Source organism: Pseudomonas marginalis, assembly GCF_008692035.1.
Lineage (GTDB): Bacteria > Pseudomonadota > Gammaproteobacteria > Pseudomonadales > Pseudomonadaceae > Aquipseudomonas > Aquipseudomonas marginalis.
On sequence record NZ_VTFG01000001.1, the window covers coordinates 3,944,197 to 4,001,867 of the forward strand.

The following is a 57,671-nucleotide window of genomic DNA, read 5'->3' on the forward strand; positions in this document are numbered from 1 at the left end:
TGAAAAAGCTTGAAGACGAACTCGGTGTGCTGATTTTCGAGCGCAGCAAAAGCGCCGTGCGCCTCACCCCAGTGGGCGAAGGCATCGTTGCCCAGGCCCAGAAGGTGCTGGAACAGGCGCAAAGCATTCGTGAACTGGCCCAGGCCGGTAAGAACCAGCTGACTGCACCGCTGAAAGTCGGCGCCATCTATACCGTCGGCCCGTACCTGTTCCCGCACCTGATCCCGCAACTGCACCGCGTCGCGCCGCAGATGCCGCTGTATATCGAAGAAAACTTCACCCACGTGCTGCGCGACAAACTGCGCAACGGCGAGCTGGACGCGATCATCATCGCCCTGCCGTTCAACGAAGCGGATGTGTTGACCCTGCCGCTCTACGACGAGCCGTTCTACGTGCTGATGCCCGCCTCCCATCCGTGGACGCAAAAAGACACCATCGACGCCGGCCTGCTCAACGACAAGAGCCTGCTGTTGCTCGGCGAAGGCCACTGCTTCCGCGACCAGGTGCTGGAAGCCTGCCCGACCCTGACCAAAGGCAACGACGGCGCCAAGCACACCACCGTGGAATCCAGCTCCCTGGAAACCATCCGGCATATGGTCGCTTCCGGCCTGGGTATCTCGATCCTGCCGCTGTCGGCAGTGGACAGCCATCACTACGCCCCCGGCGTGATCGAAGTGCGTCCACTGACGCCGCCGGTGCCGTTCCGTACCGTGGCGATTGCCTGGCGCGCCAGCTTCCCACGGCCCAAAGCCATTGAGATCCTCGCCGACTCGATCCGCCTGTGTTCGGTGGCCAAGCCGCCTGCTGCGAGCTAAGTAAACGTATGACTGAGCTGTCGCAGGTGTCGGTGACGGCACTCAAGGGTGTCGGCGAGGCCATGGCCGAGAAGCTGGCCAAGGTCGGCCTGGAAAACCTCCAGGACGTGCTGTTCCACCTGCCCCTGCGCTATCAGGACCGCACTCGCGTGGTGCCCATCGGCCAACTGCGTCCCGGGCAGGATGCCGTGGTCGAAGGCACCGTCAGCGGCGCCGATGTGGTGATGGGCAAGCGCCGCAGTCTGGTGGTGCGCCTGCAGGATGGCACCGGCGGCCTGAGCCTGCGTTTCTACCATTTCAGTAACGCACAGAAGGAAGGCCTCAAGCGCGGCACCCGCGTGCGCTGCTACGGCGAAGCGCGCCCCGGCGCCTCGGGCCTGGAGATCTACCACCCGGAATACCGTGCCATTACCGGTGACGAACCGCCGCCGGTGGACACCACCCTCACGCCGATCTACCCGCTCACCGAAGGCCTGACCCAACAGCGCCTGCGCCAATTGTGCATGCAGACCCTGGGCATGCTTGGCCCGCAGAGCCTGCCCGACTGGCTGCCCCTGGAACTGGCCCGCGACTACCAACTGGCGCCACTGGCCGATGCGATCCGCTACCTGCATCACCCCCCTGCGGACGCCGATGTCGACGAACTGGCCCTGGGTCATCACTGGGCCCAGCACCGCCTGGCCTTCGAGGAGCTGCTGACTCACCAACTGTCCCAGCAACGCCTGCGCGAAAGCATGCGCTCCCTGCGTGCGCCGGCCATGCCCAAGGCCACGCGCCTGCCTGCGCAATACCTGGCCAACCTCGGCTTTGCGCCGACCGGTGCCCAGCAGCGCGTGGGCAATGAAATCGCCTACGACCTCAGCCAGCACGAGCCGATGCTGCGCCTGATCCAGGGCGACGTGGGCGCGGGCAAGACCGTGGTCGCCGCCCTCGCCGCCCTGCAAGCCCTGGAAGCCGGTTACCAGGTGGCGCTGATGGCGCCCACCGAGATCCTCGCCGAGCAGCACTTCATCACGTTCAAGCGCTGGCTCGAGCCCCTGGGCCTGGAAGTCGCGTGGCTGGCCGGCAAGCTCAAGGGCAAGACGCGCGCGGCCGCGCTGGAACAGATCGCCGCCGGTGCACCGATGGTGGTGGGCACCCATGCGCTGTTCCAGGACGAAGTGCAGTTCAAGAACCTGGCCCTGGTGATTATCGACGAACAGCACCGCTTCGGCGTGCAACAGCGCCTGGCCCTGCGCCAGAAAGGCGTGGGCGGGCGCATGAACCCGCACCAGTTGATCATGACCGCCACCCCGATCCCGCGCACCCTGGCCATGAGCGCCTACGCCGACCTCGACACTTCGATCCTCGACGAACTGCCCCCCGGCCGCACACCGGTCAACACCGTGCTGGTCACCGACACCCGGCGCGTCGAAGTGATCGAGCGTGTGCGCGGCGCCTGCGCCGAAGGCCGCCAGGCGTACTGGGTGTGCACACTGATCGAAGAGTCCGAGGAGCTGACCTGCCAGGCCGCCGAGACCACCTATGAAGACCTCACCAGCGCCCTGGGGGAACTCAAGGTCGGGCTGATCCATGGGCGCATGAAGCCCGTCGAAAAGGCCGCGGTGATGGCTGAATTCAAGGCCGGTAACCTGCAGCTGCTGGTCGCTACCACCGTGATTGAAGTGGGCGTGGACGTGCCCAACGCCAGCCTGATGATCATCGAAAACCCCGAGCGCCTGGGCCTGGCGCAATTGCACCAATTGCGCGGCCGTGTTGGCCGAGGCAGTGCCGCCAGCCACTGCGTGCTGCTCTACCACCCGCCGTTGTCGCAGATCGGCCGCCAACGCCTGGGCATCATGCGCGAGACCAACGACGGTTTTGTCATCGCCGAAAAAGACCTTGAACTGCGCGGCCCCGGCGAAATGCTCGGCACCCGCCAGACCGGCCTGCTGCAGTTCAAGGTCGCCGACCTGATGCGCGACGCCGACCTGCTGCCCGCCGTGCGCGATGCAGCGCAGGCATTGCTGGAGCGCTGGCCGGATCACATCAGCCCGCTGCTGGATCGCTGGCTGCGCCATGGGCAGCAATACGGCCAAGTGTGACGCCTGCCTCACTTATCCGACCTACAGGTGTATCAAGCTGGTTATACTTCGGTGACTGTAAGAAATTGGATCAGGCCATGTCAGAAGTTGCCCACGCCACAGCCCCATTGACCGCCCCGCCGGTCATTCGGGCTTTGCTCGCAAAACTCGCCATCAGCTACACGGAAGTCACCGAACATCCGGGCCTGAATCCTGCGCAAAAAGTCCAGGCCGTCTTGCTGGAAGACGCGGTGGGCGCCCTGATGGTGCTGTTCCCGCAGAACCAGCTGCTGGACCTCAACCGCCTCACCGAACTCACGGGTCGCCGCCTTACGGCCGTGTCGCCGGAGCGCGTCGCGCGCATGCTGGGCAAGCACGACCTGAGCCTGCTGCCGGGCCTGCCGGCACTCACCAGTTCACCGTGCCTGTACGAAGGCAGCCTGCTCGACGAACCGAGCCTGCTGGTGCATTCAGGTGAAGCCGGGCTGCTGCTGGAAATCGCCAGCGACGCGTTCAAGACCATGCTCACCAAGGCCAGCGCCGCCCAGTTCGGTGAACCGCTGAGCAACATCCGCCCGAACCTCGACCGCCCCAATGATGACCGTGAGGAAATCACCCAGGCGATGCAGGCGTTTACCGCCCGCCGCATCCAGCAACGCCTGGAAGCGACCATCGAGATTCCACCGCTGGCCGACACCGCCCAGAAGATCATCAAGCTGCGCGTCGACCCCAATGCCACCATCGACGACATCACCGGCGTGGTCGAAACCGACCCGGCCCTGGCCGCCCAGGTGGTGAGCTGGGCCGCATCGCCGTACTACGCATCGCCGGGCAAGATCCGCTCGGTGGAAGACGCCATCGTGCGCGTGCTGGGTTTTGACCTGGTGATCAACCTCGCCTTGGGCCTGGCCCTGGGCAAGACCTTGAGCCTGCCCAAGGACCACCCGCACCAGGCCACACCGTACTGGCACCAGTCCATCTACACCGCCGCCGTGATCGAAGGCCTGACCCGCGCCATGCCCCGCGCCCAGCGCCCGGAAGCCGGCCTGACCTACCTCGCCGGCCTGCTGCACAACTTCGGCTACCTGTTGCTGGCCCATGTGTTCCCGCCGCACTTCTCGCTGATCTGCCGCCACCTGGAGGTCAACCCGCACCTGTGCCACAGCTATGTGGAGCAACACTTGCTGGGCATCAGCCGCGAGCAGATCGGCGCCTGGCTGATGCGCTACTGGGACATGCCGGACGAGCTGTCCACTGCCCTGCGTTTCCAGCACGACCCGACCTACGATGGGCAATACGCCGAATACCCGAACCTGGTGTGCCTGGCCGTGCGCCTGCTGCGCAGCCGGGGGATTGGGTCCGGGCCGGACGAGACCATCCCGGACGAACTGCTTGAGCGTCTGGGCTTGAGCCGTGACAAAGCGGATGAAGTCGTGGCCAAGGTGCTGGATGCCGAGGTGCTGCTGCGCGAATTGGCCTCGCAGTTCAGCCAGGGCTGAATCTGGCGCCTGTCAGATAGCTATCCAACTCGGTCGACCTGAAAGCCTACTTCTTTTTCTTCGGCTTCAAATACTTGGTCAACCCCTGGAACCAGATCACCAGCGCCGGGTTGCCCTTGATCTGGATCGACTTGTCCTGAATCCCCGTCATGAACGCCAGTTGCTTGTTCTTCGCCTGCATCGTGGCGAAGCCGTAGGCCGCATCCTTGAACGCAATGGCAAACGCCGGCGCCGGGTGGACACCCGAGCGACTGGTGATGCGCTGGTCCTTGACGATGAAGTGACGGGCAACCTTGCCGTCGAGGGTCTGCAACTGGAACGCGAGGTCTTTGTCACCCAGCTGTTGCTGGAAGGCAGGATTGGTGCGGCTGGCTTTGCCCATCATCAGGCCCAGCACCCACAGGAGAAGACGAAATTTCATGCACACGGCCTCGGTGTAATTATTGAGTGGCCGCAGCAGTTTAACCAATTGCAAAAAGAACGCTACCGATCTTGCGCATTAGCGGAAGATCGGCTGGCGTTTGACACTTATAGCAGCATGTTACTTAAACGTTAGGGCAAGGCACCGGTGCCCAGTCGACCAGGTTAGGATCGCGGCAAGTGCCTTCGATCTGCGCTTTACCGGCGCTGGCGACCTTCTTGCTTTCATCCTGCTTGGTCTGGGCGGTCTGGAAGGTTTTCTCGGTGCTCACGGCTTCTGTTGGTACGGTTGGAAGCGGTGGCTTTTTCGGTGGCTTGGTGCCGGTACCTTTCTTCTTGCCCGGCGTCACAACGGGCGTTACATCGGCCTTGGCCACGGTGACCACGTCGGCACGCTGTACGCCGACCTGCTGCAGGTCTTTCTCGTAGGCCTGGGTGTAGTTGTTCAGGTCTTCGGCGGCTTTGCCGTTGACCGCCACGATCAGGTCATTGGATTCCTTCAGGCCCGAGACGATTTCCGCCAGGCGCTTGCGGCCTTCGGTGTCGTTGACGGTCTTGGCTTTGCGATCCGCCACCAACTTGGTGAATGCGCTCTGGTAGCACTGCTGGGACGCCCTGGCGTACGCGGTGCTGCGGTCGATATCGGAGGCGCTTTTGTTCACGTCAGCCGCATACGAGGCAATGCGCTGGTTGTCATCGGCGATCTGCTTCTGACGCTCGGTGTAGTAACCCGCTGCGCCGCCGGCCAGGGCCCCGCCCGCTGCACCGATGGCGGCGTTACGGCCACGTTTTTCCTTGTCGCCGGTCAGGGCGCCGAGCAGGGCACCGCCGGCCGCGCCGATGGCCGCACCGGTCACCACCGACTTGGTCATGTTCGAATCGGTGGCGCGCAAGTGCTGCACCGGCTCGTAGCAGTTGGGGTAGTACTCGACCTTGGTGCTCGACGCGACCTTGGAGGCCGGCGACGTGGCGCAGCCGGTCAGCACAGTGCTGAAGCCGGCCGCGATCAGCAGCAAGTGACGCTTGGAAACCGCCTTACGGGAAAAAAGCATAGGTTGTGTTCTCTTCTAAGTTTGACTTGCCCAGCACGGCCACTGCCGCCTGAGTCCCTTCCAAGCTCGCCATACAGCCAGCGATCAGCGCTGACCGCTCGCTGCGAGCAATTCCTTCAAGATCGTCGCCGGGTCGGCCCGCTGTTGCTTGCGGTAGTTGCCGACATGGCGAACGAACAGTGTTGCGCGCGTCACCAGGCTCTTGCCGAGCACGGGCTTGCGATCCAACTCTTCCTTGATCCGTTGAAACTGCGCCTGGATCACCGCATCGGTGTAACGCGTGCCGGTGGCCAGGTTGTCGATATAGATCGCCACCGCGCCATCGAGGGCGCTGCGTCCGTTTTCGATGGCCGTGGCAAACAGTGCCGCGCTGGCCTCTTCCTTGTTGTCCAGGGCCTGCTGGCGACTCTTCTGCAGGTTGGCCAGGCGGATGTTGTAGTTGCTGATGGTCTCGGCCACCAGCGCGGCCGACTGAATCAGGTTGCCCGCCGCTTCTTCGCGTTGCTGGGCGATCAGCGAGACATTGCGCTTGAGTTCTTCATTGACCAGCCCGAGTTCGGCCTGCAGCTTGGGGTCGACGCTGGCGGCGATGATGCTGTCCAGGCGCTTGGTCGGGTCCTGGGCGTCATCGATGGCGTCGGTCAGCGAGGCCAGGCGGCCCTCTTTCTGCCACTGCGCAAACAACTCCTTGTAACGCGAGCGCGGCGCCGACAACGCACCGATTGCCACGCGAAAACCCGTGGTCTCGTTGCTCTGCTCGGTGCCGTCGGCGGCGAACAGCGGGTATTCGCGGCGCATGCCGGTAAACAGCGTGCCCTCGCCTTCGAGGTAGTTGCCGCCCTTGACCACAAAGCCGCCGTAGGTGCCCTGGCGACGACCGGCGTGCACCAGCTGGAAGGACTCCTGGACCATTTCCGCGGCGTTGCCGATCACGTCGAACATGCCGATGGGGTTGGGCAGCTTGGTACCGATAGGCATCAAGCGTGCGGCCTGGCCAGTACCGCCGGCGACCTGGTTGAACACCGCGTAATCACCCAGCGGGCCATCGCTTTCACTGCCTTCAACGCGGCGTGGAAACAGGCGCCCTTCCAAGTCCTGGCGACTCACCGCCTGGCCACCGCGTGCGGCGAACTCCCACTCCACTTCAGTGGGCAGGCGCACGAAACCCAGGCCGCCGTCTTCCGCCGACGACCCACGACCGCTCACCGGCAGCAAATCGCGGTGGTATTTCATCAGCCAGGCGCTGTACACCGCCGAGAAGCGCTCAGCCTCAAAGCGCGACAGCTTCACCTTGGGCAAACGCCCGGCCATGCCGGTGGGCGCATCGCACGCCGGTGCCGGTTCGCCACTGGCCAGGGATTGCGCCTGGGCCATCACCTGGGCGTACTGGCGGGCGGTCACTTCGTACTTGCCGATGAAGTACAGCATGGGCTTGAGGGGGGTCTTGGCGTCGGTCTTCGGCATCAACGGCGCAATGACTTTGCTCCAGTCTTTCGGCAAGTCCTTGAGGGTGAACTGGCCGTTGATAAAGTCGCGGCGGTAGCCGGAGATAAATGACTGCTGGTAACCCGCCTCGCCTTCGGCGAAGGGGTAGCCGAGGCTGATCTCGCGGTCATCCAAGGTCCCTTGGGCCAGCACATAGGCGTAGCGGAACACCATAGTGCCTTCGCACGGCAGCGGCAGGCTGACGTCGTCGGGCAACGGCTTGGGGTTGTCGAGCTTGTCGCTCGCTTCATCGGCCATGGCCAGCGAGGCCAGGCTCAGCGCCACAACGGCGCCCAGTAACTTATACATCTCTGATTCCTTCAGAAGCCTGGATACGCGCCACTCGCCAACCACCACAGGCTGCCGCCACGGCGCTGACGCCAAGGACTGCAACCAGGGCCAGGCCATAGTGACGCGCCAGCAGGTGGCTGGCGTGTTCGCCCGGCACCTGCACGAATAACTTGTTCAACGCCGCCTCGGCCAGGCCATACAGCCCAACGCTGAGTAAAGCGGCAAACCCTGCGCTGTACAGCGCCTGCAGCACCACAAACAACAACAGCGCGCCGGTGGAAAACCCCAACAGGCGCAACACCGACAATTCCCGGCGCTTGCGCGCCACAGCGGCCAACACCCCGGCGAAGATCGCCGCAAACGCGCCCGCCAAGGCCAACCCGGCGATGATCCAGAAGACGATCGACAGGTTGCGGCTCAGCGACTGCACCTGGGCGATCGTCTGTGCCTGGGTCGATACCAACAGATTCTGCCCGGCGAAAAATACCCGCAGCGGCTCCACATCGGCCAGGCTGCGCGCATACAAGCGAAACGCCGGATACACCCGCTGCTCGCTCACACCCACCTCATCACCGGCCCAGCCCAACGCCGGTACCGCACGGCCATCGCGGTAATCTTCCGCCGCTTCCAGCAATCTCAAATCGGCAAACAACCCATCCCGGGCGAAGGCTTCCAGCGGCAGCACCGCCAGTACCTGCAAGCGCGTGCGCTGGGCTTCTACACGCCCCGCCACTTGCCGCGCAAAGCTGGTCTCCAGCCAATCCCCTGGCCGCGCCGCAAGCTTCTCGGCAGCGGTGTGGCTCAGCACGATCCGGTCCAGGCCCCTGGGCATCGGCAGGCCGCTGAGCAGCGGATCACCCGCAGCGGTCGGCAGCATTTCCAGGGTCAGCGTGCCCACCTGCGCCGTCGCCGCAATCTGCCGCGTGCGCGGTAAGGCGAACGCCACATCGCTGCGCTGGCCGAGCTGTTCGACAAATGCGCTGCTGAATCGACCACCGCCCAGCGGAATAATTTCACGGGTGGCCGGATCGGTCTCCAAACGTTCGGTCAAACTGCTAACCAGTCCAAATTTCAGGCCGAACAACACCAGCAACGGCGCGATCACCGCCACCAGCGCCAACACCGAACAGGCCGACATCCAGGCATCGTTGCGATAATCCTGCCAGGCCAGGGACGCCACCAGAGGGATGCGCATCAGCACGCCTCCCCAAGGGTCGCGGTGACGCCGCCATCGGTATCGCGACGGCAACTGATGCGCCGCACCTGCAAGCCACTGGTACGGGCCAAGGGTTCGTCATGGGTGGCGATCACACAGGCGGTGCGGTGCTCGCGGGCCTGGGCCAGCAGGGCCTGCATCACGCGCTCGGCGTTCAGCGGGTCAAGGGACGCCGTCGGCTCATCGGCCAGCACCAGTTGCGGTGCATGGGCCAGGGCGCGGGCGCAGCTCACACGTTGGCGCTGGCCCACCGACAACGCGGCCGGCTTCTTGGCCAACTGGTCGCTGATCTCCAGCTGTTCCGCCAGGCGCGTCACGCTGCCGTCGTCTTTCAACCCCAGCAGTTGCCGGGACAGCGCGATATTGCTGCGCACATCCAGAAAGCCCAGCAGCCCGCCGGTTTGCAGCACATAGCCCAAGTGCTGGCTGCGCAGCGCGGCCAGGGTGGATTGCTGATCGGCGCGCCACAGTCCACCAATGTCCTGCCGGTTGAATTCGAACCGGCCCACCTGATCCGGCGCCAGTACCAGCGCCAACAGATCCAGCAAGGTGCTCTTGCCGCACCCGCTCGGCCCGACAATCGCCAATTGCTCGCCGGCACGCAGGTGCAGCGCCGGGATCACCAGGCTGTAACGCTGGCTGCCGACACCCCGGCTCTTGTGCACCGCGCTCAGGTTCAGCATTACGGCAGCGTCGACAACGGCACGCGGTACAACGCATCGCCCGGCTCGGCATCGCCGAAACGGACCCAGTTGGCCACGTCATTGTGGAAGGTTTCGTAGAGGCGGATTTTTGAATCCAGCTCGTCGATAAAGTCTTCCTGCTCGGCCACGCTCAACGATAACCACAGGTCCTGGGTCATGTTCAGCGACTTGCTGCGGTACGGCAGGCCTTCAAGGTATTCGCCGAGAATGCCGCCGTCGGCCAGGTTGCCGCCCTTGCGCAGGGCTTGGGGGTCGCGGCTCATATAGGCCGAGGCGCTGGCGATTTCCTGGAAGAAATCCTTGGGCGAGGTCTGGGTCTTGCGCGCCGCATCGACGATCAGTTTCAGCGACTGTTGCAGGTCATTGAGCTGCAGCTTGGTCAGCATCACGCACACCTGGAACGCCGGCAGCGCGGGGTTGGTCAGGTCGCGGTCGGCGGTCCAGGCACTGACCAGCTGCGGCGCCTGGCTGGCGTTCCGGCGCCCGAGGAAGTCCATGTGCATGGCATAGCCGACCGCTGCGGATTTGTCCGCCAGGCTCGGCGCGGCACTCAGCAGCGGCACCGCTTGCGGCGTATTGCTGCGCACCTGGTGCACGAGGTTGGCGAACACACTGCCGATCTCGTCGACACGCTCGCCCAGCTTGCGCACATCGCCACCCGGCACGGGCGTGTACAGGTCGCCGATCTGCGGGTTGGCGTCGGCGGTGAGGATGCGATATTGGCTCTCGGCGCCGGCGTGGGTTTTCTTGCCCGCGTCGGTGCGCAGGTGCAGCGCGTAGATCTTGATCTGCTTGCCCAGTGCGGCCTGGCGCACTTCGGCTTCGTTCATCTGGGTGGCGGCAAACGGGTCGTTCTTGCGCAGCGCGCCCGCATCGGTGACCAGCAGGATGATACGACCGCCGTAGCCGGACCAGTCCATGCCGTCCACGGCCTGCATCACCCCGGCAAACGCGTCCTCGTTGAAGGAGTGGCTGGACACGGTAGACGCCTTGACCTGGCGCGCCATGTCGAGGAAGCGTTGCGGGTCACGACCCTGGTCGAGGCTGATCAGGGTCTTGGCCACGTATTCCAGGCCTGGGGTTTTCTTGATGCTGCTCCGGAAACCGACCATGCCGAAGCTGACACTGTCCAGCTCGCCACGCTCGGCGATACGGGTTTGCAACTCGTGCACCACGTCGCGGATCTGGTCGATGTAGGGCTGCATGGAGACCGTGGTGTCCACCACCAGCACCACGGCAGTGCGGAAGGCGTCGGCATTGGCGTTGATCACCGGGGTCGATGGTTTGGCCGCAGCGTTGCTGCCCGGGTCGATGGAGGCGACGTTAAGCAACTGCACCGGCTGGCCGTTTTCGTCGAAGCTCTCCTTGGCGTCGAAGATCGGCAACAGGTAGAACTGGTTCTGCGGCACCGCGCTGGCGGCCGGCTCCAGGGCCAGGACCTGGCCGTTGTCGTCGCTGTTCTTCTGCGCCTTGGCCAGCACGCCTTTGGCGGCGGCTGGATCGGCGAGCAACTTTTCCACTTCGCCGGATTGGCGCAGGAACATCACCGGCGCCCGGCCGGAGCGTTCGGTGAACTTGAGCACGAGGCTTTGCTTCCAGTCGCTGACCTGGGCGGCCGGCAACCAGCCGTCGCTGCGGCCATCGGTGGCGGCACCGACGCGCACCCACGGGCTGCCGTCGACGTCTTTGCGCTGGTACACATACAGCACGGAGAACGCCGGCAGGGCCTTGCCCGGCGCGCCGCCGGCGTCATCCGACAGCTTGGCGCCGGGCTTGCTGAGGACGCGCTGGAACAAAGTCTTCTTACCGGCCATCAACAACGGCCGTTGGCCGCCGTCCACTTCGGCGGCCGCAGTGGGCGTTGCCGCGGGCACGTCGGCGACCGCCGCCGGGGGCTTGGCCTGAGGCACGACGGCAGCCGGCGGCTTGGCCGGTTCATCACTGCCGCTCAACCACCAGTAACTGCCGCCACCAACGGCCAATGCGACGGCCACCGCCACGGCGGCCAGTGCCAGCACCGGCCCACGGCGTTGCTCGGACACGGCCTTGTGCTGGGTCGGCGTTACCACCGGCTGGCGTACCGGTTGCGCCTGGGGCCTGTCGGTCGGGATGTCGATGGTGACCGGGGTCATGCCCGCCAGATCAAAACTCAGCGGGATCGGCAACGGCCGCACCAGCGTGGCCTCCGGCGACTCCGCAGGCAGGTTATCCAGCGCCTGCAGCAGCGCCGCCGCATCCGGGAAACGCTCCGCCGGGTCCTTGGCCAACAGCTTGCGCAGCACGCCCTGATAGCGGCCGTGGTGCACCGGCAATTCCGGCAAGGGTTCGGTCAGGTGCGCCAGCGCGGTGGACAGCGCATCGTTGCCGTTGTACGGCAGCTTGCCGACGAGGATTTCATACAGCACCACGCCCAGCGCGTAGAGGTCGGCACGGCCATCGATCTCCTGGCCCCGCGCCTGCTCCGGGCTCATGTAGCTCGGCGTGCCCACGGCAAAGCCGGCCTGGGTGAATTGGGTGCGGTCGTCCAGGGACTTGGCGATACCGAAGTCCGACAACACCGCCGTGCCATCGGCGCGGAACAGGATGTTTGCCGGCTTGACGTCGCGGTGCACCAGCCCCTGGGCATGGGCATAGCCCAGCGCCGAGGCGATCTGGCGGATCAGCGTAATGCCCTGCTCCGGCGTCAGGCCGGCGGCGATGCGCTCCTTGAGCGTGCCGTTGGGCAGGTATTCCATGGCCATGTAGTACAGCTCACCGACATTGCCGATGTCATGGATGGTCACCGTGTGCGGGTGGGACAGCCGCGCCAGGGTCTTGCCCTCGCGCAGGAAACGTTCGCAGAAGCTCGGGTCGGCCGCCAGCGCCGCCGCCATCACCTTCAACGCCACCTTGCGCTCCAGGGAGCGCTGGGTCGCCAGGTACACGCTGGCCATGGCGCCTTCGCCGATCTCGCCGTCGATGTCATAGCCCGGAATCACAATGTTCATGCCGATACCTTCACGACGATGGCGGTGATGTTGTCCGGCGCGCCACGGTTGAGGCCCAGGTGCACCAGGCTGCGCACGATTTCATCCGGCGCGTCGTGGCTGAGCACTTCGCGGATCTCATGGTCTTCGACGGTCTTGTTCAGGCCATCGCTGCACAGCAGGTAGCTGTCGCCGGGGGCGATCAGCAGGTCGACCACCGCCAGTTCCAGCTGGGCTTCCACGCCAATGGCGCGGGTGACGATGTTGGCGCGCGGGTGCACGCGGGCATCGGCTTCGCTGAGCAGGCCGCTGTCCTGCAGGTCCTGGACGTAGCTGTGATCGCGAGAGATGCCTTCGAGCACGCCGTCGCGCAGGCGGTACAGGCGACTGTCGCCGGCCCACAGGCACACACCGCGCAGACCGCGCGCGGCGAGCACCACCACCGTGCTGCCCATCATGGTCACGCCACGGTTGGCGGTTTCTTCACGCACGGCGGCGTTGATGCGGGTCAGGTCATTGCGCAGGGCTGCCGAGTACTCGTCGAGGGAACGGCCCATCGGCACGCTGCGCAGGCTGTCGACGATCAGGCTGCTGACATAATCCCCCGCCGCGTGCCCGCCCATGCCGTCGGCCACCACCCACAGGCGGTTTTCCGGCAGGTCCAGGCATGCGTCTTCGTTGACCTGGCGAACCATGCCCACATGGCTTTTGCTCGCGGATTTGTACGTCGACCCCATCTACACCACACCTTCTTGTCCGAGCAGAAACTGCGCAAAATCGCCGGCGGCAGGCAGGCCCTGACACCGCAATAAACCAGGGGAAATCGTCTGCGAACCACGCCCCCACCACAGGCTCGCACCGTCGCAGGCCTGTTCGGCGAGCGCGGTCATGCGCTGGTGCGGCACGCTGGCCGCCACGCGCTGCAGGCCGGCGAAACGGCTGTCCACCGCACGCGGCTCGGTCGCCGGTAAGCCCAGGTCGTCGAGGCCAGCGTTGAAGCGTTCAAACGTCGCGCCGGCATCCAGGGTGCTGAGCAACAGCTCTTCGGCCTGCTCGAACCAGCTGTCCGGCCCGCCCACCAGGGACGCCGGGTTGATGTCGTGATCGAGCAAGGCGACCACCGCCAGCGGGAAATAGCGCCCGACCCGGTCAATGCTCGGCATCACCACGCCCGCCGCCGCGTCCGGCCCGCACACGCCGGGCGCCAGCACAAAGCGCCACAGAGGGCTGACCAGGTACGCATTGAGCCAGTCGGCGCCGAGGCTGTTCTGGCTGGCGAGCAACCCCGCCGCCAGCCAGCTGTCCCACGGGCCGATAAAGCTCTGGGGCAAGGCACGGCTGACGAAATCTCCGCGACTGGCCAGCTTGCCGTAGAAACCCAGCGTCGTCATAACCGCTCCGGCAGGCTGAAGCCACTGAGCACGCGGCTCTTGAACGGGTTGAAGGCGCTGTTGGCGCGCAACTCGTAGGCGATGCTCGCACCGTCGACGCGCAGGCGCAGGTTGAAGCGGTCCGGCGAGTTGCCGGCGGTGAGGTCCGACTGTTCCAGCAGGCGGAACCAGGCCCACGGCCCGTCCAGGGTCACGCCCGAGCGGCCACTGGCCGACGGCGGCATGATCGAGATACGCACCACGCCAATGCTGCCGGGGTTCGGCCATTGCATCGCCACCGGGCGGCTCGGGCCGTGGTCGTAGCTCAATTGCTGGCCGTCGAGGTCAAGCAGGAACTGGGTGATGGTCGGGTCCATCGACACCGGCTTGAGTTCGAAACGTACGATCGGTTGGGTGCCACCGGAGCGGAAAAATGCATCGCGGATCGTCGCCGCGCGCTGGAAGGTTTGCAGCACGCCCGGCGCAATCCCGAGTTTCTGTGCCGCGCCCGGCTGCCAGCGCCAGGTCTGTGCCGAGGTGTCCACGTACGGCTGCAGGTATTTGCGGAAGTAGTTGTCCATCACCCCGCCCACACCGAAGAACTGGCCGAAGTCATCCAGGGTCGCATCCCGCGCACTGCCCGGCGACATCGGATAGCGGCCGGCCAGGGACTGACGGTACACATTGACCACTTCGCTGACCCACGCCGCGTTCAGTTGGTTACGCACCCCGCCCATCATGCTGTTGGTGGTGGAGTTGACCACCGACTTGACCATGCCCTGCACCAGCGGCGGTTGGCGCTCGGCGTTCAGGCTGACCCGTGTGGCCGCAGCCGCCGCCTGGTTCTTCGCCTCGCCAAGCAAGGCATCGCCGCTGGCCCCGACCATGGCGCTGACCTGCACATACAGGGCGTTCATGTCCGACAACAGACCGTCGATGGCCGCCGGTTCACCTTCGTTCTTGCTGACGATGCTGTTGAGTTCGGCAAAGTGCGCGGTCACCGGATCATCCGCTGCAGCCGGCGCATTGGCCGTCGGTTGCTCCTGGCCGAGCAGGCTGCCGAGGCGCTCCTTGAGCTTGTCGACGCCACCTTCCACCGGCACGCCTTTGGCGGCCAATTGGCGCTCTTCGGCTTGCAGATCGGTTTCCTTGGCCACGGCCACCAGCAGTTTTTTCAGCGGCGAACTCGGCCCGGAAATCACCCGCAGCACATCGGCCGCCTGGGCCACGCTGGTGATCGGCACAAAGTCGATATCGGCGAGCAGCGCATCCCACTGGCGCTGATAGTCCTGGAAATACAGGCGACGTACATCGGCGGCCAGGCTGACCACGTTCTGCTGATCGGCCTGCTCATGGCCCAGCACCCATTGCTCTTCGGCCAGGGTGCCGGTCTGGTTCAGGCTGCTGAGCAAAAACGCCTGGCGATAACCCTTGGCGGTGAAAAAGCCACTCAACGGCTCGCCCAACGGCTTGCCGCTTTTACGGCTGAACACCAGCGCAGCGTCACGGCCAGCGGCTTCGTTGATACGGAAGTCCGGGATGCCTTCGGGCAGTTTCTGGCGCTTGACCCGGTCGTAGACACGCTGGGCCACCGGCAGTTGTTGCAACTGGCGACGCAGATCGTCGATCAAGCGCGGGTCAAGGCGCGCATTCGGCGGATGGCGCTCGAACAGCGCCTGCAAGTGCCCGCTCAACGCCTGGCGCTGATCGGCCGGCAGGTCGCGCGGCAGGTTGCGGTCCCAGTCGAGGGCGATCCAGGCCTTGATGAAGTCCGGGTCGTAATGCTCGCTGTCGGCGAGCATCAGGTAGGCCTTGAGGCCTTCGTAGAGGAAGTCGGAGTTGCCGCCGCCGTGCAGTTGCTCCTCGATGCGCGTCACCAGGCGCGGCGCAAACACGGCGATCAACAGCTTGCGATAGACGCTGGCGGACTCGGCTTCAAGCATATCGCCCTGATACAGCCCCAGGCCTTCGGACCAGCTCGGCGAATCCCCCGCGAGGTTCTTCACCGCATTGAGCAGCGGCAGCACCGCGAGCACTTCACGCTGTGCCGAGCTGAGGTTCTGGACGGTCTGGCCCAGTGGCGCGACCTTCTGGTCGACCTGGGCGATATACGCCTGGTTGGCGCGATAACTCACCCACCACAGGCTGCTGACCACGATCACCAAGGCCACGGTGGCCGCGAGTACACCGCGTGCGATCCACGTGCGCCGACGCTCGACTTTCGGATTGACGCCCACCAGGCCACGTTCGGCAAAGGCTACGGCGGTGAAGAGTTTTTCGATGAAGTAACTGCGCCCGGTGCCGCTCTGGCGCGCCAGGTGCTGGCGGTCCAGGTTCATGCTCTGGGCCATGGCGCCGATCAGGCGATCGATCGGGCTGCCTTCCTGGGTGCCGCTGGTGAAGTACACGCCGCGCAGCAATACGCGTTCTTCAAAGGCATTGGGCTTGAACACGCCTTCGAGGAAGCTTTGCAGGCAGTCCTTCAATGCGCCGAACTGCTGCGGGAAACCGTAGATCAGGTCGCGCCGCGCCGGGTCGCGCTCCTGTTGCAGGCGCTCCACCAGGCGTTCGTTGAGGCGCTGCTCGAGGCCGGCGAATTCGCTTTGCAGGTGCGCCAGGGGGCTGTCGCTGTTCTTGCCGTCGTCCAGGGCAAAGGTCATGCCCCAGACCTGGGCGCGTTCTTCCTTGCTCAGGTTGTCGAAGAACTCCATGAAGCCCGGCACCAGGTCGAGCTTGGTCAGCATCAGGTAGATCGGGAAACGCACGCCCAATTGGGTGTACAGCTCCTGGATACGCAGGCGGATCGCCGCCGCATGGGCCGCGCGCTCGGCATCGGTGCCCAGCAGCAGGTCCGACAGGCTGATGGCGATAAAGGCGCCATCGATGGGCCGGCGCGAGCGCTGCTTTTTCAGCAGGTCGAGAAAGCCCAGCCAGGCGGCTTTGTCCACCGTCGAATTGCTGTCCTGGGTGGTGTAGCGGCCGGCGGTGTCGAGCAATACCGCCTGGTCGGTAAACCACCAGTCGCAGTTGCGCGTACCGCCGACACCGCGCACCGCCCCGGCACCCAACTGGGCCGCCAGCGGAAAGTGCAGCCCGGAGTTGACCAGCGCCGTGGTCTTGCCCGAACCCGGCGGGCCGATGATCACGTACCACGGCAGCTCATAAAGGTTGCGACGTTCGTCGCCACCGAGCTTGGCCTTTTTCAGCAGCGCCAGGGCTTCGTCCATGCGCTGGCGCAGGGTGGTGAGCTCTTCGGCGGTGGCCACGCTGTTGGGGTCGGCCGGGGTTTCGGCCGCCAGGCTGCGCATCACTTCGGCCGCCTGGCGCCGCGCCTGGATGATGCGGAACACGCGGTAGGCGATCCACACCGCAAACACCAGGATGATCAGCGCCCAACGGCGCCCTTCCGGCACCAGCACGTCGAGCAACGGCCCCACAAACCAGATGATCAGGCTCAGGGCGATCAGGCCCAGCACGGGGATCACCCAGCGAATCATGAAACTGAAAAACGCCTTCACTCGACGCCCTCCGCCAATACGGTGATTTCAACCCGACGATTGCGGGCACGGCCTTCGGCAGTTGCGTTGGTCGCCAACGGCTCGGTGTCGCTGCGGCCCTCGGCACTGAAGCGATCAGCCTGGCCGGTCTTGGCCGCGAGGATTTCCAATACCGACTTGGCCCGCGCTTCGGACAATGCCCAGTTGGACGGGAAACGCAGCGTAGCAATCGGGCGGTTGTCGCTGTGCCCGGTGACGCGCACCTGGCCCTTGACCTTGCGGATGGCGTCGGCGATGCGCAGCATCAGCGGCTGGTAGTCATCGACGATGCTGGAACTGGCGGACGCAAACAGCTCATCGCCACGAATGGTGACCACGGAGCGGTCGACCTTGTCTTCCACCGCGACGCGACCGGCCTTGATGTCTTCCGCCAGGAAGCCGGCCAGACGCGGACGCTCGATCACTTTGGGCTGTGCCACCGGACGGTCGATGGCCTGCACCGGGATCTCGCCCAGGGCATGGATGTTCTTGAACACCGGCTCGGCCTGCGCCGCCAGCAGCAGGCGCAAGGTGAACAGCAAGGCCAGCAACAACGCCAGGCCGATCGCCACGGCGATCCAGGGCGGCATGAACTGCGCCAGCCGATCACGCGCGACGGTGACGCCACGCCAATGGGGCGACAGTTCGCGCTCGTGGTCACCGCGAGCACTGCGAATCGCCGCCGCCGTGCGCTCACGCAAGGCTTCCAACTGGCTGCGACCGTCGTTCATCACGCGGTAACGGCCTTCGAACCCCAGGCACATGCACAGGTACAACAGCTCCAGCAGGTACAGGCGCTCCCGTGGACTTTGCAGGCAGTGGTCGAGTAACTGGAAGACTTTTTCGCCCCCCCAGGCCTCGTTGTGCACGGTGATCAACAGGCTCTGCTTGCCCCAATCGCTGGTGCTGCCCCACGGCGTGCTCAACACCGCCTCATCGAGGGCGGTGCACAGCGCGTAGCGCGCCAGCAGCACCTCGTTGCGGGCCACGCCAGCGGCTTCGGCGCGTTCTTCGAACTGGCGCAGGTACGCCAGCAACTGCGCGCGCAGGCTGGCCGGCGCCGGGTGCGCGATGGTGTTGCGCAGGCGCGTCAACAGCGCCAACAGCGGGCCGGCGGCGCTTTCCAGCGGGTTCAGGCCCTGGCTTTTGCCGGTGAGAATCGGCGCGGCCGGCATCGACAGCGGGGCCGGCTCGGCACGCGCGGGTTCCGGCGCGCGGCCACCCGGGCGCGGCATGAACTGGGTGCGGTCGTCATCATTGGGATGCATCGCGGATTATCCTCGGATCGCCCAGAAGGCCAGGTTCAAGCCCGGGAACTGCCCGGCGATATGGAAGGCAAAACCACCGGAATTGCCCAGTTGCTGCCAATGCTCGCTACCACGGTCCAGTTCGTAGTACGTCGAGCCTGCGTGGTACGGCAGTTGGCGCGGCGCCACTGGCAACGGCAGCAAGGTGATACCCGGCAGTTGCAGGTTGACCAGGTCGCGGATGTGCTCCACCGAACCGACCTTGCTCTGCTGGCCGAAGCGCGCACGCAGGGTTTCGCCGGGCACATCGGCACGGACCACGAGGATGAAGCTGGCGCTGTCGAGCAGGGTCTTGTCGGCCAGCATGGCCACGTGGACGCCGTAGGCTTTCTCGACAATCGGGATCGGCGTGGCCTTGCTGTCGATCAGCATCGACAGGGCTTCGCGCAGGGCCGCCATGACCGGGGCGAAGCTCAGGGCCAGGTCGTCGTGCTGGTATTGCGGGTATTCCTGGGGACGACGGCCTGAAGTGGAAAAGGTCGAGAACTCACCGGCCAGGCTGACCAGTGCGCTGAAAAAGCGCTCCGGGTGCAGCGGGCTCAACTGGCTGAAATGCTGGATCAGCGGCTGGGCGCGGTTGACCAGTTGCAGCAGCATGAAGTCGGCGATCTCCGACGCACCGCCGGCCCCAGAGGCAACCACGCGGCCCGCCAGGGCTTCGCCGCGCTGGTGCAGCAGGCCCAGCAGTTCGCTGCGAAACGCGCTCAACGGCTTGCTCGCGGCCACGTCCAGCACGGGCGGGATGTAGCTGTCGTCGAGGACCAGCGCACGGTCGGCGCGTTTTTCCTTGATGCGCACCAGGCCCACGGCGGCGTAGTCACTGATGCCATCCTGGGCGGTCAGCAAGCGCAGGGCCCGGGAACCCACGGCCACCGGCGCGCGGTTTTCGAACGGTGCGTTGTCATCCCGCACTTCGCGCACCTGGCTCACGTAGCGCGCGGCTTCCAGGGGTTCGCCTTCATCCACGGTGTCGCGGGCCCCCGCACGCTTGAGTGGCAAGGCCAGGTAGACCAGGCCATCGCGCAGGTTGTCGTCGATGTTCAGCGGGCTGGGCGCCAGGTCATCCTGGGGAATGTTGAACGGCGTGCCGTCGGGCAACAGGCCGCGCGCCGAGACGATGGCCAGCTTGCCCTGGGCCAGCAGGCCCTGGTCGATCAGCAATTCGGAAAACCCCCAGGCGCCGGCGGACAACGGGCGGCTACGGGCGTCGATCAGGTTTTCCAGGTAACGGTCATGCTGCTGGAAGTGCTGCGTTCCGATGAACATGCCTTCCGACCAGACCACGCGATTGTTCCAGGACATGGGGAGCTCCGATTGCTTCTTATTGGGCAGGGCTGGATGGGGTGACCACGACGTCGGCGCGCACGGCACGCACATCGAGGCTGATCTGGTATTCGGTGTATTGGCGCGCCGGCACGTTGATCACCGTGCGCCATTGCGCGCGGTCCAACTCGCGATAACCCACCAGCAAGCCGATCTGGCGCGTGGAGGGGTCGAGGTCGCGCTGGATGCTCAGTTGCTGGCCGGGTTGCACCATGACTTCGTCCTGGTCCAGCAGGTCCAGGCCGAGGGTCGATTGCGCACGGTCGGCCAGGGCGAAGTAATCGGAGCGGGCGAAGGTGGCGGCGTTCTTCAGTTCGAAAATGCGCACCCGCACCGGCGCGGCCTGGCCGTTGGCGCCGGGGTTAAGCCCGGCAATGGCGTGGAAGTGCAGCTCGACGGCGGCGGTGTCCACTTCAGCCTCAGCAGCCGTTTCGGGTTTGACCGCATCCTTGCTACACGCGGTCAGCAGCAGCGCGGTGGCGACTGCGAGTAAAAACCTGGGAATCATCCTGCGTCCTCAATGACGTACTTAGCTATCCGTTAATCCATAGGTTGCGGCGCGGTTTTACCGACGCTGTCGCGCGCTGTGTTCTTCGTAGGCCCGGCTGAATTCACGGCCGAACAGGTCCTGGAAATCTTCCTGGGCCTCGCGGGAAATATTGCTGTAGAGCTCGGTGAACTGCTGCCAGTACTGGGCCTGGCGCGAGCCGGCGAACAGGTTCGACAGCCCGCCGGGCTTGCCCATGCGCTCTTCCAGTTGCGCCGGTTCAAAGCGCGTGAGCAGGTGCTTGATCGCTGCTTCCACCCCGGCCATCACCGCCAGTTGGTGGGCGCGCAGGTCATCAAAACTGTCGCGCACGGCAATGTCCGGCGCCATAAACGCCTGGTTGCCGTGGCGAAGCAAAAGCAGTAACGCTTCGTCGGCATTCGGTGCGAATTTCAACGGATTGTTTTCGGCAGGCTGGATCATGGTCTGCTGCATGCGGAACTCACCCTTGAGGCTGGCGCGGGCACGCAATACGTCGATCAGGCCTTCGACCATCAGGCGGTAGCTGCGGCCGATGTTTTCCATCTGCGCCTCCGCCTGGGCCTTGTCCAGGCGCAACTGGTCCAGGCCGGCACCGCGCAGGAAGGCTTGCAAGAGATCGGGCTGCCGGGTGTCGGCTACAGGGGGCGCTGGCTCGACCACGGGTGGCGGCTGGATGATCGGTGCGGGTGGCGGTGGCGGAGGCGCACTGGCCAACGGTGCCGGCGTGTCGCCAAACAGGTCCCAGTCTTCGGGAATCACCGAGCCCGAGACCACAGGCGTCTCGACCACGGGTACCGCCACCGGGGTCGGCGGGCGGAAGTCGTGTTGTTCGCTGGGAACATGGTCGGCCACGGTGGGCGGCGGCACGGTGGTGGGGCTGAGGAAGTCGAACAGGTCCGGCAGCGTGTCCATCGACGAAGCGCCCTGGAATTGCGGGGCAATCACCGGCGTCGGCGCGGGCTTGTTCGCCACGGCGCCCATCAGGGCCTCAAAGCTGTTCGGCGAATCACCGGCGAACGGCTGGCTGTCGATGGCCTGCACGTTGAAGTCGATCCGCGCCTGGATCTCGTAATCGCCGATGCGGATCAGCTCGCCATCCTGCAACAGCTCGCTGTTACCCCTGCGCAAACGGATGCCGGCGTTAACCAACTCCACACCGTTTGTACTGTTATCGGTTAAATAATAACGACCATCTTTGTATTGAATAACGCAGTGCTGCGAAGACACCAGGCGCTCGGGATCAGGCAATACCCAGTCATTATCCGAGCTGCGGCCGATAGCCATCGAGCCCTGGTTCATGGACTTTTCCGAGCATTGCCCGGGGGTAATCTTGTGATAACTAGTGATAGTCAAACACAGCGACATCTTGCCTCCTTGCTGATACTTCGCGCGCAGTCGACCCCAGGGACAGCGACGCCCGGGAGATCCCCATCAGGTCGTGCAATCGACCGTTCAAAACCTGCTGATGCCAGCATGATCGCTGATCTTAACTGGGCTCCATGACAAAAATCCTATGCCGGTGCGTCGTTCGACCCACCAGTCGCACAGGTTGTTAAGCACCGCACATCTGTCACAGAGGGCGAATAGCTTACCTTGACAAGGCATAAGTACTACACCAAAAATGCACAACTTCTTGAATACCAGTGATGGCACATTAGTGGCATCTTGCTTATATGACCAAGAAAACATGCAAAGTTCCTTGTGCAACTAATGCATGCATTGCCCGCCATCTAACAACGGGCCGATAGGGAGATCAATTTCAGTGGATGTGCCGTTGCTGCTCACCGCCGTTTCCGCCAGTTCGCCCTGTGGCGAAGACATGGAATATGACGCGGATTTTCTCCAGCTGGAGCGTGATGCCAAGGGCCAACCCGAGCGCAGCATGGGCGATTCGATCCTGCCCGCCGAGCCGCCGGAATGGCGCAGCATCCAGCAGCAGAGCCTCGACTTGCTGCAGCGCAGCAAAGACCTGCGCATCACCCATTTCCTGTTGCAAAGCTCCCTCGCCCTCCAGGGTGCGGCCGGGCTGGCTGAAGTCCTCACGTTGATCAATGCGCTGCTGCGCGAATACTGGGCCGACCTGCACCCGCGCCTGGATGCCGACGACGATAACGACCCCACCGTACGCATCAACGCCCTCTCCGGCCTGACCAGCGATGCGACCATTCGTCTGCTGCGCGAAAGCATCCTCACGCGCTCGCGCACCTTCGGCCCTGTGAGCCTGCGCGCCGCGCTGAACGCCAGCGGCCTGATGAGTTTCCCCGACGAACAGCTCGGCGCCCAGCAGCTCAACGCCGCGTTCCTCGACAGCGACCCCGAACACCTGCAAGCCACCCGCGACGCCTTGAGCGCCGCACGCGCCGCCTGCGAAGCCATCGAGCAGCAGGTCAGCGACCAGGTGGGTTCCGCCCAAGGCGTGGACCTCAGCCTGTTGAAGCAACCGCTCAAGCAGGCGCTGCAGGTGCTCAACCAGTTTGTTCCGAACAGCGCTGCCAGCAGCGAACCCGAGGCCGTCAGTGACGACAATGCCCCCTCGGTGGACTTCGCCGCTGCCCCCGCCGCACCTCGCCCCAGCGGCGACATCAGCAACCGTGATGACGTGCTGCGCAGCCTCGACAAGATCCTTGCGTATTACACCCGGCACGAGCCTTCGAGCCCGTTGCCGGTGTTGCTGAACCGGGCCAAGCATCTTGTGCACGCCGACTTCGCGGCCATCGTGCGCAATCTGATTCCCGATGGGATGTCCCAATTTGAAAACCTGCGCGGCCCGGACGGCGAGTAAGCCGCTCGACTGCGCAGTAACAACACCGTCGCTCAAGCGACCAGGAGCAGCAACGTGGCGAAGCAAAGTTCTCAGAAATTCATCGCGCGCAACCGCGCGCCTCGAGTGCAGATCGAGTACGACGTCGAGCTCTACGGCGCCGAGAAAAAGGTCCAGCTGCCCTTCGTGATGGGTGTGATGGCCGACCTCGCCGGCAAGCCTGCCGAGCCTCTGGCGCCGGTGGCCGACCGCAAGTTCCTTGAAGTGGACGTCGACAACTTCGACTCGCGCCTCAAGGCCATGCAGCCGCGCGTGGCATTCCACGTACCCAACGAGCTGACCGGCGAAGGCAACCTGAGCCTGGACATCACCTTCGAAAGCATGGACGACTTCAGCCCGGCCGCCGTGGCCCGCAAGGTCGACTCGCTCAAGCAACTGCTCGAAGCCCGCACCCAGCTGGCCAACCTGCTGACCTACATGGACGGCAAGACTGGCGCTGAAGAAATCATCATGAAGGCGATCAAGGACCCGGCACTGCTCCAGGCACTTGCCAGTGCGCCTAAGCCTGCAGGGGACCAGTAATCATGACTGACAATACCGCCCGCGAAGGCACCCAGAGCCTGGGTGCAACCGAGGAAACCAGCGAGTTCGCATCCTTGTTGATGCAGGAATTCAAGCCCAAGACCGAGCGTGCCCGCGAAGCCGTGGAAACCGCCGTGCGCACCCTGGCCGAACAGGCCCTGGCGCAAACCGACCTGGTGTCCAACGACGCGATCAAATCGATCGAATCGATCATCGCCGCCATCGACGCCAAGCTCACCGCCCAGGTCAACCAGATCATCCACCACCAGGATTTCCAGCAGCTGGAAAGCGCCTGGCGTGGCCTGCACTACCTGGTCAATAACACCGAGAGCGATGAGCAGCTGAAGATTCGCGTGCTCAACATCTCCAAGCCGGACCTGCACAAGACCCTGAAGAAATTCAAGGGCACCGCGTGGGACCAGAGCCCGCTCTTCAAGAAGATGTACGAAGAAGAATACGGCCAGTTCGGCGGCGAACCCTATGGTTGCCTGGTGGGCGACTACTACTTCGACCAGTCGCCACCGGACGTGGAACTGCTGGGCGAGCTGTCGAAAGTCTGCGCCGCCATGCACGCCCCGTTCATTGCTGCGGCATCGCCGACCGTGATGGGCATGGGCTCGTGGCAGGAACTGTCGAACCCGCGCGACCTGACCAAGATCTTCACCACCCCGGAATACGCCGGCTGGCGCTCGCTGCGTGAATCGGAAGACTCGCGCTACATCGGCCTGACCATGCCGCGCTTCCTGGCGCGCCTGCCCTATGGTGCCAAGACCGACCCGGTGGAAGCCTTCGCCTTCGAAGAAAACACCGACGGCGCCGACAGCTCCAAGTACACCTGGGCCAACGCCGCCTACGCGATGGCGGTGAACATCAACCGTTCGTTCAAGCACTACGGCTGGTGCTCGCGCATCCGTGGCGTGGAGTCCGGCGGTGAAGTGGAAAACCTGCCGGCCCACACGTTCCCTACCGATGACGGTGGCGTGGACATGAAGTGCCCGACCGAAATCGCCATCAGCGACCGCCGTGAAGCGGAACTGGCGAAGAACGGTTTCATGCCGCTGCTGCACAAGAAAAACACCGACTTCGCCGCGTTCATCGGCGCCCAGTCGTTGCAGAAGCCGGCCGAATACGACGACCCGGACGCCACCGCCAACGCCAACCTGGCCGCGCGCCTGCCGTACCTGTTCGCCACTTGCCGTTTCGCGCACTACTTGAAGTGCATCGTGCGCGACAAGATCGGTTCCTTCAAAGAGAAGGACGAGATGCAGCGCTGGTTGCAGGACTGGATCCTCAACTACGTCGACGGTGACCCGGCGCACTCCACCGAGACCACCAAGGCCCAGCACCCGTTGGCCGCCGCCGAGGTGATCGTGGAAGACGTCGAGGGCAACCCGGGGTACTACAACTCCAAGTTCTACCTGCGCCCGCACTACCAGCTCGAAGGGCTGACCGTGTCGTTGCGCCTGGTATCGAAGCTGCCTTCGGCGAAAAGCGCCTAACCCACGGATGAGCTGGCTCTTCTGTGGGAGGGGGCTTGCCCCCGATAGCATCACTGGGGTGTGATTGACACACCGAGGTGCCTGCATCGGGGCAAGCCCCCTCCCACACAAAAGCACTGCCCATTTGGAGTCACTCAAATTCAGTGGCAAGAGCCACACAGGGAGAAAACATGGCTGTTGATATTTTCATCAAGATCGGCGACATCAAGGGCGAGTCCATGGACAAGGCCCACAAGGACGAAATCGACGTGCTGAACTGGAGCTGGGGCATGGCCCAGTCCGGCAACATGCACGTTGGCGGTGGCGGCGGCGCGGGCAAGGTGAACATCCAGGACCTGTCGCTGACCAAGTACGTCGACAAGGCCTCGCCGAACCTGATGATGCACTGCGCCAGCGGCAAACACATCGACAAGGTCAAGCTGACCGTGCGTAAGGCCGGTGGCGAAAGCCAGGTCGAGTACATGGTGATCAACCTGGAAGAAGTGCTGGTAACGTCCCTGAGCACCGGCGGTTCGGGCGGCGATGACCGCCTGACTGAAAACGTCACCCTGAACTTCGCCCAAGTGATGGTCGACTACCAGCCACAGAAAGCCGACGGCACCAAAGACGGCGGCGCGATCAAGTTTGGCTGGAACATCCGTTCCAACACCAAGCGCTGATAGCACTGATAGCGCTTGTGGCCGTGGCTTTACGCCACGGCCACAAGCCTTTTGTCCCTCTCGCAACCCGTCCGTGGAGCTGCTTTGGTGGTAACTGAAATCGCTTCCCGCGACCGTCTGCAACCGTCCCTGCTGGACCGGTTGACCGACGACGACCCAACCAATCCCAAGGAAAGCGCCGATAAACGCGTGCTGTCCCTGACCCAATTGAAAGCCTCGGTGCTGCGCGACCTGGCGTGGCTGCTCAATACCACGTCGTTGCTCGATGCCGACGCCACGCTGCACACACAGGCCGGTACCTCGGTGGTCAATTACGGCCTGCCGGCGCTGGCCGGCAACAGCGTTTCCAGCGTCGACATCAAGGCCCTGGAAGCCCTGATCTACCAGGCGATTGCCACCTTTGAACCGCGCATCCTGCGCCACACGCTGCGCGTCAAAGCCCGCGTCGGCCATGGCGAGATGAATCACAACGCCCTGAGTTTCGAGATCGAAGGCGACCTGTGGGCACAGCCGGTGCCCTTGCGCCTGTTGCTGCAAACCGACCTCGACCTGGAATCCGGCCATGTGCGCGTGGTGAATGCCGACCAGCGGAGACGCCCATGAACCCGCGCCTGCTGGAGCTGTACAACCAGGAACTGCACCACGTGCGCGAAAGCGCGGCGGAGTTCGCCAAGGAATACCCGAAGATCGCCAGTCGGCTGACCCTGTCCGGTATGGACTGCGCCGACCCGTACGTCGAACGCCTGCTTGAGGGCTTTGCCTACCTCACTGCCCGCGTACAGCTCAAACTCGACGCCGAGTACCCGACCTTCACCCACAACCTCCTGGAAATCGCCTACCCGCACTACCTGGCGCCGACGCCATCGATGACCGTGGTGCAATTGCACACCGACCCCGACGAAGGCTCCCTGGCCAGCGGCTTTCCGCTGCCGCGCGACACCGTGTTGCGCGCCGCCCTGGGCCGCGAAACCCAGACCTGCTGCGAGTACCGCACCGCACATCCGGTGACGTTGTGGCCGTTGCAGGTGAGCAACGCCGAGTACTTCGGAAACCCCGCCGCCGTGCTCGGGCGCCTGGCCGCCAGCGAGCCGAAAGCCAAGGCCGGCCTGCGCCTGACCCTGCGTACCGGCGCCGAATTGCCGTTCAACAGCCTCGACCTGGACAACCTGCCGCTGTACCTCAGCGGTGCCGACGAGCAGCCGTTCCGCCTTTACGAACAACTGCTGGGCAACGCCTGCGCGGTGTTTGCGCGCAAGCCCGGTGGCGATTGGGTCGAGCGCCTGCCCCAGGACGCGTTGCGCTCGCGGGGTTTCGACGACGCCGATGCGGCCATGCCGGTGGTCGCGCGGGCCTTCCAGGGCTATCGCCTGTTGCAGGAATACTTCGCCCTGCCCCACCGTTTCCTGTTCGTCGAATTCGCCGAGCTGAGCCGCGCGGTCAAGCGTTGCGACGGCCAGGAGCTGGAGCTGATCGTGCTGTTCGACCGTCACGAGCCAAGCCTGGAAGGCAGCGTCGGCGCGGCGCAGTTCCTGCCGTTCTGCACCCCGGCGATCAACCTGTTCCCCAAGCGCGTGGACCGCATCCACTTGTCCGACCGGGTCAACGAGCACCACGTGATCGCCGACCGCACGCGGCCGATGGATTTCGAGATTCATTCGTTGAGCGGCATCACCGGCCACGGCACCGGGCCAGAGCAGCCCTTTTTGCCGTTCTATGCGGTCCGCGATCCATCCCGTTATGGCCGCGACCAGGCGTACTACACCGTGCGCCGCGAGCCGCGGGTGCTGTCCAGCGACCAGCGCCGCAACGGCCCGCGCTCCACCTATGTGGGCAGCGAAACCTTTGTCAGCCTGGTCGACAGCCGCCAGGCGCCGTATCGCCATGACCTGCGCCAACTCGGCGTGACCGCGCTGTGCACCAACCGCGACCTGCCGTTGTTCATGAGCGTGGGCAACGGCAAGACCGACTTCACCCTGGCCGACAGCGCGCCGGTGTTATCCGTGCGTTGCGTCGCCGGGCCAAGCCGCCCACGCGCCAGCCATGCCCATGACGCCAAGGCCTGGCGCCTGATCAGCCAGTTGTCGCTCAACTATTTGTCCCTGAGCGAGCAAGGCCAGGGCGCGGCGGCATTGCGCGAACTGCTGCGCCTGTATGGCGACAGCAATGACGCGGCCCTGCAATTGCAGATCGAAGGCTTGCGCGACGTCAGCAGCAAGGCCGTTACCCGGCGCCTGCCGATGCCCGGCCCGATTGTGTTTGGCCGCGGCCTGGAAATTACCTTGGAGTTCGATGAAAACGCGTTTCGCGGCACCGGCGTGTTCCTGCTCGGTGCGGTGCTGGAACGCTTCCTGGCACGCTACGTGTCGATCAACAGTTTTACCGAGACGGTGATCCGTACCACCGAACGCGGCGAGATCATGCGATGGAAAGCCAAGCCCGGGCGTCGTCCGACCCTGTGAGTACGTTGGATGCGATGCATCAGGAACCCTGGGAATACGATTTCTTCCAGGCGTTGCGGCGTATCGAGTGCGAATCGCCCGAGCTGCCGCGCCTGGGCCATTCCCTGCGCCTGGCGGATGACCCGTTGCGCCTGGGGCAACAGGCCGATTGCACCTTCGCCCCGGCCACCCTGGCCTCGGTCGATCCCGGCGGCGACGGCAAACCGGCGCGGCTGGAACAGTTCTTCTTCGGCCTGGGTGGCCCCAACGGCCCGTTGCCGCTGCATATCACCGAGTACGTACGCGAGCGCCAGCGCAACAACGCCGACAGCACCAGCAAGCAGTTCCTGGATGTCTTCCACCACCGCCTGCTGAGCCTGTTTTACCGGGCCTGGGCCGAGGCGCGGCCGACGGTCAGCCACGACCGCCCGGACGATGACTACTGGTCCGCACGCCTCGCTGCCTTGAGTGGCCGGGGCATGCCGAGCCTGCTTAACCAAGGATTGATTCCGGACACGGCGAAGCTGCACTACAGCGGCCACCTGTCGGCACAAACCCGCTACCCGGACGGTTTGAAGGCGATCCTCGGCGAGTATTTCGGCCTGCCGGTGGAGATCGAAGAATACGTCGGCCAATGGCTGGAACTGCCCGAACGCAGCCGCGTGGGCGTGAGCGCCCACCAGCTGGGGGTGGACTTCTGCCTGGGCAGCCACGTGTGGGACCGCCAGCATAAATTCCGCATCCGCCTGGGCCCGCTCAAGTTGGACGACTACATGGGCATGCTGCCCGGCAGCCAGCCGTTCAACGAGCTGGTGGCGTGGGTGGCCGAGTACCTGGGCCATGAATTGGACTGGGACTTGAACCTGGTTCTGCAACAACCCGAAGTACCGGCGCTGCAACTCAATGGCCAGTTCCGCCTGGGCTTCAACACCTGGCTCGGCTGCCCTGCGGTTGATGCCAACGACCTAATCCTGGCCCGGCATTACGCCGATCAAGCCACCACCTCAAGGAATCCAGAGCATGGGTGAAATCAGTCGCGCCGCACTGTTCGGCAAACTCAACAGCGTGGCCTACAAGGCCATCGAAGCCGCCACCGTGTTCTGCAAGCTGCGGGGCAACCCGTACGTGGAACTGGCCCACTGGTTCCACCAGTTGCTGCAACTGCAGGACTCGGACCTGCACCGCATCATCCGCCAGTTCAACGTCGAGCCGGCGCGCCTGGCCCGAGACCTCACCGAAGCCCTGGACCGCCTGCCGCGTGGCTCGACGTCGATCACTGACTTGTCTTCCCATGTTGAAGAGGCGGTGGAACGCGGCTGGGTGTACGGCAGCCTGATGTTCGGCGAAAGCCAGGTGCGCACCGGCTACCTGGTGCTGGGCATCCTCAAGACGCCAAGCCTGCGCCATGCGCTGCTGGGCTTGTCCTCGGAGTTCGACAAGATCAAGGCCGAAGCCCTGAGCGAGCGGTTTGACGAATACGTCGGTGATTCGCCGGAAAACGCTTTGACTGCCAGCGACGGCTTCAATGCCGGCGCCGTGCCGGGCGAGGCCAGCGGCGCCATGGCACCGAGTGCGATGGGCAAGCAGGAAGCCCTCAAGCGCTTCACCGTTGACCTCACCGAACAAGCGCGCAGCGGCAAGCTCGATCCGATCGTGGGCCGTGACGAAGAGATCCGCCAATTGGTGGACATCCTCATGCGCCGCCGCCAGAACAACCCGATCCTCACCGGTGAAGCCGGTGTGGGCAAGACCGCCGTGGTCGAAGGTTTTGCCCTGCGCATCGTCGCCGGTGACGTGCCGCCCGCACTCAAGGATGTGGAACTACGCAGCCTCGACGTGGGCCTGCTGCAAGCCGGCGCGAGCATGAAAGGCGAGTTCGAACAGCGCCTGCGCCAGGTCATCGAAGACGTCCAGGCCTCGCCCAAGCCGATCATCCTGTTTATCGACGAAGCCCACACCCTGGTGGGTGCCGGTGGCGCTGCCGGTACCGGCGACGCGGCCAACCTGCTCAAGCCCGCCCTGGCCCGTGGCACCCTGCGTACCGTGGCCGCGACGACCTGGGCCGAGTACAAGAAGCACATCGAGAAAGACCCGGCCCTGACCCGCCGCTTCCAGGTGGTACAAGTGGCCGAGCCGTCGGAAGACAAGGCGCTGTTGATGATGCGCGGCGTGGCCTCGACCATGGAAAAGCACCACCAGGTGCAGATCCTCGACGAAGCCCTGGAAGCCTCGGTGAAACTGTCCCACCGCTACATCCCGGCGCGCCAGCTGCCGGACAAATCCGTGAGCCTGCTGGACACCGCCTGCGCCCGCGTCGCCATCAGCCTGCACGCGGTGCCGGCCGAAGTGGACGACAGCCGCCGCCGCATCGAAGCCCTGGAAACCGAGCTGCAAATCATCGCCCGCGAGCATGCCATCGGCATTGCCATTGGCGCGCGCCAGAGCAACAGCGAAGCCCTGTTAAGCGCCGAGCGTGAGCGCCTGGCGACCCTGGAAAGCCGCTGGGCCGAAGAGAAAGCCCTGGTGGATGAGCTGCTCGCCACTCGTGCAACCCTGCGCGAAAAGGCCGGCGTCGTGGACAGCGGCAACGATGAATTGCGTGCGCAACTGGTCGACCTGCAACAGCGCCTCACCGCGCTGCAAGGCGAAACCCCGTTGATCCTGCCGACCGTGGATTACCAGGCCGTGGCTTCGGTGGTCGCCGACTGGACCGGTATCCCGGTGGGCCGCATGGCCCGCAACGAACTGGAAACCGTGCTCAACCTCGACCAGCACCTGAAAAAACGCATCATCGGCCAGGATCACGCCCTGCAGATGATCGCCAAGCGCATCCAGACCTCCCGCGCCGGCCTCGACAACCCGAGCAAGCCGATTGGCGTGTTCATGCTGGCCGGCACCTCCGGCGTGGGCAAGACCGAAACCGCCCTGGCCCTGGCCGAAGCCATGTACGGCGGCGAGCAGAACGTGATCACCATCAACATGAGCGAGTTCCAGGAAGCCCACACGGTGTCCACCCTCAAGGGCGCGCCACCGGGCTATATCGGCTACGGCGAAGGCGGCGTGCTGACCGAAGCGGTGCGGCGCAAGCCCTACAGCGTGGTGCTGCTGGACGAGGTGGAAAAAGCCCACCCGGACGTGCATGAAATCTTCTTCCAGGTGTTCGACAAGGGCGTGATGGAAGACGGCGAAGGCCGGGTGATCGACTTCAAGAACACCCTGATCCTGTTGACCACCAACGCCGGTACCGAGCTGATCTCCCAGGTCTGCAAGGACCCGGCGAACATCCCCGAGCCGGAAGAAATCGCCAAGGCCCTGCGCCAGCCACTGCTGGAGATCTTCCCGCCCGCCTTGCTCGGCCGCCTGGTGACGATCCCGTACTACCCGCTGAGCGACGAGATGCTCAAGGCGATCACCCGCCTGCAACTCAACCGCATCAAGAAGCGCGTGGAGACGACCCACAAGGTCGCCTTCGACTACGACGACGCGGTGGTCGACCTGATCGTCTCGCGCTGCACCGAGACCGAAAGCGGCGGGCGCATGATCGACACCATCCTCACCAACAGCCTGTTGCCGGACATGAGCCGTGAATTCCTCACGCGCATGCTCGAAGGCAAGGCATTGGCGGGTGTGCGCATCAGCAGCCGGGATAACGAGCTGCATTACGACTTCAGCGACGCCGAATAACGACTGTTGGAATGCAATGCAAATGTGGGAGGGGGCTTGCCCCCGATGGCGGTGAATCAGTCGCCTGATACATCAACTGACACACTGCTATCGGGGGGCAAGCCCCCTCCCACATTTGAACTCAGTTTCTTCAGTTATTTAGTCATTTTCGAGACGCCCGATGCTATTCAACCAAGCCTCACGCCTGGCCAAGATCACCAGCCCCCTCGGGCCGGATGTGCTGCTGCTCAATGAAATGGGCGGCGGCGAAGAGCTGGGCCGCCTGTTCAACTATGAACTGCAACTGACGTCCCTGGACGCCAACATCGACCTCAACCAGTTGCTCGGCAAGCCCATGAGCGTCGGTCTGCAACTGGCGGACGGTGGTGAGCGGCACTTCCACGGCATCGTCGCGCGCTGCAGCCAGAACATCGACCAGGGCCAGTTCGCCAGTTACCAGGTGACGCTGCGCCCGTGGTTCTGGCTGCTGACTCGCACCTCGGACTGCCGGATTTTCCAGAACCTGAGCATCCCGCAGATCATCAAGCAGGTGTTCCGCGACCTGGGGTTTTCCGACTTCGAAGACGCCCTGAGCCGGCCGTACCGCGAGTGGGAATACTGCGTGCAGTACCGCGAGACCAGCTTCGATTTCGTCAGCCGCCTGATGGAACAGGAAGGCATCTACTACTTCTTCCGCCATGAACAGGACCGCCATGTGCTGGTGCTGGCCGACGCCTATGGCGCCCACACCACGGTGCCGGGCTATGCGTCGATCCCGTATTACCCCAAGGACGAGCAGCAGCGCGAACGCGACCACATGCACAACTGGCACCTGGCGCAGGAGGTTCAGCCGGGCTCGCTGGAGCTCAACGACTACGACTTCCAGCGCCCCAGCGCCAGCATCGACGTGCGTTCGGCCATGCCGCGCCCGCACACCGCCGGCGACTATCCGCTGTACGACTACCCCGGTACCTACGTGCAAAGCGCCGACGGCGAACACTACGCGCGCACCCGCATCGAAGCCCTGCAAACCCTGCATGAACAGGTCGAGTTCGCCGGCAATGCCCGTGGCCTGGGTTCCGGCCACCTGTTCAGCCTCACCGGCTTCAGCCGCCAGGACCAGAACCGCGAATACCTGATCGTCGGCTGCCGCTACTACATCGTCCAGGAAAGCCTGGAAAGCGGCGGTGGTTCGGGTTCGGCGCAGTTCGAAAGCAGCCTGAGCTGCATCGACGCCCAGCAAAGCTTCCGCCCGCTGGCCACCACCCACCGCCCCATCGTCAAAGGCCCGCAGACAGCATTGGTGGTTGGCCCCAAAGGCGAGGAAATCTGGACCGACCAGTACGGCCGCGTGAAGGTGCACTTTTACTGGGACCGCCACGACCAATCCAACGAAAACAGCTCGTGCTGGATCCGCGTGTCGCAATCCTGGGCCGGCAAGAACTGGGGCTCGATGCAGATTCCACGGATCGGCCAGGAAGTGATTGTGAGCTTTCTGGAAGGTGATCCTGACCGGCCGATCATTACGGGGCGGGTGTACAACGCCGAGCAGACGGTGCCCTACGACCTGCCGGAGAACGCGACCCAGAGCGGCATGAAGAGTCGCTCCAGCAAAGGCGGCACGCCGGCCAACTTCAATGAAATCCGCATGGAGGATAAGAAGGGGTTGGAGCAGTTGTATATCCATGCCGAGCGTAATCAGGACATTGTGGTGGAGGTGGATGAAAGTCATTCCGTCGGGCACGACCGCAATAAAAGTATCGGCCATAACGAGACGGTGACCATCGGCAACAACCGCCTGCGCATCGTCAAGCAGGAAGACATCCTCTCGGTGGGCCAGAGAAAGACCGACAGCATCAGCCAGAGCTATGTCATCGAAGTGGGCGAAAACCTGCGCCTGGTCTGCGGTGAAAGCATCCTGGAGCTCAACGCCAGTGGGCAGATCAACCTGACCGGCGTGCAAATCAGCTTCTACGCCAGCGGCGATGCCGAGTTCAATACCGGCGGCGTGCTGCACCTGAACAACGGCGGCGGCCCTGGCGCCACGCCCGACGGCCAGGGCCAGAAAGGCGCCATCGACGCCAATATCAAAGCCGCCTTCCCCGCGCCTAAAAGCTCCTGACGAGACCCGTTTGCCATGACGTACCGAATCAACGAATTCCAGTTCCAATTGCCCGCCAGTGAGTTGCAGGACGCGACGATCAATATCCTCAAGTTCCCGGAGTTGGGCACATCCCTGATCGTCAGCCGCAGCCTGTTGGCTGACGGCGAAACCCTGCACAGCAACTTCAACGACCAGCTCCAGCGCCTGGAAAAACAGGTGCAGGATTTACGCTATCAACCGGGTGTGGACGTGCGTTTGGGCGCCGCGCAGGAGGTGGAAGGCATCGAGCTGCGCAGCCAATTCAACAAGGGCAATGACAAGGTATTTCAGTACCAGCTGGCCTTGGTGATACCGGGCACGCGCAAGATGATCGCCTTGAGTTATGTGAAGGCGGAGAAGCTTGGGGATGCCGAGGCGGCGCATTGGGCGTTGATTAAAAATTCGCTGTCGTTCGACGCTATTTCCTGATGAGTTGCTTGTATGTCTGACGCGTTATGGGCTGCCCGGATGGGCGATGCGCTGACCCACACCTCCATGATGGCCGACATTCTTGGCGGTGTGCTGGAGGTGGCGGCCAACGTGGCGATCACTGCTCTGGCGACTGCTGCGGTGGCGGCGGCGATTGGTGTGACGGTCGCTACTGCCGGCATTGGTGGCTGCATCCTCGGCGCGGTAGTCGGCATTGTCGTCGGCATGGCCATGAGCAAGACGGGGGCCGACAAGGGCCTCAGTAAAATGTGCGAGAGTTTCGCCAACGCGCTGTTTCCTCCGGTGGTGGAAGCCACGATTGCGGTAGGCTCGGCCGACACTTTCGTCAATAGCATCCCCGCTGCGCGTGCGGCAGGCTCCATTCCCTCGCATGTGGCGCCCGCAGGCACGGAGCTTGAACTCCCGCCGCCGGAACCCGACACCGCGCCACAAGCCGAGCCTGGCTTCCTGGATATGGCCGAGGGCTTCTTCTCGCAGCTATGGCGGCCGACCGTCGCCACGCCCGCGCCTGGTGTCGTTCCAGCCCTCACCGATATGGTCCTGTGCGCCCGTCATCCGCCGATGCCCCCGCAACTTCTGGCGGAGGGTTCCGACAAAGTCACCATCAACGGCCAGCCCGCCGTGCGCAGTGGTGACCGCAGCATGTGCGACGCGACGGTAGTGTCCTCGGGCCTGATCTCGCCGAATGTCACGATTGGCGGCGGTACGGTGGTGGTACAGGAGATTCGCAGCGGGAAAACCCCAGGCGTTGGGTTGGCGATTGAAGTGCTGATGATGCTCAAGGGAGCGAAGGGCAAGACGCTGAGCGACCTGCCTTGCATGTTGCTTAGCGGAGTCACGTCCTATGCGGTCAGCCAGGCTATGGGGGCAGCGGCAAATGCAACGATGGGCTCGCCCAATCCGGTACATGCGGCGACGGGAGCAAAGGTGCTGGGCGGTAATACCGAAATGGATTTCGTACTGCCAGGGATACTGCCGATCACTTGGCAACGCTTTTACAACAGCCGGGATAAACGTCGCAACGGGATGTTTGGCGCAGGATGGAGCGTTTCGTATGAGGTCTGCATCGAAATCTTGCCTCACCCAGATGGCGGCGAAGACCTGGTCTACACCGACGAACAGGCACGACGCATCCATCTGGGGGCTATGCCGCTGGGTACTGCGATGTTCAGTGCCGGCGAGGGCTTGAGCATTCGACGTCACCGTAACGGGCAGGTGCTGATCGAGAGTGAAGACGGGCTGTACCGCCTGTTCGACAGCGCCCCTGGAGACTCGGCATTTCTGCGCCTGAGTCAATTGGGCGACCGCAATGACAACCGGATTTATCTTGATTATGACGAGCGAGGTCAACTGGTTCGACTGCGAGATACCTTTGACTTGATACAGATTGAACTGACGCGCGAACGTAATCGTGTCTGTCAGATTGTCCGCGTGTACCCCGACCACCGGCGAGAACCCCTTGCCCTTTATAGCTTCGATGCAGCCGGTGATCTGGCGCACGTCAGCGATGCTACCGGCCAGACTCAAAGACGTTTCGCTTATGACAGCAGCCAGCGAATGGTCGAACACCAGTTGCCCACAGGGTTGCGTTGTTTCTATGAGTGGGCGTTGATTGACCAGATGGAGTGGAGGGTTATCCGGCATTGGACGGATGAAGGGGACGAGTACAGATTTGAATATGACCTGCAAGCGGGCATTACTCGGATCACCGACAGCCTGCAGCGTGTCAGCACCCGGTTGTGGAATAGCCAACATCAAATTGTCTCTTACACCGACAACTTGGGCCAGACGTGGCTGTTTGAGTGGAATGACGAGCGTCAGTTACTCAGTGCAACCGATCCGAAAGGGGGGCGATATGCGTTCAGCTATGACGATTCGGGAAACCTGATTGGCGAACACGACCCCTTGGGACGCAGTGACTCTACCGTGTGGCTGCCGCATTGGGCGCTGCCTCGATTTCAAATTGATGCGGCGGGCAATAGTTGGACGTATCAATACGACTCACGCGGAAACTGCATCCGAGAAACTGACCCATTGGGCTATAGCACGCAGTACCGTTATGACGCTCATGGGCAGATCGTAGAAATCATTGATGCCGCGGGCAAAAGCAAACGAATGCGCTGGAATCAATTCGGCCAGCTCATTGAGTACATTGACTGCTCGGGCTACCCGACACGGTTCAGCTATGACGAACGTGGCTTTTTGCAGACGATTACCGATGCGCTGGGAGAACGCTCCCATTTCAGTGTTGATGCCAAAGGACGGCTGCTAACCAGCCAATCACCCGACGGGCAGATGGACTATTTTCAGCGCAATGCAAACGGGCAATTGGTCAGCCACACCAACGCTGCCGGCCATACCACGCACTATCGACGCAACCGTCGCGGGCAGGTGTCACAGCGCACAGATGCCCACGGTCGTACGGTCGAGTTTGGCTACGATGCCTTCGGGAGGCTGCAGGCGCTGACCAATGAAAATGGCGAACGTTATCTGTTTACCTGGGACGCCGGTGACCGGCTTGAGAAACAGCAGGATCTCGACGGCAGTGCCAAGTACTACGCCTACGATGCGCTGGATAACTTGGCCAGCGTGGAATCTGTGCCCGCACTTTATGGCACAGGGCTTTCAGTTGTACCGCCCACCAGGGCTAAACCTATTGTTCACCGGCTGGAGCGGGATGCAATCGGGCGCCTGACAGCTAAAGTTACCGACGATGGCCGGACCGAATACGTTTATGACGTACTCAACCAATTGCTCGCAGTGACGTTTACAGATCACCAAGGCAATTCGCAAGCGCTGGGCTTTTCGTATGATGCACTCGGCCAACTTCTGGAGGAGGCCAGCCCAGCTGGGAGTTTGCGCCATCATTACGATGAGTTGGGTAACCTGACACAAACCCAATTGCCCGACGGGCGCTGGTTAAATCGATTGTTCTACGGCAGTGGCCACCTCCATCAAATCAACTTAGACGGCGTCATCATCAGTGACTTTGAGCGCGACCGCTTGCATCGCGAAGTCATGCGTACCCAGGGGCAGATCAGTACTTACTTGGGGTATGACCGCAGTGGCAGGTTAAGGTCTCGTCAACGCAGATACACGCAACAGGCGTCGCTGTTGCCCAGTGCAGAGCAAAGCAACTTCGAATACGACCTCGCAAACAACCTGGTCGTAAAGCGAGATCAACACGCCAAGGGACAGCGCCACCAGCTTCTGCATTACGACGCTACGGGGCGGATTATTGCCAGCCAGGGCGATATCCAAGGACAAGCAGAAATATTTGCTTATGACGCGGCGGCAAATCTGCTGGATGGGTCGCAACAAGGAGCGGGCCTGGTCGTACACAACAAATTAATCACTTATCAAGACAAGCGCTTCCGTTACGACGGATTTGGCCGGGTGATCGAAAAAAGAAGCAGCCAACGCGGTCTCCAGAGCTTCAGATACGACGCTGAGCATCGCCTGATTGAAGTTCGAAATCACGGTACTGCTGGGGACTCCGTGATTTGCATGAAGTATGACCCTTTGGGCAGGCGTCAGGAAAAATGTGAGTGGCGCAATGGGTTTCAGACAAACAAAACCACGTTCGTATGGGACGGTTTAAAACTACTCGAGGAGCAACATAACAGTCAGAAAAGCTTATACCTGTATGCCACCAGCGGATACGAGCCTTTGGCACGTGTCGATGGGCGCGGTCACCAGCAAAAAATCAGGTATTACCATAACGACGTTAATGGATCGCCCCTACAACTGACTGAAGCGGACGGAAGCCCTGTCTGGGAGGCCACTTATAAAGTCTGGGGCAATACCCTCCAAGAAGTGCAAGAACCGTATTACATCGAAGGGCAAAACCTGAGATACCAAGGCCAGTACCTCGATAGAGAAACCGGTCTGCACTACAACACGTTCCGCTTTTACGACCCTGATGTAGGGCGGTTTACCACCCGGGACCCTATCGGGCTGGCAGGCGGACTCAATCTTTACCAGTACGCGCCCAATCCGATTGGCTGGATCGACCCGCTGGGATTAAGTTGCTCCCTCAGTGCCAAGGCTCGAAAAATACATGACGTGGCGAGAGATCCGTTCGCCAAACGGAATTCAACCGTCGCCATCGCGGAGGTCACGATCAATGGAAAAACTACACATTACGTGGCTGGCAGCGGCGGCACACTCTCCCCCGCGCAAAGAAAACTCGCCGCTGAAATGGGTATACCACCTGAAAACATATTGTCAGGCACGAAGGTACGAAGCAGTAATGCGGACCCGACACAGGCGAAACTGGAAAACCATGCTGAACGGGTTATCATCAGAAACCTGCCAGAAGGTGCAAAAGTCGAAAAATGGGGCGTGTCGTGGGGTGGTAAACAAACCAACGCATCCTGTTCAAATTGCCAGCCTCATGTGGATGCTTCCGGCGGCATTTTCGATTAAAAACTTACAGGACAATCATGATGTTTAATATCGTCGACGAGATAGACAACTATCAGGCCTTCATTCAGAACAGCCTTAAAAAATTGTCCGATAAGCAAACTATTTTTTTATCGGCCTGGTGTGTCAATGGCTTATTCAGCTTGCCAAATACCCTGGCTGTTATTCAGCAAAAACTGGGTATCAGCGACAGCAAAGAAACTATTGTTGATTCTATTCTTCAAGGCAACATCTCGTCCTATCAGCACAAACTTCAACACCTGCTGGACACAATGGATGAGTATGCTGCCAACTATGAGGAACCCGAGGCACACGAAACCTATTCGTTGGCGGGTTTCAATTCTGCACTTAACAGCGCAACCGACACGGAGAACCTTGCCTACGCCCTTGAGGTGATCATTAATCTGATTGATCACTACGCGCAAACAGAAGATGACCCCGTCTGGGAGCGTACGCTAAAGGAAGAATTCGACGCTCAGCACTCGATCATTAACGATCTGCTGAAAAACAGACCGGTCACTATCACCAGCCACCATCACTTTTTGATTAGTTAAGATAAAGATAAAAAACAGGGGTTGGCTGCCCCACCACACAATATCCGTCCACAAAAAAAGGGCACCCGACCCAGTCGGCGTGCCCATTTTCCTACCACCCCGCCCCCTGTCGAGACGGCACTGCTTACGCGTTAACGGTGTCTTTAAGCGACTTGCCCGGCTTGAACGCAACAGTGTTGCTCGCCTTGATCTTCACAGGCTCACCGGTTTGCGGGTTTTTGCCGGTGCGGGCGCCACGGTGGCGTTGCAGGAAGGTGCCGAAGCCCACCAGGGTGACGCTGTCCTTGCGGTGCAGGGCGCCGGTGATTTCTTCGAGAACGGCGTTGAGGACGCGGTTGGCCTGTTCTTTGGTGAGATCCGCTTTTTCAGCGATGGCGGCTGCGAGTTCTGGTTTACGCATATGTGAAGCCTCTTTGACGGTTTTTTGTTGTTATGTCCGTGCTGCTCGTCTGTGGAGCAGCGCCCAAAGCGCCGCAGGCTCTACTCTGCGGCAGACGGGAGTGAGGATGGCATGCCCTCGCACGCTCCGCCAGTCTCGCGGCGACCTTTCTCGGGGGAAAAACGTGCTTATTCCGACAGAACGACCGGTATTTACGCCAGCAACGGCGGAAGTTCTTTGTTGAGGGCGAGTTTTTCCATCACGGCGCTGCCGGTCAGCGCGTAACCCAGCAGGCGACCGCTGGCGTCGCGGCACAGGGCCTTGATGTCGGCGCCCTGGCCTTCGACGCTCCACACCCCTTCGGTGCCCCGAGGCGGCGGGGAAACCACCAGCGGGCAGACGGGGGTTTTCACGGTGACCGGCATCGGGCCATAGCTGACAGCTGTGGCGTTGCCGGCCAGGGTCTGGGCCAGGGCACGGGCGCAGCTCATCAGCGGCATGACGTACAGCAGGTTGAGGCCATCGACCTCGGCGCAGTCGCCCAGGGCGTAGATATTGGCGTGGGAGGTCTTGAGGTGGCGGTCCACCATGATCCCACGGTTGGTCTGCAGACCGGCGGCGGCGGCCAGGTCGACACGCGGGCGCAGGCCGATGGCCGAGACCACCAGGTCGCAGTGCACCACTTCACCGTCCGACAAGTGCGCTTCCAGGCCGTCAGCGCTGCGTTGCAGGCGGTTGAGCACCGGGCCCAGGTGGAAACGCGCGCCCAGCCCTTCCAAGCCGGCCTGTACCGCTGCGGCCGCCGCCGGGTGCAGCAGGGTCGGCATCACTTGCTCGCACGGCGCCACCAGGTCGATTTCATAACCGCCGAGGATCAGGTCGTTGGCAAATTCACAGCCGATCAGGCCGGCGCCGAGCAGCAGCACGCGGCGCTTGCCGGCCGCGGCGGCGCGAAAGCGGGCGTAATCTTCGAGGTCGTTGATCGGGAAAACCAGCTCAGCCGCATCGCCTTCGACCGGTACCCGCACGGTTTCTGCGCCCCAGGCCAGGACCAGATCGCGATAGACCACCGCTTCTTCACCGATCCACAGGCGCTTGTGGCCGGGGTCGATGCCGCTGACACGGGTGTGGGTGCGCACTTCGGCCTTGAGTTGCTCGGCCATGGCGCCGGGTTCGGCCATGCTCAGGCCATCGGCTTCCTTGTTCTTGCCAAAGCCGGTGGAGAGCATGGGCTTGGAGTAGGAGCGCCCGTCATCCGCGGTGATCAGCAGCAATGGGGTCTCGCTGTCGAGCTTGCGAAACTCCCGGGCCACGTTGTAACCGGCCAATCCTGTGCCGATGATCACGACAGGTGTGTTCATTCCGTTCTCCTTGTAGTACGTCTCTGAAACTGAAAATTAGCCGATTTCGATCATTTCGAAATCCATTTTGCCGACGCCGCAGTCCGGGCACAGCCAGTCTTCCGGTACGTCCTGCCACAGGGTGCCCGGAGCGATACCATCATCCGGCCAGCCGTCTTTTTCGTCATAGATCAGGCCGCAGACTACACATTGCCACTTCTTCATTTACTTGCTTCCTCAGGGTCCAGGCAGGTTGGCCGGCGGTCGATGGATCCAGCGTTGCCGCGCGGCTCAGGGCGTTTTGTACTGATCGGGGCCGACAGATGCAAGCTTGATCGACGCAAGGCGCCGGGCCGGCCCGGCAAAAGATCAGGACACCATGGTAAGCTCGCCGCCTCTTTTGCTGCCAATACTGACGCACCGTGCCGCACTCAATCGCCCTTCCCGATGCTTGCCAATGGTTGACCCAGAGCCTCCTGAGCCCTGCGCCCGCGCCCTTGACCCTGAACTGGCTGTTCGACGAAGGCTCTCTGACCCGCCGGCTGACGTGGCTGTCCCACGATGGTTTCAGCGTGACGCCGCTGTTCGAAGGCTGGCAGCCGCTGCGCGATGATGAATGCGCGGCGCTGCGCATGCCACCGGCCAGTATCGGTTGGGTGCGCGAGGTGTATTTGCGCGGGCATGGCCAACCGTGGGTGTTCGCCCGCAGCGTGGCGGCGCGCAGTGCGTTGCAGGGCGACGGCTTGCAGATGGACGAATTGGGCAGCCGCTCCCTGGGCGAATTGCTGTTTTGCGACCGCGCGTTCACCCGCCAGGCCATCGAGGTGTGCCATTACCCTCGCCAATGGTTGCCCACCACGGACCAGGCCGACGGGCTGTGGGCGCGCCGCTCACGCTTCGATCGCGGGCCGCTGAGCGTGCTGGTAGCGGAAGTCTTCCTGCCGGCTTTCTGGCACGCGCTGCATGACCATCCGGAGAACTGCTGATGTATCAACGTCTGCTCAAATCCTTGAACCGCCTGCACCCCAGGGCCTGGGATTTCATTCAGTTGACCCGCATGGACAAGCCCATCGGCATCTACCTGCTGCTGTGGCCGACGCTGTGGGCGCTGTGGGTCGCCGGCAAGGGCTCGCCGTCCCTGGCCAACATCGTGATTTTTGTGCTGGGCGTGACGCTGACTCGCGCTGCCGGTTGTGTCATCAATGACTGGGCGGACCGCAAGGTCGATGGCCACGTGAAACGCACCGCGCAACGCCCGCTGGCCAGCGGCAGGATCAGTTCGAAAGAGGCCCTGGTGTTCTTTGCGGTACTGATGCTGATCAGCTTCCTGCTGGTGCTGCTGACCAACGCCACCACCATCTGGTTATCGCTGGGCGGCCTGGCACTGGCGGTCAGCTACCCGTTCATGAAGCGCTACACCTATTACCCCCAGGTGGTGTTGGGCGCGGCGTTTTCCTGGGGCATGCCGATGGCGTTCACCGCCGAAACCGGCCACCTGCCCGCTATCGCCTGGCTGCTCTATATAGCCAATCTGCTGTGGACAGTGGCCTACGACACCTATTACGCGATGACCGATCGCGACGACGACTTGAAGATCGGCGTCAAGTCCACCGCCATTCTGTTCGGCGATGCCGACCGTGTGATCATCCTGACCCTGCAAGGCCTGGCGCTGCTGTGCCTGTTGCTGGCCGGCTCACGGTTTGAGCTGGGGGGGTGGTTCCACCTGGGCCTGCTGGCGGCGGCAGGCTGCTTTGCCTGGGAGTTCTGGTACACCCGCGACCGGGACCGGATGAAATGCTTCAAGGCGTTTTTGCACAACCACTGGGCCGGGTTGGCGATTTTTGTCGGGATTGTGGCGGATTACGCGTTTCGCTGAGGTTTTTGCAGTGCCTGGTCGGGCCTCATCGGGGGCAAGCCCCCGATGGTTTCAGCAACGCCGCGAAATCAGGGCTTGATCACATGCCATGCCCCACCCTTGCCATCACCGCTCTTGTCGCCGGCCTTGTGGTCATCCTTGTAGGTGTAGACAGGTTTGCCTTTGTAGGCCCATTGACTGGTCTGGTCATCACGGGTGATCACGGTCCAATCGCCCATTGATTTGTCGGTAGACTCTGCTTTCAGCGGCGGCCAGTTGGTCGCGCACTGGTCCTTGCACACTGACTTGCCATCGGCGTCCTTGTCGAAGGTGTAAAGGGTCTTCCCACTGTGATCCACTAACAGACCGTTCTGGGTCATCGCCGGCTCCGCCGCGAATGCCAGTGTCGGCAGCGTCAACGCCGCCGTGACCAGCAGGGCCTTCCAGGAAAAAGTACTGTGAGTCATCGGAACCTTCCTTTTGTGGTTGTCAGGATTCGGACCCAAAGCGTAGTCCAGAGTGCCCCGAATTGCCCGAGCGACTAAATTACTGTCACACGACTGCAATAATTCCGTTATCTAATGCGGCGCAAGACAGTTAAATGACAAGAGGATTTTAGGCATGGTTGGCAGGAGCATTCTGATTGTTGACGACGAAGCGCCCATCCGCGAGATGATCGCCGTTGCGTTGGAAATGGCCGGCTATGACTGCCTGGAGGCGGAGAACTCCCAGCAGGCCCATGCCATTATCGTCGACCGCAAGCCGGACCTGATCCTGCTGGACTGGATGCTGCCCGGCACCTCCGGCATCGAACTGGCCCGCCGCCTCAAGCGCGATGAGCTGACCGGGGATATCCCGATCATCATGCTCACTGCCAAGGGCGAAGAGGACAACAAGATCCAGGGCCTGGAAGTCGGCGCCGATGACTACATCACCAAGCCGTTTTCCCCACGGGAACTGGTAGCGCGCCTGAAAGCCGTGCTGCGCCGTGCCGGCCCGACCGATGGCGAAGCGCCTATCGAAGTCGGTGGCCTGCTGCTGGACCCGATCAGCCACCGCGTGACCATCGACGGCAAGCCGGCCGAGATGGGCCCGACTGAATACCGCCTGCTGCAGTTCTTCATGACCCACCAGGAGCGTGCCTATACCCGTGGCCAGTTGCTGGACCAGGTGTGGGGCGGCAACGTTTATGTCGAGGAACGCACCGTCGACGTGCATATCCGTCGCCTGCGCAAAGCCTTGGGCGATGCCTACGAGAATCTGGTACAAACCGTGCGCGGCACCGGCTACCGGTTCTCCACCAAGGGCTGAGCCAGTCACTTTCCTTCCTTAACAGCTGACAAGGACGCATGTTTAAGTGAACCAGAACTGGCATGGCACCCTGATCCGCCACATGCTCCTGTTGATCACCGCCTGCCTGTTGGTGGGCCTGGTCAGCGGCTATTACGGCTGGAGCCTGGCCATCGGTATCGGCCTGTACCTGGGCTGGACCCTCAAGCAATTGCTGCGCCTGCATGAATGGCTGCGCCAGCACAAACCCGACGAAGCACCGCCCGATGGCTACGGCCTGTGGGGTGAGGTGTTCGACAGCATCTACCACCTGCAACGCCGCGACCAACGGGTACGCGGGCGCCTGCAAGCCGTGATCGACCGGGTGCAAGAGTCCACCGCTGCGCTCAAGGACGCGGTGATCATGCTCGACAGCGACGGCAACCTGGAATGGTGGAACCGCGCCGCCGAGACCCTGCTGGGCCTCAAGACGCCCCAGGACAGCGGCCAGCCGGTAACCAACCTGGTGCGTCACCCGCGCTTCAAGGAATACTTCGAGCAGGACAACTACGAAGAAGCCCTGGAAATCCCCTCGCCCACCAACGACCGCGTGCGCATCCAGCTGTACCTGACCCGCTACGGCAACAACGAACACCTGATGCTGGTGCGCGACGTAACCCGCATCCATCAGCTGGAGCAGATGCGCAAAGACTTCGTTGCCAACGTCTCCCACGAATTGCGCACGCCGTTGACGGTGATCTGCGGCTACCTGGAGACGCTGCTGGACAACGTCGAGGAGATCAACCCGCGCTGGAGCCGTGCCCTGCAGCAAATGCAGCAGCAGGGTTCACGCATGCAGACCCTGCTCAACGACTTGCTGTTGCTGGCCAAGCTCGAGGCCACGGATTATCCGTCGGACAACCAACCGGTGGCCGTCCACAGCCTGTTGCAGACCATCAAGAATGACGCCAAGGCCCTGTCGGGCGAGCGTGGGCAGCAGATCAGCCTGGATGCCGACCCGCAGGTGTTGCTCAAAGGCAGCGAGGGCGAATTGCGCAGCGCGTTCTCCAACCTGGTGTTCAACGCGGTGAAGTACACCCAGGACAAGGGCACTATCCGCATCCGCTGGTGGGCCGACGAGCAAGGCGCACACCTGAGCGTGCAGGACTCCGGCATCGGCATCGACGCCAAGCATCTGCCGCGCCTGACCGAGCGTTTCTACCGCGTCGATTCCAGCCGCAACTCCAACACCGGCGGCACCGGGCTGGGCCTGGCCATCGTCAAGCATGTGCTGCTGCGCCACCGCGCGCGCCTGGAAATCAGCAGTGTGCTGGGGCATGGCAGTACGTTCACCTGCCACTTTCCGCCAGGGCAGATGACCCGTTCGCGGCTCGTCGGAAATGACGAATAACTCAAACACAGCACAAAACCAAATGTGGGAGGGGGCTTGCTCCCGATGGCGGTGCATCAGTATCAGATATGCTGACTGACACACTGCTATCGGGAGCAAGCCCCCTCCCACAATTGGAATTGTGCTGTTTCGAATAAGGCATTCCACACCCCACCCGGCGGCACCCACTAGGCAAGCGCCCCGTCAGCCGCTACATTGGCCGACTTGCGCCTGCCTTTCAGGCCCTTCTGTCACCCCTTATTGAACACACGGAACCTGCAAAACCCAATCATGGACCCTTCCCCTGGTATCACCCTCGCCACACTCTTCGCCGATTTCGGCATGATTCTTTTTGCTCTGATCCTGGTACTGCTCAACGGTTTTTTCGTTGCGGCGGAATTTGCCATGGTCAAGCTGCGCTCGACCCGGGTCGAGGCCATCGCCCATACCAACGGCTGGCGCGGGCAGATCCTGCGTACCGTGCACAGCCAGCTCGACGCCTACCTGTCGGCCTGCCAGCTGGGTATCACCCTGGCCTCCCTGGGCCTGGGCTGGGTCGGTGAGCCGGCGTTCGCGCACATCCTCGAACCGCTGCTGGGCGCCGCAGGCGTCGAATCGCCGGAAGTGATCAAGGGCGTGTCGTTCTTTGCCGCGTTCTTCGTGATTTCCTACCTGCACATCGTGGTCGGTGAACTGGCGCCCAAGTCCTGGGCCATTCGCAAGCCCGAACTGCTGTCACTGTGGACGGCGGTGCCGCTGTACCTGTTCTACTGGGCCATGTACCCGGCGATCTACCTGCTCAACGCCAGCGCCAACGCGATCCTGCGCATCGCCGGCCAAGGCGAACCCGGCCCGCACCACGAACACCATTACAGCCGCGAAGAGCTCAAGCTGATCCTGCACTCCAGCCGTGGCCAGGACCCGAGCGACCAAGGCATGCGCGTACTGGCCTCGGCCGTGGAAATGGGCGAGCTGGAAGTGGTGGACTGGGCCAACTCCCGTGAAGACCTGGTGACCCTGGACTTCAACGCCCCGCTCAAGGAAATCCTCGCGCTGTTCCGTCGCCATAAATTCAGCCGCTATCCGGTGTATGACGCGGTGCGCAACGAGTTTGTCGGGCTTTTGCACATCAAGGACCTGCTGCTGGAACTGGCGGCCCTGGACCACATCCCCGAATCGTTCAACCTGGCCGAGCTGACCCGCCCGCTGGAACGTGTGTCGCGGCACATGCCGTTGTCGCAGTTGCTGGAGCAGTTCCGCAAAGGCGGCGCGCACTTTGCCCTGGTGGAAGAAGCCGACGGCAAGATCATCGGCTACCTGACCATGGAAGACGTGCTGGAAGTGCTGGTAGGCGATATCCAGGACGAACACCGCAAGGCCGAGCGCGGCATCCTCGCCTACCAGCCCGGCAAACTGCTGGTACGGGGCGATACGCCGCTGTTCAAGGTGGAACGCCTGTTGGGCGTCGACCTGGACCACATCGAGGCCGAAACCCTCGCAGGGCTGATCTACGACACCCTCAAGCGCGTGCCGGAAGAGGAAGAAGTGCTGGAGGTTGAAGGCTTGCGGATCATCATCAAGAAGATGAAAGGGCCGAAGATCGTGCTGGCCAAGGTCCTGCTGCTGGATTGACCCTCAATTGCCCAATGCAAAATTGGGCAATGTCCCGACCGGCTGGTTGAATTCGTAAGGAATCGACACCAGCCCGGCCGCGGTACTCTGTTGCACCACAAAGTGCAGGTGCGGCCCGCTGCTGTTGCCGGTATTGCCCGACAACCCCAGCGCGCTGCCCACCGCCACACGCTGCCCCGGCCTGACACTCACCGAGCCTTGCTTGAGGTGCAGGTACACACCCTGGGTGCCGTCATCGTGCTGCACGCGCACGAAATTGCCTGACGCATCGTTGCCGCGTCCGATCTGGCTATTCTCGATTTTCACCACCACACCGCTGCGTGCCGCGATGATCGGCGTGCCTTCGGGCATGGCGATGTCCATGGCGTAGCGGCTTTTGGCGTCGGTGTGGCTGAAGCTGCCGTTGGGGCCTTGGGTCAGGCGGAACGGGCCGCCACGCCAGGGCAAGGGGTAGCGGTAGGCTTGTCGCGGGTAAACGGGTTGTGGCCTGTAGAGTACCGGCGGCTGTACGCGCTCGACCCTACGTTCCTGGATCACGAACGCCTGGGCGCCGGGGGTTTGCCGATCGCTGAAAAACACCATGCCGTTGGCATCGGTGGATTTGTACAGGGTCATGGCCTGGGTCGAATTGGCGACCAAGGCCAATATGCAGGACAGCAAAAGGCGAAGGAGCATGGCGCGAACCTGCCGGAGTGAATGAACAGCAAGCTAGCAAGGGATCATGACAATCCCGGGGCACGCCCCTTCGGACTGAAGGTCAGGCCCCCGGCACAAAATGCTTCTGCGCCGTACCGCGCGCAATCAGGCGAGAGATGTAGTCAAGCTTCTGCGCATCCTGGTCGATAAAGCGGAAGGTCAGTTGCAGCCAGTCACTGTCCGGCTTGGGTTCGAAGGCGACGATGGCGTGCAGGTAGCCGTTCAGACGCGCCACCTCGGCGTTGTCGCCCTGTTCCAGGTCGAGCACGGCACTTTCCAGTACCTGAGGCAGGACTTCACCGCGACGCACCACCAGCAGCGCTTCCTTGATGCTCAGTGCCTTGATCACGCATTGCTGGGTGCCGCTGGACAGGCGCAACTGGCCCTGGCCACGGCCGCCAGTGGGTGCAGCGCCTGGCGCTTGGACCGGCGGGGCGTTGTTAAGCAGGCCTTTGCTTGGCGCAGAGGCAGCCGCCGCAACGGGGGCTGCACGTACGGCTTCGGGCTTGCCACCGGTCAGGGCACTCAGGGAATCATTGCCGAAGGCCGAGTTCATCTTGGTCGGCGCACTGGCGACCAGGGCGTCGAGGCGACCGACCTTGTGCAGGGCTTGCTTGACCTTGTTCAGCAGTTGCTCGTTGGTGAACGGCTTGCTGACGTAACCGGAAACCCCGGCCTGGATCGCCTGGACCACGTTCTCTTTGTCGCCACGGCTGGTCACCATCACAAACGGCATGGCCTTGAGGTGCGGTTGCTCGCGGCACCAGGTCAACAACTCCAGGCCGGACATCTCCGGCATTTCCCAGTCACACAGCACCAGGTCGAAGCTCTCGCGCATCAGGATGGTCTGGGCCTTCTTGCCGTTTACCGCATCTTCAAGCTTGATCCCGGGGAAGTAGTTGCGCAGGCACTTCTTCACCAGGTCGCGGATAAACGAGGCGTCATCCACCACCAATACACTGACTTTACTCATCGACCCTTCATCCTATAAAAACTTCGGCACGCAAAACGCCTGACTAATGGCATTTTGCCAAAACTCTGTAGTCACGTTCGGACTTTCTTTTACCCGATTCGCAAAAAATTCAGGCGCCACAAACGAAAACGCCCGACCAGAGGCCGGGCGTTAATTTCTCGGGCAACCTTACTTATCGTCAGGTTCGCCCGGAACATTAGGGATTTGATCGGCTGAACCCTCAACTTCGGCCTTCATGCGCTTGAGGCCCATGTGCCGTACGTCGGTACCGCGCACCAGGTAGATCACCAGTTCCGAGATATTGCGCGCGTGATCACCGATCCGCTCCAGGGAGCGCAACACCCAGATGATGCTCAAGACCCGCGAGATAGAGCGCGGGTCTTCCATCATGTAGGTGGCCAGCTCACGCAGGGCGGTCTTGTATTCACGGTCGATGACCTTGTCGTACTGCGCTACCGACAATGCCAGCTCGGCGTCAAAGCGCGCGAAGGCATCCAGGGCATCCCGGACCATGTTGCGCACCTGGTCGCCGATATGACGCACTTCCACATAACCGCGCGGCGCTTCACCCTCTTCGCACAGCTGGATGGCGCGGCGGGCAATCTTGGTGGCTTCATCGCCGATCCGCTCGAGGTCGATCACCGACTTGGAAATGCTGATGATCAGGCGCAGGTCGGATGCCGCCGGCTGGCGACGGGCGAGGATGCGCAGGCATTCTTCGTCGATGTTGCGTTCCATCTGGTTGATCTGGTCGTCGATCTCGCGCACTTGCTGGGCCAGGCCCGAGTCGGCCTCGATCAGCGCAGTGACGGCGTCGTTGACTTGCTTCTCCACCAGCCCGCCCATCGCCAGGAGGTGGCTGCGCACTTCCTCGAGCTCGGCGTTGAACTGCGCGGAGATATGGTGGGTAAGGCCTTCTTTGCTAATCATGTTGGCGTCCTTGGAGCGTCCGGTAAGGTGCGGAGAACCGCAGCGTCAGTGCAATCAGAACCACAGCTTCCTAGCCGTAGCGACCGGTGATGTAGTCTTCGGTCTGCTTCTTCGCCGGATTGGTGAACAGGGTGTCGGTATCGCCGAACTCCACCAGCTTGCCCATGTACATGAACGCGGTGTAGTCGGAAACCCGCGCCGCCTGTTGCATGTTGTGGGTCACGATAACGATGGTGAACTTGGACTTGAGCTCGTAGATCAGTTCTTCGACTTTCAGCGTCGAGATCGGGTCGAGTGCCGAGCACGGTTCGTCGAGCAGCAGCACTTCCGGCTCCACGGCGATGGTGCGCGCGATCACCAGACGCTGCTGCTGGCCGCCGGACAGGCCGAGTGCCGACTCATGCAGGCGGTCCTTGACCTCGTCCCACAGCGCCGCGCCTTTAAGGGCCCACTCAACCGCTTCGTCGAGGATGCGCTTCTTGTTGATGCCCTGGATGCGCAGGCCGTAGACCACGTTTTCGTAGATGGTCTTGGGGAACGGGTTAGGCTTCTGGAACACCATGCCCACACGGCGACGCAGTTCGGCCACGTCTTCGCCCTTGCGGTAGATGTTGGTGCCGTAGAGGTTGATGGCGCCGTCCACACGGCAACCGTCCACCAGGTCGTTCATGCGGTTGAAGGTACGCAGCAGCGTGGACTTGCCGCAGCCCGACGGGCCGATAAAGGCGGTCACGCGCTGCTTGGGGATGTTCATGCTGACGTCGAACAGCGCCTGCTTGTCACCGTAATACAGGCTCAGGCCCGGTACTTCGATGGCCACGGTTTCCTGGGCCAGGCTCAGGCTCTGTTTGTCGCGACCCAGGGCAGACATGTTGATGCCGTGGGAATGGGTGTCGTGTTGCATGGGATGCTCCCTGTGCTGTTGTGTGGGAGGGGGCTTGCCCCCGATAGCGGTGCATCAGGAACATGTGTGCTGGCTGGCACACCGCAATCGGGAGCAAGCCCCCTCCCACAAATAAGTCCGCGTTCAATTCAGATCAGCTGTCCAGCGCCTTGTACTTCTCACGCAGGTGGTTACGAATCCACACTGCCGACAGGTTGAGCGTGGCGATCACCAGCACCAGCAGCAAGGCGGTGGCGTATACCAGCGGCCGTGCGGCCTCGACGTTAGGGCTCTGGAAACCGACGTCATAAATATGGAACCCCAGGTGCATGATCTTCTGGTCCAGGTGCAGGTACGGGTAGTTGCCGTCCAGCGGCAGCGACGGGGCGAGTTTCACCACGCCGACCAGCATCAGCGGCGCCACTTCACCGGCGGCGCGGGCCACGGCGAGGATCATGCCGGTCATCATCGCCGGGCTGGCCATCGGCAGCACGATCTTCCACAGCGTTTCCGCCTTGGTCGCGCCCAGCGCCAGGGAGCCTTCACGCACCGTACGCGGAATCCGCGCCAGGCCTTCTTCGGTGGCCACGATCACCACCGGTACCGCCAGCAGCGCCAGGGTCAGCGAGGCCCAGAGCAGGCCCGGTGTACCGAAGGTCGGTGCCGGCAGCGCTTCGGCGAAGAACAGACGGTCGACCGAGCCACCCAATACATACACGAAGAAACCCAGGCCGAACACGCCGTAGACGATGGCCGGTACACCCGCCAGGTTGTTCACGGCGATGCGGATGATGCGCGTCAGGGTGTTCTGCTTGGCGTATTCACGCAGGTACACCGCCGCCAGCACGCCGAACGGGGTCACGATCATCGCCATGATCAGGGTCATCATCACGGTGCCGAAGATCGCCGGGAAGATCCCGCCTTCGGTGTTGGCTTCCCGCGGGTCATCACTGAGGAATTCCCACACCTTGCTGACGTAGAAACCGATCTTGGTCACGGTCCCCATGGCGTTCGGCTGGTAGGCGTGCACCACCTTGCCGATGCCGATTTCAATTTCCTTGCCGTTGCCATCGCGAGCGGTCAAGGCGTCACGGTTGAACTGGGCGTGCAGGTCGGCCAGGCGCGCTTCGATGTCCTGGTAACGCGCGTTCAGCTCGGCGCGGTCGGCCTCCATGTCGGCCTGGGCGGCCGCGTCGAGCTTGCCTTCCAGTTCCAGTTTGCGGCCATGCAGGCGGATGCGCTCGAGGCCGGCGTTGATCGCGCCGATGTCGGACTTCTCCAGGGTCTTGAGCTGGGCCGCCAGCTTGTTCACGCGGTCCACGCGGGCTTGCAGCTCCGGCCACGCGGCCTCGCCTTCAGCGATGACCTTGCCATCCTGCTTGACGTTGACCAGGGTGCCGTAGAAGTTGCCCCACTCACGACGTTCGATGGTCATCAGGTTCTTCGGCGTGCTCTGGTCCTTCAACCATTCGCCGACGATCCAGGTGAAGTCGTTGCCGTTCAGGTCGCGGTTGCCGACCTTGATCAGCTCGCGGGTCATGAATTCAGGGCCCGCATCGGGCACCGGCAGGCCCGCGCTTTTCAGGCGCTCGCGCGGCACTTCTTCTTTCTGCACCACTTCGCCGATGACGATATGGTTTTCCTGGCCCGGCACGTTGTAGTTGGCCTGGATCAGGTCGGCCGGCCAGAAGTGGCCCAGGCCCCGCACGGCAATCACGGCCAGCAAACCAATGGTCATGATGACCGCGATGGACACCGCGCCACCGCTGATCCAGACGCCCGGAGCGCCGCTCTTGAACCATCCATTCAGGGAGTTCTGTTTCACAGACTTCTACCTTTCTTAAAGCGACGAGTATTTCTTGCGCAGACGCTGACGAATCAGCTCGGCGAGGGTGTTCATGATGAAGGTGAACAGCAGCAGCACCAGCGCCGAGAGGAACAGCACGCGGTAGTGACTGCCGCCGACTTCCGACTCGGGCATTTCCACCGCGACGTTGGCCGCCAGGGTGCGCAGGCCTTCGAACAGGTTCATCTCCATCACCGGCGTGTTGCCGGTGGCCATCAGCACGATCATGGTCTCGCCCACGGCGCGCCCCATGCCGATCATCAGCGCCGAGAAGATGCCCGGGCTGGCGGTCAGGATCACCACGCGGGTCATGGTCTGCCACGGTGTGGCGCCCAGGGCCAGGGAACCCAGGGTCAGGCCGCGCGGTACGCTGAACACGGCGTCTTCGGCGATGGAATAGATGTTCGGGATCACCGCAAAGCCCATGGCCAGGCCGACCACCAGGGCGTTGCGCTGGTCGTAGGTAATGCCCAGGTCGTGGGAGATCCACATGCGCATGTCGCCGCCGAAGAACCAGGTTTCCAGGTACGGGCTCATGTACAGCGAGAGCCAGCCCACGAACAGGATCACCGGGATCAGGATCGCGCTTTCCCAACCATCGGGAACCCGCAGGCGAATGGATTCAGGCAGGCGGCTGAAGACAAACCCGGCCACCAGGATGCCAATCGGCAACAGCATCAGCAGGCTGAAGATCCCCGGCAGATGCCCTTCGACATACGGCGCCAGGAACAGGCCGGCGAAGAAGCCGAGGATCACCGTCGGCATGGCTTCCATCAGTTCGATCACCGGCTTGACCTTGCGGCGCAGGCTCGGGGCCATGAAGTAAGCGGTGTAGATCGCCGCGGCAACAGCCAGTGGCGCCGCCAGCAGCATGGCGTAGAACGCCGCCTTCAGGGTACCGAAGGTCAATGGCGCCAGGCTCATCTTGGGTTCGAAGTCGGTGTTGGCGGCGGTCGATTGCCAGACGTACTTAGGTTCGTCGTAGTTTTCGTACCAGACCTTGCTCCACAACGCGCTCCAGGACACTTCCGGGTGCGGGTTGTCCAGCAGCAGCGGCTGCAGCTTGCCGCCGGCTTCGACGATCACCCGGTTGGCGCGCGGCGACATACCAAACACGCCCTGGCCGTCGACCACCGGATCCACCAGCAGGGTGCGGTGGGCGGTGCTGTGGAACACGCCGAATTTGCCGGAGGCGTCGAGGGCGGTGAAGCCTTTGCGCCGCTCTTCGGCGGTGATTTCCACGATGGGCGCGGTGCCCATCTGAAAGGTACGAATCTGCTTGAAGCGCTGCTCGCCATCCGGGTCGCGGGCCATGAACCACTGGGCCAGGCCGCCTTTGGAGTTACCGACGATCAGCGAGATGCCGCCCACCAACTGGGTGCTGGCGGTGACTTCGGCAGTGCCATCTTCCAGTAATTTGTAGCGACCGTTGAGGCTCCTGTCGCGCAGGCTGAACACATCCGCCAGGGCACGTCCGTTGATCACGTACAGCCACTGCTGGCGTGGATCGATGAAGATCGCCTTCACTGGCTCGGTCATTTGCGGCAGTTCGACACGCTTCTGCTCGCTGGTGACTTCACCGGTCATCATGTTTTCTTCGCGGCTCAGGGTCAGCACGTTCAAGTGCGAACCGGCCGAGCCTGCCACCACCAGCGACGAATCGGTGGCGTTGAGGGCAACATGCTCCAACGGGCGGCCGGCATCGTCGAGCACGATCGGCGTTTCACCGTAGGGGTATTCAATCGCAGGCGTGATGGTTTTCTTGCCGTCCGGGTACGACACCTTATAGGTGTGACGGAACACCAGGGACTGGCCATTGGACAAACCGAGGATCACCAGCGGGCTGCCCGGCTGGTCTTCACCGATGGAAGCCACGCTCACGCCGGGCGCAAGCGGCAGGTCGACACGCTTGAGTTCGGCACCGCTCGTGACGTCAAAGAACAGCGCCTGGCCCTTGTCGGAAACCCGCATGGCGACCTGGTTCTGCTCTTCCAGGGAGATCAACAACGGCTTGCCGGCGTCCTGCATCCAGGCGGGCGTCAGTGCGTCTTCCTTGGTCAGCGAGGCGCCTTGGAACAGTGGCGCGACCACGTAGGCGAGGAAAAAGAAGATCAGGGTGATCGCACCCAGAACGGCGAGGCCGCCCACCAGCACGTACCAACGGGTCAGGCGATCCTTGAGCGCGCGAATACGGCGCTTGCGTTGCAGCTCAGGCGTATTGAAATCAATGCGCTTGGGGGGAGAAGTTGTCGTCATGGTGGAATTGGCCAGATCATTCATGCGCACACCCTAGCGATCCTGTATGACAGAAAGATGACAGTGCAGTGACGCAACAAATCCGCCGCGAAGCAGGGCTGGCAGCGGACTAGAAAATTTGGATGCGGGGCCGGTATCCCGGCCCCGCAGAGGCAATCAGTTGCCTTCTTTCAGACCCAGGTCAGCCAGGGCCTTGGCGGCAACCTTGGCTGGCAGTGGGATGTAGCCGTCCTTGACGACCACTTCCTGGCCCTGTTTGGAAAGAACCAGTTTCACGAACTCGGCTTCCAGCGGGGCCAGAGGCTTGTTCGGGGCTTTGTTGACGTAAACGTAGAGGAAACGCGACAGCGGGTATTTGCCGTTCAGGGCGTTTTCTTCGCTGTCTTCGATGAAGTCAGTGCTGCCTTTCTTGGCCAGGGCCACGGTCTTCACACTGGCGGTCTTGTAGCCGATGCCCGAATAACCGATGCCGTTCAGCGAGGAACTGATCGACTGCACGACCGAAGCCGAGCCGGGTTGTTCGTTCACGTTAGGCTTGTAGTCGCCTTTGCACAGGGCTTCTTCCTTGAAGTAGCCGTAGGTGCCGGATACCGAGTTACGGCCGAACAGTTGCACTGGCTTGTTGGCCAGGTCGCCGGTCACACCCAGGTCACCCCAGGTTTTCACATCGGCTTTGCCACCGCACAGGCGAGTCGAGGAGAAGATCGCGTCGACTTGTTCCATGGTCAGGTGCTGGATCGGGTTGTCCTTGTGCACGAACACGGCCAGGGCGTCCACGGCAACCGGGATAGCGGTTGGCTTGTAGCCGTACTTCTGCTCGAAGGCCGCCAGTTCGGTGTCCTTCATCTTGCGGCTCATCGGGCCCAGGTTGGAGGTGCCTTCAGTCAGCGCAGGTGGCGCGGTGGCGGAGCCGGCAGCTTGAATCTGGATGTTGACGTTCGGGTATTCCTTTTTGTAACCCTCGGCCCACAGGGTCATCAGGTTGGCCAGGGTATCGGAACCGACGCTGGACAAGTTGCCCGACACACCAGTGGTCTTGACGTAAGCCGGGATTGCCGGATCAACACCTGCAGCCACCGCGTTGGCGGTCGCAACGCCAGCAGCGACAAAAGTCATTGCCGCCATCAAACGTTTCAGTTTCATGCCTTGCTCCTAGCAGATAGGGATAGTTGGATCGGGGCCAAGTATCGAGAGGCCGTGTGAACACTCTATGTCTGAAATATGACAATTGGATGAAAGGCCAGCATTGGAGATCACACAACAAAAGGAGAGAAGGTCGGGACGTACGAGGAGGTTAGAGCGACTAAGCGACTTCTTGGAAACAAGCCGTAATTGTTATAAAACGCAAGGCATGTGGCGAGGGAGCTTGCTCCCTCGCCACATGGTTACCGGTAAAAGCGCTAAACGGGGTTACCGCCCGCGCTTCCACAGATACCCACCCACCACCATCCCCATCACGCACAGGACAGCCACGTAGTAGGCCGGCCCCATCGGGCTTTCCTTCATCAGCAGCGACACCGCCAGGGGCGTCAGCCCGCCGAATACGGCGTAGGCCACGTTGTAGGAAAACGACAGGCCACTGAAGCGCACCACGGGCGGGAAGGCTTTCACCATCACGTAAGGCACCACGCCAATGGTGCCGACGAACAGGCCGGTCAAGGCGTACAGCGGGAACAGCCAGTCCGGGTGGGTCATGAGGCTGTGGTACAGCGTCCAGGAGGTCGCCAGCAGCAAGGCGCAACCGCTTACCAGTACACGCCCGGCACCAAAACGGTCAGCCAGGGCGCCGGAGGCAATGCAGCCAAGGCTCAAAGTCACGATGGCCAGGCTATTGGCCTGCAGCGCAACAGTAGGGCTGAAGTGGTAGATGGTCTGCAGCACGGTCGGGGTCATCAGGATGACCACCACGACGCCGGCTGACAGCAGCCAGGTCAGCAGCATCGACAACACGATGGCGCCGCGGTGGTCACGTAATACCGCACGCAATGGCAGCTCGGCGGCCAGGGTCTTGCGTTGCTGCATCTCGGCGAAGATCGGCGTTTCATGCAACCAGCGGCGCAGGTACACCGACAGCAGGCCGAACACGCCACCGAGCAGGAACGGAATGCGCCAGGCGTAATCCGAGACCTGCTCCGGGCTGTAAATAGTGTTGATGGCAGTGGCCACCAGCGAGCCCAGCAGGATCCCTGCGGTCAGGCCGCTGGTCAGGGTGCCGCAGGCGTAGCCGATATGGCGCGGCGGTACGTGTTCGGAGACGAACACCCAGGCGCCGGGAACTTCACCGCCAATCGCTGCGCCCTGGATGATGCGCATCAACAGCAACAGGACCGGTGCCCACAGGCCGATCTGCGCGTAGGTTGGCAGCAGGCCCATGATCAGGGTCGGCACGGCCATCATGAAGATGCTCAGGGTGAACATTTTCTTGCGGCCCAGCAGGTCACCGAAGTGCGCCATGATGATGCCGCCCAGCGG

Annotated in this window: 45 protein-coding genes (2 of these 45 only partly in view); 20 read left to right on the top strand and 25 right to left on the bottom strand. The window is 62.7% G+C overall.

The window, feature by feature from the left end:
* The 3 genes from FX984_RS18580 to FX984_RS18590 all read left to right on the top strand — a co-directional run.
* Nucleotides 1-815, top strand: partial view of a hydrogen peroxide-inducible genes activator gene (locus tag FX984_RS18580; RefSeq protein ID WP_015886540.1) — the 3' portion only. The gene continues 106 nt to the left of window position 1, outside the view; 815 of the gene's 921 nt are visible here — the last part of the coding sequence; its start codon lies beyond the left edge, outside the window; its stop codon occupies nt 813-815.
* Nucleotides 816-823: 8 nt separating this feature from the next.
* Complete coding sequence (gene recG / locus FX984_RS18585; RefSeq protein ID WP_146476962.1) at nt 824-2,899, top strand: ATP-dependent DNA helicase RecG; 2,076 nt, start codon at nt 824-826, stop codon at nt 2,897-2,899.
* 77 nt (nt 2,900-2,976) lie between these two features.
* Nucleotides 2,977-4,377: an aminoacyl-tRNA deacylase and HDOD domain-containing protein gene (locus FX984_RS18590; protein WP_092355875.1), complete on the top strand. Its 1,401-nt coding sequence runs from the start codon at nt 2,977-2,979 to the stop codon at nt 4,375-4,377.
* 46 nt (nt 4,378-4,423) lie between these two features.
* Here the strand turns inward: FX984_RS18590 and FX984_RS18595 are convergent, their stop codons facing one another.
* The 13 genes from FX984_RS18595 to tagH all read right to left on the bottom strand — a co-directional run bounded on the left by FX984_RS18595 (nt 4,424) and on the right by tagH (nt 21,941).
* Nucleotides 4,424-4,798, bottom strand: coding sequence for a hypothetical protein (locus tag FX984_RS18595; protein WP_003195530.1), 375 nt, complete (start codon nt 4,796-4,798; stop codon nt 4,424-4,426).
* Nucleotides 4,799-4,922: 124 nt separating this feature from the next.
* Entirely contained in the window at nt 4,923-5,849 is a 927-nt protein-coding gene (gene tagQ, locus FX984_RS18600) for a type VI secretion system-associated lipoprotein TagQ (RefSeq protein ID WP_027608277.1), read from the bottom strand.
* An 84-nt stretch (nt 5,850-5,933) separates the two neighbouring features.
* Nucleotides 5,934-7,592, bottom strand: a complete 1,659-nt coding sequence (locus FX984_RS18605) for a formylglycine-generating enzyme family protein (RefSeq protein WP_223841654.1) — start codon at nt 7,590-7,592, stop codon at nt 5,934-5,936.
* 43 nt (nt 7,593-7,635) lie between these two features.
* Nucleotides 7,636-8,820, bottom strand: coding sequence for an ABC transporter permease (locus FX984_RS18610; RefSeq protein WP_146476960.1), 1,185 nt, complete (start codon nt 8,818-8,820; stop codon nt 7,636-7,638).
* Nucleotides 8,820-9,524, bottom strand: coding sequence for an ABC transporter ATP-binding protein (locus FX984_RS18615; protein ID WP_092355884.1), 705 nt, complete (start codon nt 9,522-9,524; stop codon nt 8,820-8,822). Before FX984_RS18615 ends, FX984_RS18610 begins: the two co-directional genes overlap by 1 nt.
* Complete coding sequence (locus FX984_RS18620) at nt 9,524-12,532, bottom strand: serine/threonine-protein kinase (protein ID WP_146476958.1); 3,009 nt, start codon at nt 12,530-12,532, stop codon at nt 9,524-9,526. Before FX984_RS18620 ends, FX984_RS18615 begins: the two co-directional genes overlap by 1 nt.
* Nucleotides 12,529-13,248: a PP2C family protein-serine/threonine phosphatase gene (locus FX984_RS18625; protein WP_027608272.1), complete on the bottom strand. Its 720-nt coding sequence runs from the start codon at nt 13,246-13,248 to the stop codon at nt 12,529-12,531. Before FX984_RS18625 ends, FX984_RS18620 begins: the two co-directional genes overlap by 4 nt.
* Nucleotides 13,249-13,902 (bottom strand): type VI secretion system-associated protein TagF, encoded by a 654-nt coding sequence (tagF, locus tag FX984_RS18630; RefSeq protein WP_027608271.1) that lies wholly within the window; start codon nt 13,900-13,902, stop codon nt 13,249-13,251.
* Nucleotides 13,899-17,399 (bottom strand): type VI secretion system membrane subunit TssM, encoded by a 3,501-nt coding sequence (tssM, locus tag FX984_RS18635; RefSeq protein WP_146476955.1) that lies wholly within the window; start codon nt 17,397-17,399, stop codon nt 13,899-13,901. Before tssM ends, tagF begins: the two co-directional genes overlap by 4 nt.
* Nucleotides 17,396-18,685 (bottom strand): DotU family type VI secretion system protein, encoded by a 1,290-nt coding sequence (locus tag FX984_RS18640; protein WP_027608269.1) that lies wholly within the window; start codon nt 18,683-18,685, stop codon nt 17,396-17,398. Before FX984_RS18640 ends, tssM begins: the two co-directional genes overlap by 4 nt.
* Nucleotides 18,686-18,691: 6 nt before the next feature.
* Entirely contained in the window at nt 18,692-20,026 is a 1,335-nt protein-coding gene (tssK, locus tag FX984_RS18645; RefSeq protein WP_146476953.1) for a type VI secretion system baseplate subunit TssK, read from the bottom strand.
* A 19-nt stretch (nt 20,027-20,045) separates the two neighbouring features.
* Nucleotides 20,046-20,555, bottom strand: coding sequence for a type VI secretion system lipoprotein TssJ (gene tssJ, locus FX984_RS18650; RefSeq protein ID WP_027608267.1), 510 nt, complete (start codon nt 20,553-20,555; stop codon nt 20,046-20,048).
* A 57-nt stretch (nt 20,556-20,612) separates the two neighbouring features.
* The gene (tagH, locus tag FX984_RS18655; RefSeq protein ID WP_098480710.1) at nt 20,613-21,941 is read right to left on the bottom strand and encodes a type VI secretion system-associated FHA domain protein TagH; all 1,329 of its coding nucleotides are present in this window, start codon (nt 21,939-21,941) and stop codon (nt 20,613-20,615) included.
* A 397-nt stretch (nt 21,942-22,338) separates the two neighbouring features.
* Between tagH and tssA the strand changes: the two genes are divergently transcribed.
* From tssA to FX984_RS18715, 12 genes are all read left to right on the top strand, one after another.
* Entirely contained in the window at nt 22,339-23,358 is a 1,020-nt protein-coding gene (gene tssA / locus FX984_RS18660; protein WP_027608265.1) for a type VI secretion system protein TssA, read from the top strand.
* A 54-nt stretch (nt 23,359-23,412) separates the two neighbouring features.
* Nucleotides 23,413-23,919 carry a type VI secretion system contractile sheath small subunit gene (tssB, locus tag FX984_RS18665; protein WP_017135823.1) on the top strand — a complete coding sequence of 169 codons (507 nt, stop codon included), beginning with the start codon at nt 23,413-23,415 and terminating at the stop codon, nt 23,917-23,919.
* A 2-nt stretch (nt 23,920-23,921) separates the two neighbouring features.
* A complete protein-coding gene (tssC, locus tag FX984_RS18670) occupies nt 23,922-25,418 on the top strand; it encodes a type VI secretion system contractile sheath large subunit (protein ID WP_027608264.1) in 1,497 nt (498 codons plus the stop codon).
* 170 nt (nt 25,419-25,588) lie between these two features.
* A complete protein-coding gene (locus tag FX984_RS18675; protein WP_015886558.1) occupies nt 25,589-26,077 on the top strand; it encodes an Hcp family type VI secretion system effector in 489 nt (162 codons plus the stop codon).
* 87 nt (nt 26,078-26,164) lie between these two features.
* A complete protein-coding gene (gene tssE / locus FX984_RS18680) occupies nt 26,165-26,680 on the top strand; it encodes a type VI secretion system baseplate subunit TssE (RefSeq protein WP_027608263.1) in 516 nt (171 codons plus the stop codon).
* The gene (tssF, locus tag FX984_RS18685) at nt 26,677-28,536 is read left to right on the top strand and encodes a type VI secretion system baseplate subunit TssF (RefSeq protein ID WP_065937972.1); all 1,860 of its coding nucleotides are present in this window, start codon (nt 26,677-26,679) and stop codon (nt 28,534-28,536) included. The genes tssE and tssF overlap by 4 nt, the downstream gene beginning before the upstream one ends.
* Entirely contained in the window at nt 28,500-29,543 is a 1,044-nt protein-coding gene (gene tssG, locus FX984_RS18690; RefSeq protein ID WP_027608261.1) for a type VI secretion system baseplate subunit TssG, read from the top strand. Before tssF ends, tssG begins: the two co-directional genes overlap by 37 nt.
* Complete coding sequence (tssH, locus tag FX984_RS18695) at nt 29,536-32,199, top strand: type VI secretion system ATPase TssH (RefSeq protein WP_027608260.1); 2,664 nt, start codon at nt 29,536-29,538, stop codon at nt 32,197-32,199. Before tssG ends, tssH begins: the two co-directional genes overlap by 8 nt.
* Nucleotides 32,200-32,359: 160 nt before the next feature.
* Nucleotides 32,360-34,300 carry a type VI secretion system Vgr family protein gene (locus FX984_RS18700; RefSeq protein WP_146476951.1) on the top strand — a complete coding sequence of 647 codons (1,941 nt, stop codon included), beginning with the start codon at nt 32,360-32,362 and terminating at the stop codon, nt 34,298-34,300.
* A gap of 15 nt (nt 34,301-34,315) precedes the next feature.
* Nucleotides 34,316-34,750, top strand: a complete 435-nt coding sequence (locus tag FX984_RS18705) for a DcrB-related protein (protein ID WP_027608258.1) — start codon at nt 34,316-34,318, stop codon at nt 34,748-34,750.
* Nucleotides 34,751-34,762: 12 nt separating this feature from the next.
* Nucleotides 34,763-39,199 carry an RHS repeat-associated core domain-containing protein gene (locus FX984_RS18710; RefSeq protein ID WP_081744495.1) on the top strand — a complete coding sequence of 1,479 codons (4,437 nt, stop codon included), beginning with the start codon at nt 34,763-34,765 and terminating at the stop codon, nt 39,197-39,199.
* Between the two features lie 17 nt (nt 39,200-39,216).
* Nucleotides 39,217-39,750, top strand: a complete 534-nt coding sequence (locus FX984_RS18715; RefSeq protein WP_141156321.1) for a hypothetical protein — start codon at nt 39,217-39,219, stop codon at nt 39,748-39,750.
* 124 nt (nt 39,751-39,874) lie between these two features.
* Here FX984_RS18715 and FX984_RS18720 read toward each other — a convergent pair whose 3' ends face one another.
* The 3 genes from FX984_RS18720 to FX984_RS18730 form a co-directional block, all read right to left on the bottom strand.
* Nucleotides 39,875-40,150 (bottom strand): HU family DNA-binding protein, encoded by a 276-nt coding sequence (locus FX984_RS18720; protein WP_003176958.1) that lies wholly within the window; start codon nt 40,148-40,150, stop codon nt 39,875-39,877.
* Nucleotides 40,151-40,341: 191 nt separating this feature from the next.
* Nucleotides 40,342-41,490 (bottom strand): NAD(P)/FAD-dependent oxidoreductase, encoded by a 1,149-nt coding sequence (locus FX984_RS18725; RefSeq protein ID WP_146476949.1) that lies wholly within the window; start codon nt 41,488-41,490, stop codon nt 40,342-40,344.
* Nucleotides 41,491-41,526: 36 nt separating this feature from the next.
* Nucleotides 41,527-41,694, bottom strand: a complete 168-nt coding sequence (locus FX984_RS18730; protein ID WP_003213373.1) for a rubredoxin — start codon at nt 41,692-41,694, stop codon at nt 41,527-41,529.
* 197 nt (nt 41,695-41,891) lie between these two features.
* Between FX984_RS18730 and FX984_RS18735 the strand changes: the two genes are divergently transcribed.
* Together FX984_RS18735 and ubiA are read left to right on the top strand one after the other, a co-directional pair.
* The gene (locus FX984_RS18735) at nt 41,892-42,455 is read left to right on the top strand and encodes a chorismate--pyruvate lyase family protein (protein ID WP_115485451.1); all 564 of its coding nucleotides are present in this window, start codon (nt 41,892-41,894) and stop codon (nt 42,453-42,455) included.
* A complete protein-coding gene (gene ubiA, locus FX984_RS18740) occupies nt 42,455-43,345 on the top strand; it encodes a 4-hydroxybenzoate octaprenyltransferase (protein WP_115485450.1) in 891 nt (296 codons plus the stop codon). The genes FX984_RS18735 and ubiA overlap by 1 nt, the downstream gene beginning before the upstream one ends.
* A gap of 68 nt (nt 43,346-43,413) precedes the next feature.
* Here the strand turns inward: ubiA and FX984_RS18745 are convergent, their stop codons facing one another.
* Nucleotides 43,414-43,791: a COG4315 family predicted lipoprotein gene (locus FX984_RS18745; RefSeq protein ID WP_027608253.1), complete on the bottom strand. Its 378-nt coding sequence runs from the start codon at nt 43,789-43,791 to the stop codon at nt 43,414-43,416.
* 154 nt (nt 43,792-43,945) lie between these two features.
* Here FX984_RS18745 and phoB point away from each other — a divergent pair, with 154 nt between their 5' ends.
* From phoB to FX984_RS18760, 3 genes are all read left to right on the top strand, one after another.
* Nucleotides 43,946-44,635: a phosphate regulon transcriptional regulator PhoB gene (gene phoB, locus FX984_RS18750; protein ID WP_003176964.1), complete on the top strand. Its 690-nt coding sequence runs from the start codon at nt 43,946-43,948 to the stop codon at nt 44,633-44,635.
* 82 nt (nt 44,636-44,717) lie between these two features.
* Nucleotides 44,718-46,004: a phosphate regulon sensor histidine kinase PhoR gene (gene phoR, locus FX984_RS18755; protein WP_249776265.1), complete on the top strand. Its 1,287-nt coding sequence runs from the start codon at nt 44,718-44,720 to the stop codon at nt 46,002-46,004.
* 270 nt (nt 46,005-46,274) lie between these two features.
* On the top strand, nt 46,275-47,615 hold the full coding sequence (locus tag FX984_RS18760; protein WP_027608251.1) for a hemolysin family protein: 1,341 nt from the start codon (nt 46,275-46,277) through the stop codon (nt 47,613-47,615).
* A 3-nt stretch (nt 47,616-47,618) separates the two neighbouring features.
* Here FX984_RS18760 and FX984_RS18765 read toward each other — a convergent pair whose 3' ends face one another.
* The 8 genes from FX984_RS18765 to FX984_RS18800 form a co-directional block, all read right to left on the bottom strand.
* Entirely contained in the window at nt 47,619-48,290 is a 672-nt protein-coding gene (locus FX984_RS18765; RefSeq protein WP_146476947.1) for a M23 family metallopeptidase, read from the bottom strand.
* Nucleotides 48,291-48,372: 82 nt separating this feature from the next.
* Nucleotides 48,373-49,284 carry a response regulator gene (locus FX984_RS18770; RefSeq protein ID WP_027608249.1) on the bottom strand — a complete coding sequence of 304 codons (912 nt, stop codon included), beginning with the start codon at nt 49,282-49,284 and terminating at the stop codon, nt 48,373-48,375.
* Nucleotides 49,285-49,452: 168 nt separating this feature from the next.
* Entirely contained in the window at nt 49,453-50,214 is a 762-nt protein-coding gene (gene phoU / locus FX984_RS18775; RefSeq protein WP_027608248.1) for a phosphate signaling complex protein PhoU, read from the bottom strand.
* A 70-nt stretch (nt 50,215-50,284) separates the two neighbouring features.
* On the bottom strand, nt 50,285-51,118 hold the full coding sequence (gene pstB, locus FX984_RS18780; RefSeq protein ID WP_027608247.1) for a phosphate ABC transporter ATP-binding protein PstB: 834 nt from the start codon (nt 51,116-51,118) through the stop codon (nt 50,285-50,287).
* Between the two features lie 133 nt (nt 51,119-51,251).
* Complete coding sequence (pstA, locus tag FX984_RS18785; RefSeq protein WP_027608246.1) at nt 51,252-52,922, bottom strand: phosphate ABC transporter permease PstA; 1,671 nt, start codon at nt 52,920-52,922, stop codon at nt 51,252-51,254.
* Nucleotides 52,923-52,937: 15 nt separating this feature from the next.
* Nucleotides 52,938-54,971, bottom strand: coding sequence for an ABC transporter permease subunit (locus FX984_RS18790; protein WP_175472302.1), 2,034 nt, complete (start codon nt 54,969-54,971; stop codon nt 52,938-52,940).
* Nucleotides 54,972-55,355: 384 nt separating this feature from the next.
* A complete protein-coding gene (locus FX984_RS18795) occupies nt 55,356-56,342 on the bottom strand; it encodes a phosphate ABC transporter substrate-binding protein PstS (protein WP_016978637.1) in 987 nt (328 codons plus the stop codon).
* Nucleotides 56,343-56,609: 267 nt separating this feature from the next.
* Nucleotides 56,610-57,671, bottom strand: the 3' portion of a protein-coding gene (locus FX984_RS18800; RefSeq protein ID WP_027608244.1) for an MFS transporter. The gene runs 228 nt beyond the window's last position; only the last 1,062 of its 1,290 coding nucleotides appear in the window; its start codon lies off the right edge, out of view; the stop codon is at nt 56,610-56,612.

What these genes read in the sequence shown, in the direction of transcription:
- tssC (WP_027608264.1), top strand. Translation starts at nt 23,922, where the DNA reads ATGACTGACAATACCGCCCGCGAAGGCACCCAGAGCCTGGGTGCAACC.
- FX984_RS18595 (WP_003195530.1), bottom strand. Translation starts at nt 4,798, where the DNA reads ATGAAATTTCGTCTTCTCCTGTGGGTGCTGGGCCTGATGATGGGCAAA.
- FX984_RS18760 (WP_027608251.1), top strand. Translation starts at nt 46,275, where the DNA reads ATGGACCCTTCCCCTGGTATCACCCTCGCCACACTCTTCGCCGATTTC.
- tssG (WP_027608261.1), top strand. Translation starts at nt 28,500, where the DNA reads ATGGAAAGCCAAGCCCGGGCGTCGTCCGACCCTGTGAGTACGTTGGAT.
- phoB (WP_003176964.1), top strand. Translation starts at nt 43,946, where the DNA reads ATGGTTGGCAGGAGCATTCTGATTGTTGACGACGAAGCGCCCATCCGC.
- tssH (WP_027608260.1), top strand. Translation starts at nt 29,536, where the DNA reads ATGGGTGAAATCAGTCGCGCCGCACTGTTCGGCAAACTCAACAGCGTG.
- FX984_RS18715 (WP_141156321.1), top strand. Translation starts at nt 39,217, where the DNA reads ATGATGTTTAATATCGTCGACGAGATAGACAACTATCAGGCCTTCATT.
- tssK (WP_146476953.1), bottom strand. Translation starts at nt 20,026, where the DNA reads ATGTCCTGGAACAATCGCGTGGTCTGGTCGGAAGGCATGTTCATCGGA.
- FX984_RS18720 (WP_003176958.1), bottom strand. Translation starts at nt 40,150, where the DNA reads ATGCGTAAACCAGAACTCGCAGCCGCCATCGCTGAAAAAGCGGATCTC.
- FX984_RS18705 (WP_027608258.1), top strand. Translation starts at nt 34,316, where the DNA reads ATGACGTACCGAATCAACGAATTCCAGTTCCAATTGCCCGCCAGTGAG.
- FX984_RS18790 (WP_175472302.1), bottom strand. Translation starts at nt 54,971, where the DNA reads ATGCAGGACGCCGGCAAGCCGTTGTTGATCTCCCTGGAAGAGCAGAAC.
- pstB (WP_027608247.1), bottom strand. Translation starts at nt 51,118, where the DNA reads ATGCAACACGACACCCATTCCCACGGCATCAACATGTCTGCCCTGGGT.
- FX984_RS18745 (WP_027608253.1), bottom strand. Translation starts at nt 43,791, where the DNA reads ATGACTCACAGTACTTTTTCCTGGAAGGCCCTGCTGGTCACGGCGGCG.
- tagQ (WP_027608277.1), bottom strand. Translation starts at nt 5,849, where the DNA reads ATGCTTTTTTCCCGTAAGGCGGTTTCCAAGCGTCACTTGCTGCTGATC.
- FX984_RS18770 (WP_027608249.1), bottom strand. Translation starts at nt 49,284, where the DNA reads ATGAGTAAAGTCAGTGTATTGGTGGTGGATGACGCCTCGTTTATCCGC.
- FX984_RS18625 (WP_027608272.1), bottom strand. Translation starts at nt 13,248, where the DNA reads ATGGGGTCGACGTACAAATCCGCGAGCAAAAGCCATGTGGGCATGGTT.
- recG (WP_146476962.1), top strand. Translation starts at nt 824, where the DNA reads ATGACTGAGCTGTCGCAGGTGTCGGTGACGGCACTCAAGGGTGTCGGC.
- FX984_RS18725 (WP_146476949.1), bottom strand. Translation starts at nt 41,490, where the DNA reads ATGAACACACCTGTCGTGATCATCGGCACAGGATTGGCCGGTTACAAC.
- tagH (WP_098480710.1), bottom strand. Translation starts at nt 21,941, where the DNA reads ATGTCGCTGTGTTTGACTATCACTAGTTATCACAAGATTACCCCCGGG.
- tagF (WP_027608271.1), bottom strand. Translation starts at nt 13,902, where the DNA reads ATGACGACGCTGGGTTTCTACGGCAAGCTGGCCAGTCGCGGAGATTTC.
- FX984_RS18795 (WP_016978637.1), bottom strand. Translation starts at nt 56,342, where the DNA reads ATGAAACTGAAACGTTTGATGGCGGCAATGACTTTTGTCGCTGCTGGC.
- FX984_RS18765 (WP_146476947.1), bottom strand. Translation starts at nt 48,290, where the DNA reads ATGCTCCTTCGCCTTTTGCTGTCCTGCATATTGGCCTTGGTCGCCAAT.
- FX984_RS18640 (WP_027608269.1), bottom strand. Translation starts at nt 18,685, where the DNA reads ATGCATCCCAATGATGACGACCGCACCCAGTTCATGCCGCGCCCGGGT.
- FX984_RS18610 (WP_146476960.1), bottom strand. Translation starts at nt 8,820, where the DNA reads ATGCGCATCCCTCTGGTGGCGTCCCTGGCCTGGCAGGATTATCGCAAC.
- FX984_RS18615 (WP_092355884.1), bottom strand. Translation starts at nt 9,524, where the DNA reads ATGCTGAACCTGAGCGCGGTGCACAAGAGCCGGGGTGTCGGCAGCCAG.
- FX984_RS18675 (WP_015886558.1), top strand. Translation starts at nt 25,589, where the DNA reads ATGGCTGTTGATATTTTCATCAAGATCGGCGACATCAAGGGCGAGTCC.
- FX984_RS18710 (WP_081744495.1), top strand. Translation starts at nt 34,763, where the DNA reads ATGTCTGACGCGTTATGGGCTGCCCGGATGGGCGATGCGCTGACCCAC.
- FX984_RS18620 (WP_146476958.1), bottom strand. Translation starts at nt 12,532, where the DNA reads ATGAACATTGTGATTCCGGGCTATGACATCGACGGCGAGATCGGCGAA.
- tssJ (WP_027608267.1), bottom strand. Translation starts at nt 20,555, where the DNA reads ATGATTCCCAGGTTTTTACTCGCAGTCGCCACCGCGCTGCTGCTGACC.
- ubiA (WP_115485450.1), top strand. Translation starts at nt 42,455, where the DNA reads ATGTATCAACGTCTGCTCAAATCCTTGAACCGCCTGCACCCCAGGGCC.
- FX984_RS18700 (WP_146476951.1), top strand. Translation starts at nt 32,360, where the DNA reads ATGCTATTCAACCAAGCCTCACGCCTGGCCAAGATCACCAGCCCCCTC.
- FX984_RS18730 (WP_003213373.1), bottom strand. Translation starts at nt 41,694, where the DNA reads ATGAAGAAGTGGCAATGTGTAGTCTGCGGCCTGATCTATGACGAAAAA.
- FX984_RS18605 (WP_223841654.1), bottom strand. Translation starts at nt 7,592, where the DNA reads ATGGCCGATGAAGCGAGCGACAAGCTCGACAACCCCAAGCCGTTGCCC.
- phoR (WP_249776265.1), top strand. Translation starts at nt 44,718, where the DNA reads ATGCTCCTGTTGATCACCGCCTGCCTGTTGGTGGGCCTGGTCAGCGGC.
- tssF (WP_065937972.1), top strand. Translation starts at nt 26,677, where the DNA reads ATGAACCCGCGCCTGCTGGAGCTGTACAACCAGGAACTGCACCACGTG.
- FX984_RS18590 (WP_092355875.1), top strand. Translation starts at nt 2,977, where the DNA reads ATGTCAGAAGTTGCCCACGCCACAGCCCCATTGACCGCCCCGCCGGTC.
- phoU (WP_027608248.1), bottom strand. Translation starts at nt 50,214, where the DNA reads ATGATTAGCAAAGAAGGCCTTACCCACCATATCTCCGCGCAGTTCAAC.